This window comes from Cryobacterium sp. N19, from assembly GCF_002929595.1.
Taxonomy (GTDB): domain Bacteria; phylum Actinomycetota; class Actinomycetes; order Actinomycetales; family Microbacteriaceae; genus Cryobacterium; species Cryobacterium flavum.
Window position 1 is genome coordinate 1 of record NZ_PJJR01000040.1, and the last position, 57,324, is coordinate 57,324.

Below are 57,324 nucleotides of genomic sequence, written 5' to 3' on the forward strand. Positions count from 1 at the left end.
AAGCGAGCGCAGCGAGGGGGCGGCGGTGGGACAGGGAAAGAGACCCCTTACCTATTCGTTTACCTATTCGCTGCCGGTGAATAGGTAAACGAATACCCGCGCCGTTGCTCGTCTCTCGGCGAAGCCACAAAATTCATCTTGAGCGGCTCCGCATCGACCGCCACATCCGCAACCGTGGGGCTCACGCAGAGCACCATTGAAGCCAGTGGGAACCCCACTAACTGGGGCAGTCACCAGATCGCCAGCATGCGTCGGGTGGCCCATGCTGGATGGGTGACCGCCTCGCCAAATAACCCATCAGCGGGCTGGTATCCCGACCCAAGAGGCGACGAGGCTGAGCGTTACTGGGACGGTGCAAACTGGACCGCCTATGCGCGGCCGGCTGGAAGTTCTGCCGCGCCTGTAGGTCTGGCGCAGTCTCCTGTTCTGCCTGCGGTAACTCTGCCCAGTGTAAGGACCGGGCCCGGGTGCCTGGCGCTAACCGTTTGGATCATCGTGGGGGCAGCGGTCATTGCCATCGTTATTGCATTCGCTACCGCGCTCAGCTCTCCAGACTCGACGTCGTCCCGCTCTTCAGATACACGGGCAATTCCCGCAGAGCCCCCGGCCCCAGCGCCGGCGTTACGCGCTACCTACTTTGTGGAAGGAACAGCCTCCTCGGCGAGCATCACAGCGTCGCTAGGGACGGGGACAGAGCAACACGACGTCAAGCTGCCGATGACGAACACAGATGGCGAAATCGGCGTGAGTCACACCACTGCCCCGGGCGCTTTCCTATATATCTCGGTCCAGAATCGAGGCGACCGCGGGACTGTGACGTGCAAGATTACCGTTGATGGAGTTACCGTCTCCGAAAACACGTCGAGTGGTGCGTACGGAATAGCGAGCTGCGACTATTCGATGCCGCGTTAGCGCTAGAACCACTCACGCATCGATCTGTTAGCCCTTCTCGGGAGATCAGAGTCTCCCTGCATTTACAGCTGCGGGAACTTCTTGATGCTGTCGAACCAGCGGACGACGCTGTTGGCGTTGTGGGCTTGCATGAGGGCATCTTCGACGATGCCGGCGAATTGGGCGGCATCGCGGAGGCCGAGTTCGGCACGGGCGACTCCAGGTGCGCAGCCGGCGCCGCAACCGTCTTCACCGTTGTACTCGAGGCCGTCGATGACGGTGCTGTGCCAGTTGGCGAGCTGGTCGTAAACCTGGCCCAGCGAGCGCTGGGTCACGGTCAAGCATCCCAGCAGCAGATAGGAGTCGGAGGGCCGGTCGATCGCTCGAGTCGCGTGAGCCAGGCTGCGTGCGACGTCGGCCAGCTCGTTCGCCCAGCTGATCAGTTCGCTGTCATGGTCGTTCATGGTGGTGCTCCTTCACGAGATGTTGTGGGTGGGCCGCGCGTGCGGTCTACCCACAGACGGTTATTCGGTGTCGGGCTTGGAGTTGCGGCGCACGGTGGCGACGGCCCAGTTGAGGTCGGGTCCGACGTTGGCGGCGTCGATGACGCGTCCGTATTGGCGTGACTGGTCGTCGCCCCAGCTGTCGGTGTGTTCACGGCCAACAACGATCACGGGGTCACCTTTGTGCAGGGTTGCGGCGACGTTCTGGCCGAGCTCGAACTGGGCTTCCACGAAGTGAGTGGTTGCGGCGTCGTGGGCGAGCCATTTGCCGCCGCGGTATTCACCGGTGTTTTCGATGACGCGCAGCTTGGTGATCTGGATGCTGCCTGCTGTGACGACCTCGGGGTCCAGAGCCAGGTTGCCGATGATGGTGCGTGTGGTCATGAGTGCTTCTCCTTCGATGGGTGTGGTGCGTTGACTTGCGGTGGGATGTCGGTGGCTTTGATTCTTCGACCAACTGTTTTTTGTGCCGTCCGGCGAGAGAAATCGAGAGGGAGCGAGAGCGCCCTGAGTGCACTGAATCTCTGACGAAATAAGGGAGCCTGCGACCGTGTCTGAGAATCTGGGAACGGTGGCGCGTAGCCAGCTACAGTGATCGGCCGGACAGGTCACAAATTGTGTTTTACGCGGTGTCGCATCGAGCCATTTATGGCTGCGATCGAGGGGCAGTCGGCGGGCGTTTGAGGCAAGTTATCCACAGGCGCTTCTCGCGCGCGCGTACTGTTAATATTTTGTTTGTCCTGTTAGTACTGTTAGGGGGGCCGGTCAGCGGCCCCCTATAGGGCCAGATCTGGCCCCCTATCGGTACGCTAAACGGCCCCCTACGGGGGCCGCTCACCGGCCCCCAAACCTCCGCGCCGAAGCATCGGAATGACGTTGGTCTCGTACCGTCGGTGACCGCCCGGTTTTCTGCTGTCGACGAGCAGATTGAACTCGGCGTTGTGGCCGCGATAGCCGGAGCTGACTCGCTCGATAGCGCCGCTGGCGACGAGTTCGGCAATCGCCCGTTTGACCGAATGATGCGCAGACTCTGATCCGTTGTCGGGGGCCAGATAGCCCAAGGCGATCGCCGATGATTCGCGGGATGCGAAGTACCGGCGCGGCGGTTGATTGCCGGGGTTGTCGGTGTCGTCCCAGCTTTCCAGAGCCATGTGCAGCAGCAACCGGGTCGCCGCGTGCCCCAGACCCAAACGTGCAGCTGCAAGAACCGCGCCCTTCGCCGCATAGAGGCCCACAGTGCTCTCACCCACCAGGTCGGGTGCGAAGCGTTGCGAGATGGCAGAATTTCAGTACTCTGGTCACAGATCAGATCCTTTTCGGGTGTTCGATCCTTGCCCCGGGGTGCAACCCGGGGCTTTTTCTTTGATCTGCCGCCGGCGGTCGTTCTCGTCGCTCGCAGCAGGATTTGCGGCCTCACCGCGCCACGAGAGCGCGTTCGCCCGTCTGTGTCTGCGCGCTCGCCTCGACCCAGGCGACCACTTCGGATCGCTTGTACAAGACCTTCTTCGGCGTCGGCTTGTAGAACCGTGGTCCCCGACCCAGGTAGCGCAGGTGGGCCAGCCCGCCGACGGTCAGTCCGGTGAGTTCGGCGACGACGACGGGGAGGATGAATTCTTCAGTCATGATTACGTCCCTTCGGTGACACGAGACACTCATTGCTTCGTGTTGCGATCACAATAAAACGCTTTTCGCTGTTTGACAAGGACCAATAGCTGTACGGTGTCGGCATGACAGGTTTTGTGCGGCAGTCCNCGGCAGTCCGGAATCGGCGAGCGGATCCAAGCCATCCGCAAACGGCACGGTATTCGCTCCGCCAAGGACCTCGCCGAGCTGATGCCAGGCGGCAACGTCACCGAAGCGATCCTGCAAAACCTCGAAGCCGGCCGCAAGCAAGACCTCTCGGTCAGCCAACTCCTGAACATCTCCCACGCCCTACGAGTCCCGCCTGTCTTTCTGCTGGCACCAATTGGTCGTCCCCATGACCAACTGGACCTGGTCAACCTCAGCGACACGTTCGAGGGCATGACCGTCGCAGAGTTCGACGCCTGGATCTCCGGTGAAACCGACGGCGCCTACCGGTGGCGAGACCTGACCGAGCGCACGGAACGCTCCCAGCTCGAGGCCATGCGAGAACTCATCGCCAGCCTGCGGGAACGCAGACGCCTCACCATCAACGCGTCCATCGAGGCAGAGCTCACCCCCGCGGGCGAAGCCACCGTCGAACCCCCGATCTGGGATACCACCAAGGAACAACTTACCGAGGCAAACCGGCGAATTGAACAGCTCAGCACCTACCTTGCCGATACGGGGTGGGACCTCGAAGGCTGGGCCCAGTAACCACTGAGGCTAGGCCAAAGCATTGCCGCGTGGGAGCCGCAGAGAACTGGCCCGCGAGTTGTACTCTGTGCGCGTGACGAACTTTCTGGCGCAAGTTGGGATCGGCAACCGCCTCCAGGCGATCCGCAAACAGCATGGCATCCATTCGGCACGAGCCTTGGCCGACCTCATCCCCGGCGACAACGTCACCGAAGCTGTCGTGCAAAACATCGAGGCCGGTCGGAAGCACGACCTCCCAGTGAGTCAACTCCTCAACATCGCCAAAGCACTTCGAGTTCCGCCGATTTTCTTACTCGCGCCAATCGCCCGACCCCTGGCTGCCTTGGATGTCGCCAACCTCAGCCCTAGCTTTGATGGCATGACCGTAGTCGAGTTCGACGCTTGGATTTCGGGCGAACCCGAAGGCGCATATCGGTGGGCAACCGCCGATGAACGTCACGAACGTATAGAGCTGCAAGCGATGCGGGAGCTCCACGCGCAGCTGCGCGAACGCAGGCGATTAGCCACCAGGCGCGAAATCGAACACACGACCGATGCATCAGCTAGTGCTTCCGACGCGTCCCGAACGACTGAGGACAATATCAGCGAGGTGGAGCAGCGCATCGCTCAGTTACGTTCTTATCTCGTCTCCGCAGGCTGGGACCTCGCGGAACCAGAAACGTTCTAGCAAACAGTGAGTAATTTCAATTTCGGAATAGCACCGCGGCTCGACCAAAGCTGGTCTTCACCGTGAACACATTTTGAACACATTTGTATGAAAGTGACGTCGTTCCACGGGCGTCTGAGTCATTCAAAAAGCCCGAAATTATAGGGAATTCTACGAGTTGGGCAGCAGACTGTAGCGATCTGTTTTGACTGAAAATCGAAAGGTCACCGGATCGACGCCGGTCGGGGCCACCACCGCCACTCCCTAGGAAACTCACTTGTGAGTAACTCGGGGAGTGGCCTTTTTTTATGCTCGCCACTCTCACTCGACAACTTTGGGGGGTGTGGCGGGGTCGCAACCGCTCAAAGTTGTCCAGTGAGCGGCCAGCTAGGCTCGAATGATGACCACGCGCACCGTTCTGATCCTGCTCGACGTCGACGACGTGCTCAACCCGCGGGTCGTCAACCAGAGGCTTGTGCTCGATCCACCCCGCGCAGAACTGGTGCGGCGGCTGGCCAAACTCGGATCCATCGTGTGGGCTACCACCTGGTCGCCGACACACACGTTTCACCTGACCCGGGATCTTGGCTTATCGTCGGACACCGAGGGCATCGCTTTTCCGCGCAATCTGAACTTCGACCCGTCAGCGCCCGCACCCACCGCGAAGCTGCACTGGGTCGCCCGCTGGCTGGCCAGGCAGGATCCGCAGCCCGACGCGGTGATCTGGATCGACGATATCCTGCGCCACGATGCCGTCGGCTGGGCCGACGCGCAGGCGCGGCCCACACTCCTGGTGCAGCCCGAGATGGACATCGGGCTCACGGCCGCGCACGTCGACGATGTGCGGCACTTCATCGAGGGCCTCGCTTCGTCCTGAGTGTTCAGTGCGCGCCGTCGACGAGCTTGAGCCCGACGATGCAGCCGATCAGGCCGAGCAGCAGGGCGATCTTCAGCCAGGACACGCTCGCATCCCCCGTGACCATCGCCCAGGTGACCGTGAGTGCCGCTCCGATGCCGACCCAGACGGCATAAGCCGTGCCGATCGGAATCTCCCGCATCGCCCAGGCCAGGCCGGTCATGCTGAGCGCGAGTGCCCCGCCGAAGATGACGGTCGGCCACAACTTGGTGAACCCCTCGGATTTACCAAGCGCCGTCGCCCAGACCGCTTCCAGAACTCCGGACACAATAAGCAGAATCCACGACATGACTAATACTCCTCGGCCAGTCTTGTCTTGTGCCGGGTACTGATCCGTCGTCCGGGGCCGCGCATCGCGACCTGCTTCGACCTTAGGCACAACCACTGTGCAAACGATGTGCAGAACCGCGTCCCGCCTCGAAACGGATGCCGCGGCATCCGTTTCGCGCGCCCGTCTGCTGCGCAGGCTGTCGTTTTCTGCTCGCGCGAGTGGCCGGCCAGCAGCGCAAGCAATCAGCGACAGCTGTTGCATCATTGCACCGCGCAGCCGCGGCTACGGCGGCTAGGCCACGAACGCCCGGTAGGCCGCATCGTTTGCGCGCAGTACGCGCAGCACGTTCTCGGAGCCGAGCTTGGCGAGTTCGGCGTCGGTCCAGCCGCGCCGCTCGAGCTCGGTGAACAGGTTGGGGTAGTCCGCCACGGTGGCGAGCCCGACTGGCATGTCCGGGCAGCCGTCGAAGTCGCCACCGAGACCGATGTGATCGACTCCGGCCACGCTTCGGGCGTGCTCCACATGGTCAGCAACGTGCGCCACGGTGATCTGCGGCTTCTCCGCCACCGAACCGTTGTCTTCCCAGCGTCGATAGTCGGCCGAGATGAAGGCCGGCACGAAGGTGATCATCTGAACGCCGCCGTTGGCGGCGAGCTGACTGAGAATCGCATCGGGCACGTTGCGAGGGTGCGGGTTCAGGGCATAGCACGAAGAGTGGCTGAAGAGAACGGGGAGCGTTGAGGCATCGAGGGCGTCCTGCATGGTGGCAGCCGAAACATGGGACAGGTCGACCATCATTCCGATGCGGTTCATCTCGGCGATGACGACCCGGCCACGCTCGTTGATGCCGTCGTGGGTCACCTCGCCGGCAGCCGCGTCGGCCCACTCGGTTGACGAGTTCCAGGTGAGCGTCATATAACGCACGCCCAACCGGGCGTACTCGCGCAGTACCGCGAGAGAGTTGTTCATCTGGTTGCCGCCCTCAACCCCGAGGAGCGATGCAATTTTTCCGCCGTGCCGTGCACGCTCAACGTCGTCGGCGGTGACGGCCCGCTCGAAATCGTCGGGGTAGGCGGCAATCAGGCGGTGAATAAAGTCGATCTGCTCCAGCGTCGCCTGCACCGAATCGGTGCCCTCAAGGTCGGTGTGCACCCACACCGACCAGAACTGCCCCTGCACACCTCCGCGCCGTAATTTGGGGACATCCGTTTGCAAATGATTGCGGGCAGAATCCTGCTCGGAGTCCAGCCCGGCAACGGAATAGTCTCTATGCTCGCGGCATGCCCAGGCGAGGTCGTTATGCCCGTCAATAACGTCAAATTTCGGTTTTCTTACGGTCATGTGAACTCTTCCCGGCAATCGGTGCGAAATACCAGCCTAGGACCCTCACCATCGGGCATTTAATGCGCTCGAGCCGGTTTGCCCCCTGGCAGTGCCTGCCTGATTTCTACCCGCAATTCCGGGCCTGACAGGGACGTCGGCCGCTCTCAGGGTGAACACGCCCAAATAGGTCCCCCCATACAGGGCATTTTGACCCCCATTGAGGTTACAGCGCCGCCGACTTGAAACGGGGTAGTCTCTGCCAGTAAGTTGCTGAGAAAGAATCATCTTCATCCGCCGCGCCCCATCGAACGACAAGTGCCAGCATCGCCGCCTTGTCACTATGACCACCTGTTCCTGTAAACCCGACTGCAGGGAATGAAAACGTGACATTTATTCCACCCCGCCGAACCACCCCCAGAACCCGCGACACGCGCCCTCGCACCACAACCACGACGACACCCGGCACCACTTCCAGTTCGATCGCAGGGGGAATGACGCATGAGTGAATCAGATTCGCCCGCCTCTTTCCCGCAATCCCTGCCCCTTCGGCGTACCGCCAAACTCCGACTCGTTGACCAGACAGCGTCCGCGCCGGCCGACATCGCGGTGGACACCCCCTCGTCAGGGCTGATTTGGGCTCGGCGGTACCGCACCAAGCTGCGACTGACCGATGTCGTAGTCATTATTCTCGCGGTCGGTAGCGCACTGGTCTTTCGGTTCGGCGTGGACGGCATTCCGGCCGTTCCTGGATCGTTCAGCGCCAACTACTGGCTCGTGTCGCTGCTCATCGTGGCGACCTGGCTCACAACCCTCGAGCTCTTCCATACCAGGGACTCCCGCGTCGTGGGTGTTGGAGCGAGCGAGTACAAACAGGTCATCAACGCCAGCGCCGTGACCTTCGGCATGCTGGCCATCGTTTTTCTGATCGTTCACATCGATATCGCCCGGCTCTATTTCGTGCTGGCGCTTCCTATCGGAATTGTTGCGCTCGTTCTCGAACGGTGGCTGTGGCGCAAGTGGCTGCTGCACCAGCGCAGGTTCGGCCACTACCTCTCCCGCGTGATCGTCGTCGGCAATCGCGACGACGTGGAATACGTGGTCAGCCAGATCGACACCAAGTCCGGAGCCGCGTACTACATCGTCGGCGCAGCTCTGGAAGACGGCATTGGTGACGAGATCTCGGCCGGCGAACGCATAGTGCCGATCGTGTCCGATTTCGAGCATGTCGCCGCGGCGGCCGCTGCCATGGGCGTCGACACGGTCATCGTTGCTGGGCAGCCCAGCGGCGGCAGTTCCTACATTCGCAACCTGGGTTGGGACCTCGAGGGCACCTCCGCGGAGCTTGTTCTGTCGAGCCGGCTAACGGATGTCGCTGGTCCCCGCATCCACTTTCGTCCGGTCGACGGCCTCCCGCTGATCCATGTCGAAATCCCCCGGTTCGAGGGGGGCCGCCACGCCCTCAAGCGCACTCTGGACATCGTAACGACGGCTGCCGCGATCGTGTTCTTGCTGCCCGTGCTCGCCGTGATCGCCGTACTCATCAAACTCGACAGCCCGGGCCCGGTCCTCTTTCGGCAGGAACGGTGCGGCCGCAACGGACAGACCTTCCGCATGATCAAATTCCGCTCGATGGTGCAGACCGCTGAGGACGACCTGGCTGGCCTGCTCGACCAGAACGAGGCATCCGGGGTGCTGTTCAAGATTCGCAATGACCCTCGGATCACCAAGATCGGCCGCGTGCTGCGCAAGTACTCGCTCGATGAGCTGCCTCAGCTGTGGAATATCTTCGTTGGCGAGATGAGCTTGGTCGGGCCACGCCCGCCGCTGCCCGAAGAAGTTCAGGTCTACGAAACCCACGTGCACCGCCGCCTGTACATCAAGCCCGGCCTGACCGGCATGTGGCAGGTCAACGGGCGATCCAATCTCAGCTGGGAAGACAGCGTCCGGCTCGACCTGTACTACGTCGAGAACTGGTCCCTGACCGGCGACCTGATGATCATTTGGCGCACCTTTAAGACCGTCATTCAACCAGTAGGGGCATATTGACATGACCGCGGGCATCGAACACACTGCGCCCACCAGCCACCGGCGTCTGAGCATCGCAATGATCGGTACCCGAGGCGTTCCCGCAGCCTACGGCGGTTTTGAAACCGCCGTCGAGGAGATTGGTCGGCGACTCGTTGACCGCGGCCACGACGTGACCGTCTATTGTCGCCGCACGACCCAGCCGGTGCCGAAAGAGTACCTCGGCATGAAACTGGTCGAGCTGCCGGCGCTGCGCCACAAGATTCTCGAGACCCTGAGCCACACCGGGTTGTCGGTTCTGCACGCGACCCTGCACCGTCCGGCCGATGTCGCGTTCGTGTTCAATGCCGCCAACGCTCCGTTCGTTCCGCTGCTGCGCCTGCGCGGCATCCCGAGCGTCGTGCACGTCGACGGACTCGAATGGAAGCGCGACAAATGGGGCGGCGCCGGTCGCCGCTACTACCGCTGGGCCGAGGAAGTCTCGGTGCGCGAAGCGGATGCCCTCATCGCCGACGCGCAGGGAATCGTCGACTACTACTGGGACGAGTTTTCCATCCCGACCGAACTGATCTCCTACGGCACCCGAATTCTGCACGACACCCCGACTGATCGGCTCGCCGAACTCGGACTCCGCCCCGGCGGCTACCACCTCGTCGTCGCCCGGTTTGAACCGGAAAACCACGTCGACATCATTGTCGAGGGATATCGCGCGAGCGACGCGCGCCTCCCGCTGGTTGTCGTTGGCTCAGCGCCCTACGCGGCCGTCCACACCAACCGCATCAGTGACTTGGCCACATCCGATTCCCGCATTCGCATGCTGGGCAGTGTGTGGGACCAGAATCAGCTGGACCAGCTCTATACGCACGCCGCCACCTACGTGCACGGCCACTCGGTGGGCGGTACGAATCCGTCGCTGCTGCGGGCGATGGGTGCCGGAACCAAGGTCATCGCGTGGGACGTCGTGTTCAATCGTGAGGTCCTCGGCAGCGATGGCGCCTACTTCTCGCGGGCCGATTCTCTCAGTGGCCTGATCGAAGATTCCGAGCTGAACCCCGAGCAGGTCGCCGCGGTCGCGGCGGCGCTGCAACAGCGGGCCGAGCAGTTGTACAACTGGGACAGCGTCGCGGCCAGCTACGAAAGACTCGCTCGGCGGGTGGCCGTAGGCTACAGCACCCATCACCAGAGCAGCGGCCGGGCTGGAGTCTCAACGTGGAGCCTTCCCGACGGCATGAAACGCCAACCGTCAACCGCACCGTCCAGGGGGATCACCTCATGACCAGTACCCCGGCCCACGCCACTGCCTCGACGGAAACGTACTTTGACACCGTGCGTCGTTTGTCGTCCGCCCAGAAGACGGCGGCCCGCGGTGCCCCGCCCTACTCCGTCTATGTCAACCGCCGGGTTGGTCGCTACCTCGCGGCGGGCGCGTTTCGCTTAGGCCTGACTCCGAACAACGTCACGGCGATCAGTGCCGGCTTCACGTTCTGCGCGATCGGGCTGCTCGCGATCGGTGAGCCCAGTTGGTGGCTTGGACTCGTCGTGTGGCTGTTGCTGGCCATCGGGTACGCCTTCGACTCGGCCGACGGCCAAGTCGCGCGTCTGCGTGGTGGAGGCTCCCCCTCGGGCGAATGGCTCGACCACGTCGTTGACTCCATCAAGATCTCAACGCTGCACCTCGCGGTGCTCATCACGATGTTCACGCACTTTCCTCTGTCGAGCTCGATCTCGCTGCTCGTGCCGATCGGGTTTGCGGCCGTGGCCGCCGTGTCGTTCTTCGCCATGATCCTGAACGATCTGCTCAAAGCCAAGCACGCGCCAACGGCCGCCCTCTCCACTGCCCCCCGCACCGTGGTGCGGTCGCTTCTTGGTCTTCCCACCGACTACGGTGTGCTTTGCCTCTCCTTCGTGCTGCTGGGCGCTCCGTTGGCCTTTTTCGGCTTGTATACCCTTCTCTTTGTCGCCAACGCGCTGTATCTCGCACTGGCGCTGGGTAAATGGTTTCGCGACATGACAGCGCTGGGTCGAGTGGACGTCGCGCGACCGTAGTCAGGCATCCGCTGCCCTCAGGCGCCAGCTCTGCCGTGTGCCCCCTTCTGGGGATGCTCCCTCCCGCATTCAGAGGTGAGTTTTGGTCAGCTTGATTGTAGTGTGGGCGCAACCGGACGGAGAATGCTGTGGAACCAATCGACTATCTGAGGACCATCACGAGACGGTGGCTGCTCATTGTCATCGTGGGCATCCTCGGTGGGGCAGCCGGGTGGGGCTACGCGGCCACCCTGCCAGCCCAGTATCAGGCCACGAACAGCGTGTTCGTCACGAGCGATCGAGGTGAGACCACGAGCGAACTTCTGCAAACGTCGACGTTCACGCAGAACCTCGTGCAGTCCTACGCACAGTTGGCGACGACGCCGACAGTGCTCGACCCGGTCATCAGCCGGCTCGGGTTGAACGTCTCCAGCCAGGCCCTCGCCGCGCGCGTGAGCGCCGTCACTCCCCTGAACACGGTATTCATCAATATCACCGTCACCAGTCGGTCGGCCCAGCAGTCCGTCGACCTGGCCGACGCAGTTTCCCAGTCGCTCGCCAACACGGTCGAGAGCCTGGCCCCGAAGGGCCCCGATAACCTGCCGTCGATCACGGTCAAGACCGTCTCGCCCGCGCAGCTCCCCGGCGGTCCGTTCGCACCGAATACGCAGCTCATAGTTCTGACCGGCCTCCTGCTCGGGTTCGGCCTGGGCGTGCTGTATGCCCTGGCCCGTGAGGTGTTCGACACCCGGGTGAGTACGGAAAAGGACCTCGACCGGGTCTCCTCCGATCCGCTGCTGGGTATGGTCGGCTACAAACGCAGAAGCGACCCGGCCGGTCTGGTGATGCGGGTCATGCCGCACAGCGCACTCGCTGAGTCGTACCGCCGGGTGCGGGCCAACCTGGAATTCATCGACGTGGACCGCCCGCCGCGCAGCGCTGTCGTCACGTCGGCGGTCTCCAGGGATGGAAAATCCACCACAGCGATCAACCTGGCCCTCGCCATGGCTGAACGGTCGTCGCGCGTACTCCTGATCGATGCCGACCTTCGACGTCCGTCGATTGCCGAGCTCTGCGACCTCGAAGGCGACGTGGGCCTCACCACCATCCTGCTCGGCGATGTCGGGCCCGAGGACGCCATCGTGCGCTGGTCGGACGGCCTCGACGTGCTGCCATCCGGCGCCGTACCGCCCAACCCCGGGCAGGTACTCGGTTCGGACGCGATGAAGACCCTGATGAAGACCCTGCTGCAGGACTACGACTTCATCGTCATTGATTCCCCGCCCCTGCTTCCAGCAACGGATGCCCTCGGCCTGTCTCACCTCACCGATGGCGCCATCGTCGTTGCCCGGTACAAGTCGACCACCCGCCAGCAGCTCGCCACCACTCTCGAGTCCCTCGAAGCGGTCAATGCGCGCATTCTGGGCATCGTCCTCAACCAGGTGCGCGAGCGCCGGGCCGAGGTCTACTACGGCCCGCTCGCCGCGGTAACCGGCCCGAGCGTGCCACCATCGGTGCCAGCCAACCGGGTCACGGCCACGCGGGCACCGCGCACATCCTTCGACGAAGCTGGCCGCCGCAACTCGCGGTCGTCGGAATCGACGCGGTCGTCGTAGTGCGGGTCCTCCAGTCGTTTCCGGAGGGTCGATCCACCACCAATCCTTACCTTGTGCAACTCGACCGGGGACTGCGCGAGCACGTTCAGGTCGACGGTTTCTCCTGGTGGCGCGCCCTGACGGCACCGTACGACGTGTTCCATGTGCATTGGCCGGAGATTCTGCTGCAGGGGCGCACTCCCGCGCGTGCGCTCGCGCGGCGAGTGCTGTTTTCGCTCCTGCTGACGCGGCTGCGGTTGCGGAGCACCGCGGTGGTGCGCACCCTGCACAACCTGCGCAGTCACGAAATGCAATCCCCGCGTGACCGGCGACTGATGGAGCTCTTCGACCGCCGCACGACCGTGTGGATTCGGCTCAATTCCTTCACGCCGGTGCCGGCTGGCGCCCTCGAACGCACCATATCGCACGGCGACTATCGCGACTGGTTCGCCCAATACCCGAGCCCGCCGACCGTTCCCGGCCGCGTTTTGTATTTCGGACTGATCCGCCCCTATAAAGGAATCGACACGTTGATCAGCGCGTTCAGCACCGAAACGGATGCCGCCGCCTCAGCCGCGACCCTGCGAATCGTCGGTGCACCCCAGACCCCCCAACTTGCCCACAATCTCGAGTCTCTAGCTGCCGCCGACTCACGCATCACGTTCAGCTTCGGGTACGCGAGCGATGCGGCCCTGTCGCGCGAGATCGGAGAGGCCGAATTGGTCGTGCTCCCTTATCAAGAGATGCACAATTCGGGGGCCGCTATTCTGGCCCTGTCGCTGTGCCGCCCGGTCCTGGTGCCACAGAACAGCGTGACCGATGCCCTGGCGAGCGAAGCGGGCGGTGACTGGGTATCGACCTACCCCGGCGCGCTCTCCGCTCAGAACCTCAAAAACGCGGTCGCTGCCGCACGGCGCCGACACGACACCGAGCGTCCAGACCTCTCGGCCCGAGCCTGGCCGGCCGGTCTGGCCGCGCACCTGGAAGCCTATGAGTGCGCAGTGCGCGCCGCTCGATCGCGCTAACCGATCGCACTGACCGATCGCGCAGACCGATTCGACGGGGGCTAGCTCGCCCCGGCGAACAACCAGGCGTCGGCGGCCAGCCGCCCGTCAACGGCCGGAAGATCGGCCGCCAGGCTGGCAGCAGTTGCGCCCCCGCGCTTCTGCAGGGCGTGCACCACGGAATCCGCCAACGCAGACGAGGGAGCCCCTGGCGCGACCACGTCATGCCCGTGCTCGCTGAGCCACCCGGCCAGGCCGGTTTCCGAGGTGGTCACGATGTTGCACCCGTGCGCGAGGCCCTCCACAATGGGCAGGCCAATTTGCTCCCGCCAGGTGGCGGTCGGCTGCGAAAGAAGGGCGAGAACACTGGCGCCGCGCAGGTGCCGGTGTATCTCACTCCGCGGTGGGTCGATAACCAGCGCGATCGTGGGGTCCTGCTCCGCCGCCTGGCGCGCCCGGTCCTCGAGTGCCCCTTTCCCGATGATGGTCAGGCGGGCGGTCGGGACCCGAGCGGTGACGCTTGGCCAGGCCTCGAGCAGGTCGAGAAAACCCTTGCGGGCCACGAGTGCTCCGAGAAAGACCACGCGCGGCTCGTTTGGACCGTCACCGGCGGGGCAGGTACAGGGCGCTGGCAACGCCGGAATCACGGTGGTCGTGAGTCCCCCGGGCCGGTGGCGCATGGCGCTCCCGTAGGTGACCCTCGCTGCATCCGTTCCAAAGGCGATTCGATCGGTGTGTCGCCAGACGAACCGCGACAGACGGCTGGTGGCGAAGCGTCGCAGTTGTCCCTCTCCTCCGACCGGGCGCCGAAGCGGATTCGAATTCTCCATGGCGTAGCTGACAATTGTCGCGCCGGGGCCACCGAGCAGCGACCTCGCCCGCAACCCAATGATGGCCAGCGAGCTGCCCCACACGCTCGAGAGCATCAGCGGTTCATTGATCTCCAGCGTCGTCACCTCCGACCGGGCCAGCAGCCAGGCAGCCCGCACTGGCGCGGCTTGAATAACCGTGAGTCCATCGACGAGGGATTCCTGAAAGTCATACCTTTTGACCCGAAAGAGAATGGTGGCCTCCGGCAGCAGATGCGCGCGTTCGAGATAGGCGCTGCGCAACGTTCGATACAGCCTCGCCCGCGAGGTCACGATGTGCATCAAGTCAGTCCTCTGGTCGCCATTAGTGCGATGGTTCAGCAATCAGATCGTCGAAGGTCGCGGTCATCGGGCTCAAGGTTGCCGACGCGCTGACGTAGAAGGCGAGTCCGATTGAGCCGGCCTGCTGGAGCGCAGCGGTAGAATCCGTCGCGCTCACCTGCCACGCCTCGGGAACAGCATCCCCCAGCTTCCACACCATGGCCTTGAGGGTTGTCGGCGAAGTGCCGGTCACCTGCAGTCGGAGTTTCAGCTGGTCGCCCGCCGCATAGCTGAGCCCAGGGACCGTCAAGTACTTCAGACTCGTCGCCCCACGCATCAGCTGCACCTGCACCGCCCCCGACGCGAGCAGTTTCGCGCGGGCCCGGTAGTCATTGCCCTCCACCCGATGCCCGATGGCCGACAGGTAGGTACCACCGCCGGTCACGGCCTGTTGCGTCCCCATGCTCACGGTCAGGTCGGTATCAACGGATGTCGCACCAGGGAGGTAGGCGTTGACCGTCTGACCGGCTGCTGCCTGAAGCTTACCCACACCGTCACCGACCGAATAGTTCGCCGTTGACCCCGTCGTGGTCCACGGCCCAGCGATATCGGCCGAGCCCAGGCCCCTCGTGATCGTGCGGCCGAAGGCATCCCCGGCGAACGCCGTGATCGGCGGCGCCGGTGGGTCGGTGGCCACAATGGTCTGCGTGTCGCTGGCGGTCGCGCCGGCGGTGTCGGTGACCGTGAGCACGACCTCGTACATTCCCGCACCGGGGTAGGTGTGCGTTGCCGTTGCAGTCGCCGCCCTTTCGGTCGTTCCATCGCCCCAGGCCCAGGCATACTGTGCGTTGACCGCGCCCCCGTCTGGCTGACCGGTCCAGGTGCCGAGGGCGCCGTTGGACGTCGCGAACGAGGCCGTCATGGTGCGGGATTGACCGCTGGCGACGGTGAACGTTCCCCCCGCGTAAACCGTGTTCCCGAAGATTCCCAACGCCTTGACCTGGGCATTTACTACCGGCTTCCAGGACGAGACCAGGGCGCCCGTACCGGTGTCGAAGGCCGCCAGTCGGAAACGAGTTTCTGAACCGACCTTGGTGAAGCCTCCTCCGGCGTACACTCGAGTGCCGTCGGCGGAGGCGACCAGGGCACGAACAGCCCCGTTGACGTTGGGATTGAACGAGGTGATCAGTTTTCCGGTGGTGAGGTTGTAGGCGAGCAGGTTGTTGCGCACGACTTCATTGACGCCGCGGGCAGAACCAGCCGGCCGGGACCGGGTGAATTCCCCGCCGACGTAGACGGTGTCCCCCACAATCAGCTGCGCCCAGACCACGCCGTTGATCTGCGTGGTCGGCAGCGAATCGGCAGAAACCGTCACCGGAGTGGCGGCATCGGCCGGGGCAGAATCGGCCAGCGCAACCGAGGGGGCGCTGAGAACCGCGGCGACCACGGCCACGACCGTGGCGAGCCCGACCCAGCCCGCCCGTGCCAAACGGGCCAGGCGCGGGCTGGGATTGTCCGCAACAGAACGGCGCGGAAGAACGAACACGGGAGTAGCCACCAGGAGGCCTCACTTAGGGTTTGGACCGCAGCCTTCGAGTAGCTACCGCACTAATTCGCAGTATATTGAATCTTTGTCATTTATAACTGCCCCCCTTACGGGGCGAGCCGTCGCGCTCAGCTGCGCTTGTACTCGTGATAGACCGATCCGACCGAACCGCTCAGCATGCCGGCTCCGCGGGCGGCGGTTCGTAATCCTCTGGCGCGCTGCGGCAGCTGCCCGACGATCAAACCGGCCAGGTAGCGGGCAAGCCCGCCCAACACCCGTACCGTTCCACGAACGAGCAGGGTGAACCGAACCAGCATCCGCTCGCCATTCTCGGTGTCGTCCAGGTTGATTCGACTCCAGGTGTTGCCCATGCGGAAAGCGCGTTGCAGCACCCATTCGTGGGTGAGCCGGTCGGCCGGAACCACGTCGATGACAACGGCCTCGTCGCACCAGATCATCTGCCCTCCCCGTCGGTGCAGCTGCCGGGTGAACAGCGAATCGGAGCCGCCGGAAAGTCCGAACCGTTCGTCGAAACGCAGACCCAGACGGCGCACCTCCACGAGGTCGAGCAGCAGGTTGTTGGTGGCGGCGAGCGAAACCGAAGTGCCAGTGGCGAATCGCCGACGTTCGAAGAAGCCGCCGCCGCGAATCCACGGGTCAGGCTCGGTATCGTACCGAGAGAGCACCGGACCGACCACGGCGGCCGGGCGAAACGTCGAGTAGGTGTCGAGAAGCTGGGTGAGCCATTTCGCGGTGGGGCGCTCATCGTCGTCAATGAAGACCAGCAGTTGGGCCTTTGCCGCCTCCGTCAATGCCCGGTTGCGAGCCGACGCGATACCGGGATTTGGTTCGTGCACGTAGCGTACCGGCACCGGACTGTCCGAGGTGTTGGCCGCAGCCACCTGGTCGCGGGCTCCCCCCTGAGGATCGTTGTCGACGACCAGAATTTCGACCGGCCCAGGAACGGTACCGGCTTGTTCGAGAAGTTCAGGCAACAGCTCCTCAAGGTCTTGGGGGCGGCAGTAGGTGAGGACCGAAATCACCACCCGGATCGCGGTATTTGGATACCCGCTATTCATGACTTCCCCCAATTTCAGCACTGCGCCGATCCGAATCCTTCACGAACACCGTTCTCCATCCGTACACTTTCTTCACTCCCGCCCGTCTCGGCGACGGTCAGTTCATGCGCGTGACGACTAGATCGTCGAAGGCCGCCGTAACCGGCGTCACCGTGGCCGTCGACCCGAGGTAGAACGCCAGACCGACGGAACCCGCTGCCTGCATCGCGGCCGTGGCATCAGTGGTGCTGAGTTGCCAGGCCGCCGGTTCCGTACCGCCGGCACTCCAAACTTTGGCCCGAATCGTCGTCGGCGCGGTGCCGAAGACCTGAATTCGGAGTCGAAGTTGTGATCCTGCGGTGTAAGTCAGGCCCGAAATGTTCTGCACGGTCAAGGTTGTTGCCCCGCGCATCAGCTGCAACTGCACGACGCCGGTCGCCAAGACCTTGGCCCTGGCTCGGTAGTCATCCGTTCCGACGCGTCGGCCGATGACCGATGCGTACGCTCCCGACCCGGTGGCGTCCTGTTGCAGGGCAACCGAAACACTGACGTCAGTGTCAGCCGATGAGACACCGGACAGGTACCCATTGAGCGTGGCCCCGGCCGCGGACTTGAACCGCCCCGAACCGGAGCTGACGGAATAGTTCGCCGACGATCCGGTCGTGGTCCAGACCCCACCGCTGTCGGCGGTGCCGAGCCCGCTACTAAGAACTCGGGAAAACGCGTCAGTCGCCAGGGGAAGGTTCGGGTCGACGTTGGGAACGAGCACATCCTGCGTCGTCGACCCTGTTGCGGCAGAGCTGTCGGTCACCGTGAGGGAGACTTGATAGTTGCCCGCCACGGTGTAGCTGTGCGTGGCCGTGATCCCGGTCGAGTTCGTGCCGTCGCCCCACGACCAGGCGTAACCGGTGGTGACTCCATCAGGGTCGGTTGAAGCGGATGCATCCACCGAGATTGCCAGTGGCGCAGTCCGGTAGCTGAATGCGGCCGTCGGCGGCACGTTTGCCGGCGGATCGTTGGCGACCACCGACCGGCTCGTGCTGGCAGTGCTTCCCGCGTTGTCGGTCACCGTGAGGGTAACCGTGTACGAGCCAGCAGTATCATAGCTGTGCGCCGCAGTGATTCCGGTCGCGTTGGTTCCGTCCCCGAAATTCCAGCTATAGCCCGTGATGGTGCCGTCGGAATCCGTTGATCCGGCGCCGTCCACGGTGAGTGCCAGGTTGTTGATGGCGGCGGTGAACGCAGCCTCTGGCACCATATTTGCCGGCGGACCGGATCGCCCGATGTTGTAGTGATTCGCTACGGATGCCGCCCCGAGCGCTGCTGGATACACGGCCACTTCGTCGATGTCAGCGGCGATATAGTCACTCAGAGGTCGGCTGGTCCAGCCACTCAGATTGTCACCGCCGATGCGCCAATAGCCCTGGATCGGAGCAGCCGATGTCGTGTCGGTGCGTTGGGCGACGAGCACCCCATCGATGTACAGGGACATCCCATTGACGCCGACGCTGGCCACGATGTGGTGCCACTGCCCGTCGTTGTAGGAAGAGGTCGTATTGACTGTGCGCAGGGTGCCCGGCTTGACACCGAACCAGATGCGACCGAAGTTGTCCATGTAGACGTGACGGTCATAGGCGGTGGAATTCCCCGTCGTGCTGCTGCCAAGTCCGATGATCTTGCCGCCACGTCTGGTCGTCGTCTTGACCCAGGACTCGACGCTGAATGCGTCCCGCGGCGTTTCAAACGCACTCGATGCCGCGAACCCGGTGGTGGTGCCGCTGAACCGCGACGCGGAGCCGGAGTTACCGGCGAGGGCACCGGTGACGTCCCGAGTCACACCGGTGCCGGTCTGGGCGTTTGCGGCCGAGGCCCAGTCGAAGGCCGTCGTTCCGCTCGGTTCGCCGAGGGGCCAGTAGGACGTCGGCGAGTCGGCGCGCACTGCGGACGCATAGGCGCTGTACTCACCAGTCGCAGAGACGGTCACGGATGCCGGACCTCCGGTGCGAACGTTTCCGAAGGGGTCACTCACCCTGACTTGGTAGGAATAGGTCTGGCCGGGGGTGAGCCCGGTATCGGTCCATCCCATGCTCGGGCGGGACCAGTCCACGGACAGCCCAGAAATCGTTCCGACCGAGACTCCATCGCGCAACACCTCATAGTTGAGTCGCTCGTTGTCACGGTCGTAGGCGGACTTCCAGGCGACGCGCACGGTTCCGCTCGACAGCGACTGAACGTCGGGCACGAAGGCCGAGGCGACAAAGGCCGCATTGGCCACCCGCGGACCCTCTTTGTTCGGCGCGCTTGCAGCGGTGGCGAATCGGGCCAGGCCCTGTTGTCCCTTGTTGTTGACGTTGGTGAATTCACCCCCGTACAGCAGGTATTGACTGTTGGTGACAACGTTCCAGGGCCCCTGCCCCTGCCCGGTATAGGTGCCGGTGTTGATCTCGGGATAGTAGCTCAGCAGTCTCGGGCGCGGTTTTCCGACGAAGTTGTCATAGCTGCCCACGGCATTCGGCGTGAGCAAACCGGTCGTCGCCATGGTGAAAGCCAGGGTGCGGTGGTAGGTGCGCGGCGCGGTCTCGACCGGCCCGCCCATATTGCCGCAATAGTGGGCGTGACCGGTGGTGTATACAACGTTTTGGGTGAGTGCGGCGGAGTAGGTGTCGCCGTGGCAATCTTCCATCCAAATGATGGAACCGTTCGACCAGTCAGCCCGGAAGGTGCCTTCGAAGTTGGCGCCGGCCCCGTAGTCATAGCCCGTGCCGAACACGCCATCGGTCGAAGACGTCAGGCTCGTGAACCCCCCGTTGAGCCCGCCGTTGCGCAGCAGGGAGTTGACCGCCCAGGGCAGGGAGTCGCCCGTGACGGCGTCGAGGGCTGCCATTCCATAGCCGGGATTCACGCCACCGTTGTACGAGGTGAACGCTCCGCCAATGATTACCTTGGTGCCATCGGGCGAGACGGTGAGCGCGTTGACTGCGCCGCCGTCTGGGGTTCCAGCCCAGGCTTTCAGCGCGCCGTTGGACGCGTCGAAGGACGCGATCTGACTGCGTGCCTGCCCGCCAGCCGTCGTGAAGGTTCCGCCGGCGTAGACCGTGCTTCCAGAAATACCGAGCGCCTTGACCTGGGCGTTCAGCACCGGAGCAAACGACGGTACGAGCTCCCCGGTGCCGGCGTCAAAAGCCGCCAGTCGATACCGGGCAACACCACTCATGCTGGTGAACGAGCCACCGACAAAGATGCGGGTACCGTCAGCGGAGGCGACGAGTGCTCGCACGGCACCATTGGGGTTGGGGCTGAAGGTCGGAATCAGCACCCCCGTCGTCAAGTTGTAGGCGAGCAGGTTGGTGCGCACTACCTCGTTCACGCCAACGCCGGAACCAGCTGGGCGGGCCTTGGTGAATTCACCCCCCACGTAGACGGTGTTACCCACGATCAACTGCGTCCACACCACACCGTTGATCTGCGCGGTCGGCAGGGAATCTGCGGCCATGGTCACCGGGGTGGTCGAATCAACCGGCGCGGTGTCCGCGACCGCCTGAAGTGGCACCGTGAGGGTGGCGGCGACCACCGCGAGTGCGGTCATCATGCCGAAGACGCCAGCGCGTGCTGATCGTTCGCGAATCAAACTTGGACGTGCGCGATTCGTGCGAGACGCGAACAAAGATCCCACGGAGTTTCCTTACTCGGAGGAGGAGCGGGGCCGTCGGGTGGCCATCGCATTCAACGGAGTCTAGTGAGGTTTTCTCAGTCTGGAATACCCCCGATGGGGGGCAGTCGACCTCGAGGATCGGTTATTTCGGCGCCGGGCCCTCAAACAGCACGATCGGCACACCGGCCGAGTAGTCAACAGCAATCTGCACACGGTCACGACCATCGTCGGGGACGTTGAAAATGAACACCCCGCGCGCCGTACCTCCCGCGGAGACCGCATCGGGGAGCGGAACTCCTCCGGGGGCAGCGAGCTCAGTCGCTGGCGACTGCTCCCCCCCGTAGTAGAAGTTGACCACCGTCGACGTCAACGACACCGACACGGCAGTGTCGTTGCGAACGGTTACGGCGAATCGGAGTGAGGGCCCGGCAACTTCGCCCGGACCGCGTGCCTCGCCGGCGACGGACTCAAGTTCGCTGATGCTGAAGACGACACCGGGTACAGCTGCCGCCGGATCCGCCAGCGGAACAGGGGCCTGAACCTGGGGTGGAGCGAGTTCGGTGGACGGAACGCCGATTCCGGCCGCCGGGTCCGGAGCGCTCGGCACGGGGGGCGCCGGCGTGGGACTCTTCGTCGGTGCCGGTGTGGGAGAAGCAGTCCGCGACGGCGATGGACTCGTCGCTGACGGCATCGAGACGCCGTCGTCCGAATCGGCGCGTTGCGACGCCCAGGCATTAGCGACGAGCACTATGACCACGAGCAGGACCAGCACACCGCACCCAAAGATCCACCACAATCTGCGCCGCCGGCTCGTGCTGCCAGTGCTGTCGTCGACGGGGTGTTGCACTGCCATGTTCAAACTCCAGAGTGGGGGCCCGATCGAAAAACGAATCGGGCGTGAGACGTCGTGCAGCCATCTATACACGCTCAGGCCCCTCATTCCTAGGGGGCAGGTGAACCCCGTCTGGGGCACACGCCGCTACCTGTACAGTGTGTGAAAACTGCCCACTATTGATAAGGCCCAGACATGCGTATCGCCATTCTGCACGGGAGCAACGACACCTACGGGGCCACCCGAGTGCTCATTCAAGAAATCTCCTGCCTGGTCAATGTCGGGCACACCGTGGTCGTAGTCGTGCCGCAGACCGGACCGCTCGCCCACGAAATCAGCCAGGCCGGCCTGGAGGCGACCGTAATCGTTGACCCGGGCCTGGCCGTGCTGAGGCGTAGCAATATCTCCGACCTCCTGCACCCAATTCGGTTGCGGCCGGAAGTCGTTGACGCTGATCTCGTCGTCATCTGGACGCTCGCCCTCGCCGTCTATATCCCCCTACTTCGCGCAAAGCGGAAGAATTTCTATGTCTCGGTGCACGAGCTCTTGCTCAGTCGCGTCGGCAACCTCCTTGTGCGGGCACTTCTGGCACCCGGCCGTTTTCCGATCTGCGCCTGCAGCGAAGCGACCGCAACGTGGCTTGAGCGCAATGGGGTCGCCCGTTCGCGCCTCACCGTTACGTCGCCCGTGTTCGAACCGGTGACAACGGTCGAAGCGCAGGCACCACATGACCCGCTCACGATCGCCGTCGTTGGACGAGTCAACGGCCACAAGGGGCACCTTGAGGTGGTGCGCGCGCTGCAGTCGCTCAGCCCCGAAACACGGCCGGCTTGCCCTCCTTTCAGTGCCTCGTGGCGCCTGTTACTGTTCGGTGCACCGTTTCCTGGGCAGGAAGCGGCCCTGGACGCCGTGCTGGATCTGATTGCGGGAGACGCACGCATCGAGTATCGGGGCGAGGCAGCATCCGTCGCAGCGATCGCCGGAGAAATCGATGCTGTCGCCTGCTTTCCGTCGACTCCGGAGCCGTTTGGCCTCGTCCCCGTTGAAGCGTGGCGGGTGGGAGTGCGCGCCATCGGCTTCGCTGACGGAGGCGCCGGGGAGGTTCTGCCCATTGTCGGCGGTATCGGTGTCGCCCGCAGCGGCGCCCCGGTGTCCGACATTGTGTCGGCACTGGAGCGACTGGAGCAGTCCATCCGAGCGAGGACCACCCTCCCGACGCCGTCGACGGTCAACCCCAAGTTCTCTCTGGAACGGCGACTTATGCTTCTGACCCGGGTCGTGACCCAGGCTGGCGTTCGATCGAACCAACGAACAGCGCGCGCGAACTAGCCCTGCCTGCCTTTCGGCGCCTGCACCACCTCCAGATCGAGATCCAGGTCAGGCTCCAGCACTATCTGCTTGTCGGGAACGACCTTCGGAGCAGGCTCCGCCTCAGGAACGGGAACAGGAACAGGAACAGGAACAGGAACAGCCTTCGGATCAACCACTTCCGGTGCCGGCACTAGGTTCAGATCAGCGGCGATTTCCTTGTCGGTCACTGGGGTTGGGCTCGGTGTCTCCGTGAGTGCGACGGCGCCAGCGGCCTTCACGCTCGCGGCGGCGCCAGTGACGGTGTTGCCGAAGGGATCAGTCACCCGAATCTGGTACGAATAGGTTGTACCTCCGGTACGGCCCGTATCGGTCCACGTGATCGTCGGACGGCTCCAGTCTGAGGAGAGGCCCGTTTGCGTACGCACGACAACGCCGTTTCGCAGCACTTCGTAGCTGAGTAGCTCATTGTCGCGGTCGTAGTTGGAGGTCCAGCTGACTCTGACAGTTCCGGCGCTCGGAGAGGTGAGCGCCGGAGTGAAACTCGCGCCGGATACCCTCGGCCCTTCCTTGTCTGGTGCGATGGCCGACACCGCGAACCGCACGAGACCCTGCTGTTTCTTGTTGTTGACGAGCGTGAACTCGCCGCCGTAGAGCACGTATTGGGAGTTAGCCGTTACATTCCACGGCCCCTGGTTTTGGCCGGTGAAGGATCCGGCATTAATGTCAGGGTAGAAGGTCAGCAGCGACGGGCGGGGGCGTCCCTCGAAGTTGAAGTAGCTACCGCCGGTGCTGTTCCGGGTGATGGTGCCCGTTGCATTCGCCGTGAAGGCCAGAGTGCGGTGATACGATCGCGGACTGGTTTCTGGGAATCCCCCGATGTTTCCGCAGAAATGTGCGTGCGCGGTGGTGTACACGACGTCGCCTGCGGCAGCGGCCGAATACGTGTCACCGTGACAGTCCTCGATCCAGATGATATTGCCGCTGCTCCAACTGGCACGGAAGGTGCCTTCAAACATGGCACCGGCGCCGTAGTCGTACCCGGTGCCGTAAACCCCGCCAGAATCGGACGTGAGCGACAGAATGGAACCATTCACGCCAGCATTATTAATGAGTTTTCCGATGTTCCAGGACGTTGCGGCGCCCGTGCTCGAGATCGTGGCAGCCATTCCGTACCCCGGCGCGGTCGCGCCGTTGTACGACGTGAACGAACCGCCGATGACCACCCGGTCGCCGTTGGGTGAAATGGTCAGAGCGTTCACAGCACCATCGGGCACGGTACCCTTCCAGGCGCCGAGAGTTGCGGTGAAACCAGTGAACGATGCGATCCTCTGGCGCGACTGCCCGTTGGCCGTTGTGAAACTGCCCCCGGCGTAGATTGTGCTCCCGTTCGCGCCGAGGGCCCGGACAGTGCCGTTTGCCGTTGGCTTCCAATCATTCGCGAGAGCACCGGTGGCGGTGCTGAAGGCCGCCAACCGAGTTCGCGTCTCGGCACCGACCTTGGTGAAGGCGCCGCCGATATATACGCGGGACCCATCCGGTGCCGCGGTGATCGCTCTCACCGCGCCGTTGACGCTGGGGTTGAACGAGGTCATGACACCGGTCGACAAGTCGTACGCGAGCAGATTGTTGCGCGATACCTCACTCGTTCCCGCGGAGGCTCCGGCGGGGCGCGCACGCGTGAACTCACCGCCGACGTAGACGGTGTTTCCGACAATCAATTGCGTCCACACCACACCGTTGATCTGGGCTGTGGGCAGCGCATCGGCAGCGACGGTTCTAGGGATGGAAGCGCTCGGGGGGGCCGTGTCCGCTTGCGCGGTGCCGGTACCAAAAAAAATCGTCGCCAGCAGGGCTGCTGTAGCGATCGTTGCTATTGCCGGAGAGCGCCAGGGCCGCGCCATAAGAGAACCTCAACTTCAACTTGCACGGTGGCCGTCGAGCAGCCCCGTGGTGCAGTGATCATACTTGAGTTCCAGATTCTTGGGCTTACACCACAAGAAATCTCTGCCTTTGCGAAAATTGGACTTGCCGCCGCGCGTGTAGTCGAACGCCGCGTCGTTCCCCCTCGCCCCTAGTCAGGCAGCCGGATAAAGGTTAGGATTTCTCACTACCTCTCTTACCCGAATCGTGTTGAAGCTCACGCTGCAGCCTGAGAGAAATCTGAGCATTCAGTGACCCCTAAGCACCCAAATCACACCCCCCTGGCTCCATCGAACCCGAATATTTCACACGAGATCGTCCCCGGCCGCCCCGACGTGGGGAATCTTGCTGGCGATCAGCTCCCTGGGCGGCTCACGGCCCGACAGAACGGCCTGCGGATCGGTTACGCGGCTGGCGGGTTTGATCTCTTTCACGTCGGACATCTCAATATCCTCAAGCACGCAAGGAGCCAGTGTGACTACTTGATCGCCGGCGTGGTTTCGGATGAAATGCTTCAGCTAACCAAGGGCGTGTCTCCGGTCGTGCCGCTCGTCGAGCGCCTCGAGATCGTGGGGCACATTTCCTTCGTCGATGAGGCAGTCGCCGAGGTCGTCGAGGACAAATTGGAAACGTGGCGCGAGCTGGACTTTGATGTGTTTTTCAAGGGCGATGACTGGCGCGGCACACCGCGAGGGGTTCGCCTTGAGCACGAGTTCGCCGAGGTCGGAGTCGATGTCGTGTACTTTCCGTATACGGTCAACACGTCGAGCACGATACTGCGCCGCGCACTTGACGCGCTCACTCGCCCTGAGGCAGCCTCGCTCTGGCAGCAGCCACGGACCAGTACCTCCTAACGCAACCAGCCGAACCACAACGGGAGCGGATTCCTCGATGAGGGGCCCGCTCCTGTTGTGTGCGCTGCCCAAGGGAATCAGCCGGTCACCCCGGGTGCACCTCGACGAGCATGTCATCCGGGGCGTAGTAGTTGCGGGCCATGGAAACCTTTGTTGATGATGGCGCAATCACGGCGCAATCGTCGACTCGCGTGTTTCGGCCAAACGAGTTGTCAGAGATGACAACCCCCTTGATCGGCCCAAAGTCCTTCTCGGCCAGGTTGATGGAACACTTTCCGCCGTCTGCAATGTTGTTCGTGAAGGTCAAGTTCGAAACGTTACCGCGATCCTGGGTGACCTGCACCGTGGCATTCCACGCGCCGCTAAACCTGTTGCCGTCGATTCGTATATTTGAACCTTCCTGGATTTGAATCGAATCGTCGTGGCTCGGAGTTCCACCCTGATTGGGATCCCGCTCGAAATGAAGATTGTCGTGCAGCCACGAATCTGAGATATCGACGTTGCCTCCCGTCAAATGGATTCCGTCCACCACGCCATGAATATTCAAGCGCGTGGCCGCAAAGTTGTAACCGTAGATCCCCTGAACGTCTGGTGACGGCGAGGAGGGGAACAGCTCCGTGTCGATGATCTTCAGATTGGCGTACCCTCCCAGGTTGTCGATCAGGGCCATGGGACCGTTCAGATTGCGACCGCGCACGATGGAATCTTTGATAGTCACGTTGGGCGCTTCGATCGTGATCATGCCCCGAACGTCAAGGCCGCTGATCACCGTGCCCGGCGTCGTGATGCGCAGGTCGCCGTCGTGCACGGTGAGGTCGGGACCGGCGGGGACGCCCGTATTGGTGGGTCCCGGTGTGCCGGAGTCCGCGACGATGGGGGTCGGAATTGGGGCGGGGACCGGCACGGGCGCGAGAACAGGAACCGGGACCGGAACGACGATCGGGGCCGGAACCGGATTGGGAAGGGGAACCGGTTCAGGAGCCGGGGTCGGTACCGGCGTTGGAGCGAGTGTCGGGTCGGCGGGCGCCGGTCGGACCGGCGGGAACAGCCGCCCGATCAGACGGCGCCACTCCCCGCGGTCCAACCCGGAGGCGGAGGAGACGACGGGGACGATGGTTGTGCGCGCGTCCGAGGCGAACGGGTCGGCATCGCTTTCAGCGGCCTGTGTGGCAGCCACGGCACTGCGGCTGTTCGACGCGATGTCGTTTTCTGCGTGGGAAGACCCGGCAGGGTGCGCCTGGCCCAAACCGAGTGCAACACCGGTGAGACCGATGACGACAGCGGCCGTTAGGGAGGCTCCGGCCAGTCTGGAGGCGAAACGACGCTTCTTGCTGATCGTAGTGATAGCTTTTTCGGCGGGTAAGCCTGTGGACAATTTCGAATTGATTACCATGGGGTTGTTTTTTTCGTGTCCGGCACACGCTTCGGGGCGTGCTGTGCGGGGCCGCCGTAGGGGCAGCCGATCGGGAGCATTCCGTATCAGTCATAACGGTCAAACGGAATGGTGGATAGGCCCATATCGGGCGCAACTTCAGGGCCGTTCGCGGGTCACAATTCCCTGCTCACTATCCAGTGTGCACCGAGACAATCTTGCTGTCGGGTGTGTAGTAGTTGCGCGCCGTGGAAATTTTGGTTGTTGAGGGTGAGATGATGGCACAATTCACAACCCTGGTGTTGCGGCCGAATTTATTGTCAGTGATGACCGCGCCGTAGATCGGGCCGTAGGTTTTTTGCGCGATGTTGATCGTGCATTTTCCGCCGTCGGCGTTGTTGTTGGTGAACGTGAAATTGGAGACATCACCTCTGTCCTGGGTGATCTGGACTCCCGCGCTGTGCGCGCCGCTGATCGTGTTTCCGATCACCCGGATGTTGGAGCCTTTTTGAATCTGAATCGAGTCGTCGTGGCTGGCCGACCCACCTTGATTCGGGTCGTTCGTGTAGTGCAAATTGCTATGCAGCCACGATTGTTGGATTGTGACGTTGCTTCCGGTGATGTGTACGGCATCGATCACGCCGTGTATTTCCACTCGCGTTGCCGTGAAGTTATAGCCGTAGATGCCGTTCACGTCGGGAGAAGGGTTGGACGGGTACAACTCGGTATCGGTGATCTTCAATCCCGAGAATCCACCGAGGTTATTGATTAGGGCGCCGGGAGCATTCATCGTGCGACCTCGAACGATTGAGTTCTTGATTGTGACGTTGGCCGCTTGAATCTTGACCAGGCCGCGTATGTCGAGACCGCTCACGATAGTGCCGGCCTTGGTAATCGTCAGGTCGCCCGAATGCACCGTGAGGGTTGTGCCCGATGGGACCCCCGTTGTGGTCGCGCCCGCCGTCGCGGTGCGGAAGTGTACAGCGGTCACCGCCTGCGCTGGGCTCACGATCCCGGTCAAGGCAAAGGCGGTAGCGGCAATGGCCGAGGCGCCGACGAGAAACCTGCTGCGAACAAAAATGCGGGGGTGTCGTTGGTGCTGGTTAGGTGTTGAGTTGGTGTGGCTAGGACGATGCGAGCGCGTTGTGCGATTTGGCATTAAGTCATTTCGTGTCGTGCACGTTCGGGAATGCGCGTGAAGCAACCGTAGGGAGTCACCGATAGTTATTAGAGTGTTACCCAATAGTGATAATTCGTCAACCTTTCTCGCTGGGCCCACCGTGACGTAGATGCTTCGAGCACGAGATTTGGCTACTAAGCGGATGCTTCGGCTTGCTCAGCCCGCTGAGCCACGGCCGATGTGTCTACCCAGGAGGCAACGGGCACGGTGAAGATTCCCGGCACGGCTGCCAGCCTCCGGTACGCGGCCAACGCAAACATGATCGCAAAGCTGCACAGCAACACAGGAAGGGCCGTAGCCGCCACCGTCGGCAGGCTCACGCCGGTCGCCATCAGGACTGCCGCGAGGGCCGTCATGGGAAAAGTGTGGACCAGATATATCGGCAGAGTTTGGGTTCCGAGCACGCGGAGAAAATCGAACCCGGGCGCGCGGGCCACGACGACAGCCACGCTGACTCCGACCAGGACGGCGAGAATGCTCACGAACAGCAGCACGAACGGCACGCGCGTCAGGGACAGCTTGACCATGATGAGCACGATGCCGAGGTAGACCCCGCACACCACGGCCATGTGCCACCAGCGAATGTGCGGCACCATCCGACGCACACGGGGGCCCAGCCAGATCGCCGCCAGAAAGAAGACCAGATAGCGACCCATCTTGTCCCACGGCGTGTCCGTGTGCAGAATTTGCGAGCCGAACAACACCGCGAGGACGCCAGTGACGGCAACCGGAATGAGCGGATTCCACCGCCGGGTCAGCCACGCCACGGTCAAGAAGATGGGCAAAGCGTAGATGAACCAGAGGTTCGAACTGGGGCGAATGAACAGCGTGACCAGGTTGGTCCAGCTGGCATTGGGCCCGTCGGGGCTGATCGGCGGCAGGGCGAGCAGGAACAGGGTTTGGGCGGCCACCCAGACCGCGTAGAGATACAGCAGCAGCGACATCCGTTTTCGAAAGAGCTGCCAATAGGGCAGCCGAATGGCTGTGGCCGCGAGAATGCCGGACATGAAGAAGAACAGCGGCATGCGAAAGGTGTCGAGCAGGGGATTGAGGGGTGCCATTGCGCCGGCCAGGCCGACCCCGTCGAGGTACATGACCGCGTGGTAGAGCACGACCAGGGTGATCGCGACCCCTTTCGCCACGTCGATCCAGGCTTCACGGGGCCGGCCGGAAACGGCGACGGATGCCGAGTCAGTCACGCGGCAACGATTCCTTCGACCTGATAAACCGACGCAGCCCTGCCCACTGTCGATCGCGGAGTTTCGGCGTCAGTGAGTCCTTGGGAATCAGCACCAATGCCAGCACCAGGATGAGCAGTCGCGCGGCGGTGTACAGCGGGCCGAAGAAGAATACCCAGACGGTGTTCACCACGAGGAAAAGGAGAATTCCGCTGGCCCGGTTCACGGCCACCGCCGCTCCGACGCCCCGCAGGACCAGAAACAGGATGACACCGGCCAGTACCAGCCCGGGGATGCCGAATCGTGCCCACAGATCGCCGAGGACCGAATGAAGTTCGATATTGCCACCGAACATGTAGTTCTCAACGTAGCCGTTGTCGGGGGCGTAGTTAATAGACGCCATTCCCGTCTTGGCTGCGAGCACGTCGGTCGGGTTCAGTAGCGTACCGGCCCCGAATCCGTAGGGTTGATGCGCCATGAGGGAAGCCGTGGCGGCCAGTTCCGGTCTCCCGCCCAGGATGAGTGATCCGGCCGTGTTGAGCTGGTCGACGGTCCGAAGGCGGGTGGCTTCGCCGAACAGTCCTGCAACGATGGCCGATTGTCCCAGGTTGTACACCACGATCGCGAGCACGCCAATGGCTACCACGACCCCGGCTCCGGACCGGGATCGCAGGAAGCGACGTCGACTGGTTGGGCGCATCTGCCAGGCGACGAGTATGGCGGTCAGCAGCAGAATCGCGAATGAGGAACGAGCATCGGTGAGCATCGATAAACCGGTGAGACCGAGCACGGCCAGAAGGTCGAACCACCGGCGATTGAGAATGTGTGCGACGGCGAGGATGACCACTGTGAGGGCGAAGGAGAATCCGAAGCGCCACGGATTGTCAAAAAAGCGTTCGTTGTCGGTGGTGACTCCCGAGAGGAGACCGAGCCCAAACCACAGGGCCACCCAGGGGTCTGGCAACACGCTGCGCGCCCAGAGCAGGAAACCGAAGGAGAACAGGATGCCCACCAGGCCGATCGAATTTCCGGCCAGCTCGCCCGGTGCGATGACATGGGTCGGAGCGGCGAGTGCGGACAGCCAGATTCCAGAGCCGACCGCGACCAGGCCGACCAGCATGAGAGTCAGCGCGCCCCGATACCGACCAAGCATCGGCAGCCAGAGCGGAATGAGTGCTGCGGCAGCGAGGTAGCCCACGGTGATGCCGAGCGGTAGGTCCAAGCGCAACCCGATCAAAAACACGACGATGACGGCGAGAATCTTGCTTGAGCGTGGCACCACTGGTGCAGGCAGCTGACTGGAGCCGGGAGGAAAATCAGGAGGGAACGGCTCCCGTAGTGACTTCTTCGCTGCCAAGCGCTGTGGTGTCACCGGCTGTTTGGTCGTCTCGCACATGTAGGTCTTCGGGCCCCGCACCGGGCCGCGCCCGAAACAATTCGGGTATTGTCTCTGCCGCGCGACCGCATCGGCACAACAGTAGGTCCATGTGGGCGCGGGATCAAGGTCAGCGCCGAGCGGATTCGCCCATTTGATCCCCCCGATCGGGGGTCACCTCCCGCTGTCATGCTGCGTGTACAGTGGCGTTTCAGCTTGATCCAGCCTCTGACCCAACGGGAGCCACCGCCTTGCTCGAGGACGCCTCACCCGCAGCTCCGCCACAACGCAAGGCCGGCCTGCTCCCCAATCGGACGGGCACCGTTTCGCGCAATATGACGGTCGCGTTGCTAGGCAACGCTTTTCCACCGCTCGTCGCACTCTTCTCCGGCCCCATTCTGGCGCAGGCACTCGGAGTGGACGGCCGCGGTGCCGTGGCTGCTGCGACAGCGCCGCTGGCGCTGGTCGTCACCCTCGCCACTTTTGGAATTCCGGAAGCCGTCACCTGGGCGATCGCCCGCAAGCCGGCCTCGGCGCGAAACGCAGCAGGTCGCGGCATGCTCATTCTGCTCGTCGCCGGACTATTCGCTACCGCCGCCATTGTCTTCTCGCCGCCCCTTTTGAGCGGCGGTGACCCGGATGTCCAAAGTCTGATCGTGGTGGCCAGTTTGGCCATCGTGCCGAATCTTCTCGTGGGGATTCTGCGCGGAGTTGCTTCGGCCACAAACAGCTGGCGGCTCGTGTCCGTGGAGCGAATCCTTTCGTCGACTCTGCGCCTCGCAGTGCTCATCCCGTTCTGGCTCACGGGGACGCTCACCCCGCTCGTGGCCACCGTCACTGTTGCAGCCATGCCGGTGGTGGGCGCCTTTGTCTATATCGGGCGGATGCGCAGCCTTGACCCGAGGGCCCTCCAGGTTCCGCCCGAGGCTCGCATGCTCGGTCTCCTCAGTTACGGGAGCCGAATGTGGGTGGGTTCGCTGTCTGGCGTGCTGCTCACCCGTCTCGATCAGGTGCTCATGACGCCGCTCGCCGGTACGCACCAGCTCGGGCTCTACGTCGTGGCAGTGAGCATCAGCGAGCTGCCGCTGATCATTCACCACGCGGTACGTGACGTGTCGTTCGTCAACGAAGCAGCTGAGTCCGTCGATGACCGGCTCAGTTCGTCTGCCCGAATCTCGACGGCGCTGTCGGCGTTCGCCGCGCTCGTACTCGGAGTTTCCATGCTGTGGTGGCTGCCGTTTCTGTTCGGAGAAGGTTTTCGCGAATCGATCCCGATTGCCGCAGTGCTCCTCGTGGCGGTCGTGCTCCTCACGCCGGGCTCCATTGCCGGCGCCGGCCTCAGCGCGCGTGGTCGCCCCGGGTTGCGCAGCCTCGCACTCACCATTTCCTGCGTCATCAATGTCGCGTTGCTCATTGTTCTCGCGCCGCTGCTGGGCGCGATGGGTGCGGCGCTCACGACACTCGCCGGAAACGTCATCACGAGCAACCTGAACCTGTTGTTCCTGTCGAGGGTGTTCGGGATCGGCGTGCTGCAGTTCTATGGACTGCGCCGCTCGGACATTGCCACCATCGGTCGCTACGGCAAGCGGATGCTGCGCCGCAAGACGCGCTGACCGGCATCCGCTTGACTGCTAGTCGCGCACACGTTTGGCAGCGCGTAATTTTGTCAGTCCCTGAGCGCCAAGCAGAATCTTGCGGCCATCTCTGAGGCCGCGGGCGGCCGAGGCCAACGGCCGCAGAGAGCTCAGGAACTGACGACGCCCGCCCTGCAGCAGAATTTCCCAGGCGACCCGGGTGCTGTGACGCCGCCACCGTGCGGCATCCTCAGTCGTCAGGTTGCGTGCGGCAAACAGCATCCGATTACGCACGTTGAAATAGTAATAGGCGTTTGACTTGCCCTGCGCTGTACGCTCGATTCCGGCTCCCTGGGTACCGCCCTCCGCATGCACCGCCACCGCCTCGGCGCACACCCGCACGTCACCGCCGGCCTGCAGCACCCGCCAGGACAGGTCGACGTCCTCCCAATACAGAAAATACTCCGTGCCAAACCCGCCGACCCGACTCCAGAGCGCGGCACTGACCAGCAGGCAGGCCCCGCTCAACCACGGCGTGACCCGCGCGTCGGGGTGGCTCGCCCGGTGCCGCAGGGCGCGGATCCGGCCGTCATTGAGATCGAGGTCGCAACCGTCGAACCACACGGATCCGTCTGGCCGCAGGATTCGCGGGGCAACGAGGGTGAGCGGATGCGCCAGGGCCTCCGCCAGCAGAACCCCCACCTGGTCAGCAGCAATTTCGGCGTCGGGGTTGAGTAGCAGGAACGCGGTGCGACCGAGCTCGAGTGCCCGTTCCACGCCGCGGTTCATGCCCACGCCGAAACCGTCGTTCGCGTCGGACAGCACGACAGCCCAGCCTTCGCGCTGACCCATTTCGACCAGGCGTTCCCTCTCCCGCGGATGGGTGAAGTTGTCGACCACCACAATCTGCGCGGCGGGCACTGACCGAGCAAGGGGGACCAGATTGCTCTCCAGGAGCGCGCAGGACGCGAAGTTCACCACCACAATGGCGAGCGTGTCGAATGCCGGGACGGTCATCCGCTCAGTGTTGCAGATGCGGGAGATGCGGGCCGACTGGAATCGGGAGCTGTTTCGTCAAACTGACGAAAATTCGACTTGGAGGCCGGTGGGGCAATAGAGTGTGTCCGCGCGGCGCTGTGGGCGCCTTAGGCGCCGCCGACGAGAGGGTGGTCGTGACACGACTGACCGTGCTCCAATCATTTCCGCCCCCCCGACCGACCACCAACCCGTACTTGTCCATGCTCGGCAATGCCTTGCGAGACGCGCCGGAGGTGACGGTGTTGAACTTTCGATGGCGCACCGCGCTGGGAGCTCGGTTCGATGTCTTCCATGTGCACTGGCCGGAAATCCTGGTCACCGGCCGAACCCCGGCGCGGCAACTGGCGCGGCAAGCCCTCACCCTCGCCCTGGTCTGCCGACTACGCCTCACTCGCACGCCCATTGTGCGCACCATGCATAATCTGCATCGTCCCGTCGGGCTGTCTCGGCGCCAGGAGGTTCTGCTTACTCTTCTCGATCGACAGACGGCACTGCGGATTCGTCTCAACGAAACGACCGCCGTTGCGACTGGCCTGCGCGCCACCACGATTCGACACGGGCACTACCTGAGTTGGTACGCCAACCATCCGCGCGCACCCATGGTTGAGGGCCGGATCGGATTCGCCGGGTGGATTCGCCGCTACAAGGGGGTGGAGGACCTGGTCAAAGCTTTTCGCCAAACGGATGCGATTTCACACGGACTCACCCTGCGGATCGGCGGTCTGCCCTCGAGCGCCGAGCTCGCCCGGCAGGTGACCGCGCTCGCTGCGGGTGATCCGCGCATCACCATCGATCTCAGGTTCCTGGAAGATCGGAAGTTCGTTGATCTCGTCACGTCAGCGGAGCTGGTGGTTCTGCCGTACCGGTTCATGCATAATTCCGGCGGAGCCCTGGCCGCGCTTTCGCTCGGTCGCGCCATCCTGGTGCCCGACAATGCGACTAACCAACGTCTCGCAGCGGAGGTCGGGCCCGGCTGGGTGTATCGCTACTCCGGAGCGATCAGCGCCACGGCGATCGTGGAGACGATGGCACTGATGCACGCCAACACCGTGCGGGAGCCGCCGAATCTGAATGCCCGTGACTGGGCACGCGCGGGGATCGAGCATGTGGAGGCGTACCGCTTGGCCGTGGCGATGGCGAACCCGACATGACATTCCCCACGAATGCCGATCCGCTGCGCGCGGACCCGGCCCTGCAGGTCGTCACCCTCACCGTGGCCGTGTTGACCTATCTGCGACCGGAGGGGCTGCGTCGTGGCCTGCCGGCCATTGTCGAGCAGGTTCGTGCCATCAACGCCGATCATTCGGTGCTCGCGAACATTCTGGTCGTCGACAATGACGCCGACGGCAGCGCCGGAACGTTCGTCGCGACGCTCGATGCAGACCTCGTGCGCTACGTGATCGAGCCGGAACCCGGCATCGCCGCAGCACGCAACCGCGCGCTCGACGAGACCGGCGACTCCGACTTGCTCGTCTATATCGACGATGACGAGCGCCCGACCGCTGACTGGCTGCGTCCCCTCGTCGCCACCTGGCGTTCATCCCGGGCAGCCGCTGTGATGGGACGCATCGTTCCGGAGTTTTCGGGCGATCTCGACCCGTGGGTGGCGGCCGGCAGCTTCTTTCGACGACGGAGCATGACAACCGGCACCGAAATTGAAGTGGCCGCCACCAATAATCTGCTGCTGGACCTGCAGCAGGTGCGCGATCTCGGCTTGCGGTTCGACGTGCGTCTGGGACTGTGTGGCGGCGAGGATTCCCTGTTCAGTCATCAACTCACCCGTCGGAAGGCCCGAATCGTGTGGTGCGAAGAGTCGGCAGCGACCGACTTCGTCCCGGTCGAGCGGTCTGGCCGACGGTGGGTGCTCATGCGCACGCTGAGCCACGGCAACACCACGAGCCTCGTGGCCGTATTTCTGGCTGAAACGGGGGCGCAACGGGTGGGGGGTCGCGTGAAACACACGATAGGCGGGCTGACGCGCATCGGCGGCGGCTGCGCGCGCGGAATCTTCGGCCTGGCGACCGGGTCGCTGCGCCACGAAGCGCGCGGTCTCCGCGCGGTGTTCCGCGGAGCGGGAATGGTCGCGGGTGCCTGGGGATTCACCTATCAGGAGTATGCCAGGCCCACCTCGACGGTCCAGGACTGATCACGATGGTAAAAACGGCACCGGGCCAGCGCGGCCCCCAGCTGCGCGACCGGCGACCGGACGGCCTCGGTGCGCGAGCGATGCGTGGTGCAACCGTGGTTCTCGGGGGACAGGCCGGCAAGGCGATCATCCAGCTGGCCTCCGTCGTGGTCCTGGCGCGCTTGCTCAGCCCCAGCGATTATGGACTCATCGCCATGGTGATCACCGTCGTCGGTGTGGGCGAGCTGCTGCGTGACTTCGGCCTGTCCTCCGCCGCGATCCAGGCGCCGTCGCTGTCGCGGGAGCAGCGGGACAACCTGTGGTGGGTCAACGTGGGTCTGGGAATTGCGCTGGCCGGTCTGGTGTGCGCCGGGTCAGATGTGCTGGCCGCGGCCTACGGCCAATCGTCGATTGGCCCGATCGCGCAGGCGCTCTCGCTGACCTTTGTGATAAACGGATGCGCAACCCAGTACCGTGCAGACCTCGTTCGCCAGCTTCGGTTCGTCAGGATCTCTGCGATCGACGTGGTGGCGCCGGCGGTGGCGCTGACCCTGGCGATCGGCGCTGCGCTTCTCGGCTGGCACTACTGGGCGATCGTGGTGCAGCAGCTGGCCCAGGCCGGGGTCACGCTGATCCTGCTGGTACTCTCCGCGCGGTGGATTCCGGGCCGGCCCCGCCGGGACGCACCGATCGGTGGGTTCCTTCACTACGGCTGGAACATGGTGGCCGCCCAACTCGTGGGCTATCTGAGCAACAACGTGGACAATCTGCTGATTGGCCTCCGATTCGGACCGGTCGCGCTTGGCACCTACAGCCGGGCGTTCCAGTTGCTGATGACCGGCGTGAATCAGGTACGCCTTCCCCTGACCACGGTGGCCCTTCCAATCCTCTCGCGGCTCAGCGACGATACGGTCAGGTTCGGCGACTGGCTGTGCCGCGGCCAGCTGATGCTCGGGTACACCCTGGTGGCAGCCCTCGCGGTTGTGGCGAGCGCGGCCGAACCGATCACGGCTGTGTTTCTCGGACCGCAGTGGGCAGCGGCCGCCCCGATTCTGCGGCTGTTGGCCATCGCAGGCATCTTCCAGTCCCTCGCCTTCGTGGGGTATTGGGTGTACCTGTCGCGGGCGCTCACCGCCGACCTGTTTCGATTCTCCCTGCTGGGGGCTTTCATCAAGATCACCTGCGTGGTGGTCGGCTCCACCGGGGGCGTCGTGGGAATCGCCCTCGGCTATGCCATCGCTCCGGCGATCGAGTGGCCGATCTCGTTATGGTGGCTGTCACGCCGCACGAGTATTCCGACCCGGCAGTTATTCGGCGGGGCTTCTCGCGTACTCGCCATCGCGAGCATCGCCACGCCCATCGCCTGGTTCGTCGTCGAGTGGGGATCGAGCTGGCCCGCGGTGCCGCAGGTGCTGGCGGCGTTCATCACCGTGGTTGCCACCTACGCACTCGCCGGCCTCCTGGTGCCGCGCATCCGCCGCGACCTGGCTGGCGTGATCGACGCGATGCGCCTCGTACGGGGTCGCGGCGAATCAGCCTGACGGGTGCGCGGCAGACGCCCGGCTAACCAGCGAAGCGGTCCGTCGCCTCGATGATGGCGTCGAGAATTCCGGGCTGGTCAAACGCGTGACCGGCGTCAGGAATCAGGCGGAAGTCGGCCTCTGGCCAGTTCTTGTGCAGATCCCAAGCGGTGAAGGCGGGGGTGCACATATCGTAGCGGCCCTGCACGATGACACCGGGGATCTCGGCGAGGCGGGAGGCGTTGTCGATGAGCTGGTTGGGCGTGAACCAGCCTTTATTGGCGAAGAAGTGGTTCTCGATGCGGGCGAAGGCCACCGCGAAAGCCGGATCGGAAAAGTGCGCGATCTTGTCGGGCTCCTGCAGCAGGGTGATCGTCGAGGACTCCCAGGTGGCCCAGGCGACGCCGGCACGTTCGCGCACGAATTGGTCGGGGTCGTGCAGCATCCGACCGTAGGCCTCGATCAGGTGACCGCGTTCATTTTCGGGAACGGGTGCGAGGAATGATTCCCACAGGTCGGGGTAGATCGCGCTCGCGCCTCCCTCGTAGAACCAGTCGAGTTCAACCGGGCGCAGGGTGAAGATGCCGCGCACGACGAGTTCGGTCACTTGGTCGGGGTGCGTCTCGGCGTAGGCGAGGGCGAGGGTGCTGCCCCAAGATCCCCCGCAGACCAGCCAGCGGTCGATACCGAGGTGCTCGCGCAGTTTTTCCAGGTCGGCGACGAGGGTCCAAGTGGTGTTGACGCTGAGGTCGACATCGGGCTCGCTCGCGTGCGGCGTGCTCAGGCCGCAACCACGCTGGTCGAACAGGATGATGCGGTACTTTGCCGGGTCGAACACCCGACGCTGGTCGGGGCCGGACGCGCCGCCAGGGCCGCCGTGCAGGTAGACCGCCGGCTTGCCGTCTGGATTGCCAGAGGCTTCCCAATAGATGGTCTGATTGTCGCCGACATCGAGCAGGCCGGTTTCGTAAGGTTCAAGCTCGGGGTAAAAGGTACGCATGCGTCGAGCCTATGCCACGCGCCTGCCGGGTTCAGCGGCCGACCAGGCCCTGTTCGTAGGCCAGAATGACCGCCTGCACCCGGTCACGCAGGCCCAATTTGTGCAGAATTCTGCCGACATGCGTCTTCACTGTGGACTCGGAGAGAAAGAACCGCTCGCCCAGTTCGGGGTTGGAGAGCCCCTCGGCGATGGCGAGGAAGACCTCGGTCTCCCGCTCGGTGAGGGCCGCGAGGGCCTGGGCGGCGCATCCGTTTTCGGCGTCGACGAGTGGCAGCTGGGTGCCGAAGAGGTCAAGCAGCCTCCGCGTCACGCGTGGTGAAACGGATGCCTCCCCCGAGACGACCGTGCGGATGGCGGTGATCAGTTCCCCCGGCTCGGCGTTCTTGAGCAGGAAGCCGCTCGCGCCAGCGCGCAACCCACCAAAGGCGTACTCGTCGAGGTCGAAGGTGGTGAGGATGATGATGCGGGTCTCGGGCTGGACCGCCATGATCTGCCGGGTCGCCTCGATGCCGTCGAGCCCCGGCATGCGCACGTCCATCAAAATGACCTGCGGGCGCGCACTGGCGGCGAGCGCGACTGCCTGCGCGCCGTCGCCCGCTTCCTCGACGACGCTGAAGTCGTCTTCGGCTTCTAGCACCATCCGAAACCCCACGCGCAGGAGCGCCTGGTCGTCGACAAGCATGATGCGGATCGGTGCCGGCAGAATCGTGGCGGTCACGTGTCCTCCGCCACAAACTGGTGGACTTCTTCGTCCAGTGTCATCGTCGCGTGCACGCGCCAGCCGTCACGAACGCCAGCTCCGGCTTCGAAGGTGCCGCCGTAGATGGCGACGCGCTCCTGCATTCCGATCAATCCCCGCCCGAAGGACTGGGTGTTCGGTCGCTCGTGCTGCCGACCGTTGTCGCTGACCGTGACCTCGATGGTGTCCGGCATCGAGTCCAGCCGCACCACGACCCGAGTGGGCGTATCGGCGTAGCGCAGCACGTTGGTGAGTGATTCCTGCACCAGTCGGAAGATGGTCAGCTGCACGCTCGGGTTGGCGGGATCACGGCCGCTGCGCTCCAGCACGACCGGCAGCCCGGTGGACCGAAAAGACTCGACCAGGTCGGCGAGCTGGTCGATACCCGGCTGTGGGGCGCGCGGTGCCGGCTCGGTGCCGACATCGAGCACCCCGAGCAGCCGCCGCATCTCGGTCATGGATCGGCGACCAGTGGCGGCGACGTCGAGCATGGCCGCCCGGGATCGCTGGATATCCTTGGGCGCGATTGCGTGGGCACCGTCGGCGAGAGCGACCATGACCGACAGGCTGTGCGCGACGACGTCGTGCATCTCGCTCGCGATGCGGGCCCGCTCGGAGATGCGCGACAGCTGCGCCTGCTGGTCGCGCTCACGGGTCAACTGCGCGGCCAGGTCGAGCAACGAGACGACGTACCGTTTGCTGTTTCCCATGTTGATGCCGACCAGGGTGGCGGCGAGCATCATGATGGCCACCTGGATGGCCACCGGTATCCAGCGCACCTCGTCGGGGTTGTCGGTGAGCCACGCTGCCAGCACGGCCAGCAGCACGGATGCCCCATAACCGGCCCACGCGCTCCGCACGTCCGAGTAGACCGCGACCGCATACAGCGCGAGCAACTGTGCGATGAGGTGGACTTCGCCGTAGTCGGCGAAGGTGAGCAGGCTGAGCCAGGTCAGGGCCAACACGAGCCGCGGCATCCGTCGACGGAAGTACAGGGCAACGGCCAGAACGAGCATGATGGCGGCGTTGAGGAGCCCCTCACGGACGGGTGCAGGCTCGGCGTCGAACAGGTTGAGCACCAGAACGAGAGCCATCGGCACAGCGTAAATCGCCACGACGAGCGCGTCGGCGAGGTGGGGATGCCTGGTCCAGAACCGGCGCACCGCACCGGGAGGGGTGGGCAGGCGCACATCTCCCCCCGGCGGCGGGAATTGTCCGTTAGACGAGGTGATACAGGTCATCTAATGACTCTAGGTGCCCCAGCTCTCGGGCAGAAAAGCTGCTCCGTCGATGATTCAAGGAGCATCCCGTGGAGAGCGGGGTAAAGCTTTCCTTCATTAGGGCTGCCATTGTGCGCCATTTCGAGCGGATAACAACATGCGCACCGAGCAGATTCATTGAGTCTTGGTCGATGGGATTGGCATGTCCGGGTTGAACGGCACCGCGTGGGCGACCGCTTCAATTTCATTTCGACCGACGCACTCACTCGCCATGAAAGAACTATTATCGACGCATATTGGCAGGAAGGTCGGGCCGAGGTACTAGTCCTCGTCTTTCTGAGCTAGTACGCAGGTATGACGCGTCCGATCACGACCTCTATAAGTCTCCTCCTTGAGCCGGATTCGCCCACCGTTTAAACGGGAATAGCCTTGAGTGAATTCACAGACAAGCCCAATTAGAGGCGAGGACTTGTGAAACGACAGAATTAGGGCAGAGTAATGAAAACCAGAGTCAGAGGATCTTGGCAGATACGATTTATCGGGGTCGCAAGCGTTGTAACAGCTAGCCTGCTGACATCAAGTGTGACGTCGACCGCGGCGGCAAGCGCCTCGCCGCAAAGTGCAGGCATCCAGGCATCCAGCGCACAGCTACAGAAAACGATCGCAACGGTTGACAAGACTCTAGGAAAATCGCCAGGTCTAGTTTCGAATGACGCTGAGACGAAGGAGACACGAGTCATTGCCGGTGTAGCCCCCGGCGCCCCGCATATCGAGGCGAGTGGCGACGCCGTTTACGCGATGCTCAGAGCCCTCTCCGCGGATTCCATTGTCAAGCAGTCCGGATCTCAGCAGAGCCTGATCACGGTACTCGAGAAAGGCAACATTGCTGAATTCGAGCTGAGTTTGCCCATCGGTTTTGAACCGTCCATCCAGCCAGACGGTTCAGTTGACCTGAAATCTGAATCGGGGACCCTCACCCCCTTCATTGAGGTTCCTTGGGCCCTAGATGCGAACGGCACGCGTGTTCAAACTTCTTACACAATCGTTGGTGACATCCTCCAGCAAACCATTGCGATCGACGGTGCTGAATTCCCGATCGTTGCTGATCCGAGTATCCAGTGGATTCCCTTTCCGGTAATCGCCGCGTGGGGTTATGAATGGGAAGCGGTGGTAAAGGCCTTAGGTACGATCGCTGTAGCTTCCGCCGGCGCAGGTTGTGCCCTCACTAAAGTCCCGAGCGTGGTTCTGAAAGTCTTTAAGGCTTTGTGCGGCGTCGTTGGGGTTAACACGGCAAAAGACACACTCGCAGCACTCGGGAACTTGTGGGGTTCATCAATAAATCGGGACCAATACACATGCTGGAGCATCCCGATCGGCGGCTTCAATAGCACCACTATCAGGGAGATGCCAGCCGCCGATTGCGCCTGACTCGTCGAAAGAAATCCCGCATAGTGACAATTCAATTCGGCTCAGATTTGATCTAGACACGGTCTGAGAATTCGGCCGTACTTCGGCCCCAAGTGAAGGGGTCCGTTGCTCCCCATTTGGGCGGCAGCGGACCTTTTCCGCACTACTGACGATCCCACCGCCACTGATCCTGACGGCCAATACCGCGAGACGCCTGACGCAGGTTTGGTCCACTGGCCGAAGTAAGCAGAAACCGAGAATTTCAACGCCGCTCTTGGAAAGGTAGCCCCCAGGCACTAACAGTTCCAAGCAGTCAATGCAACGGTGTGGCCTAGCGGACTCCTCGTGAGCTTCGCCGGAAAAGTGAGAATGGGACGGAAACCAAAGCCACCGGAGCAACGGATGACATTCTTCTCGGTGCGTTCCTTTGGTACATCATTGCGAAAGCCTGCGACACTGGCCGGGATATCAAGGCCCACCGAATGTCTCTGGCTCAAGCAATCCCGCGGGGTGGGCCACGGGCGAAGGCGCCGCGGTCGGCTTTGCCGCTATCGCCCGATGAGCGTGAGAGTTTCGCGCGGACTCGCCGCGCAGCGGTTCAGGACAGCGATCGCTGTCGAGCTGAGCCGGTCGGTCTCGACCGTTTCGCGCGAGGCACTGCGTGGCGGCTTGAGCAGCTATCGGGCGGCCCCAACCAAACGTCCTCCGAACGCTCGAAGACGCCGGCCCCGACTGTGGAAACTCGCCCTTGACGATCGGCTGCGGCAGAACGTGGAATCCAAGCTGAACGCGTGCTTTTCTCCGCAACAGATCTCCAAGCAGAAACTCTCGGACTTCCCGGCTGACGAGACCAATGGCGTCTCGTAGGTGACCATCTGTACCTCCATGTACGTGGAGGCATAGCCCGGTCTCAATTCCGAATTGCCTGTGAAACTCCGCACCAAGCGGCTGCGCCGACATCCGCAACGGCGGGTCGCATAGGGCGAAATGAGGTCGCGGATACCCGGCCTCGGTCCGCAGAAGGATCGCCCGGCTGAGGCTGACGATCGACACAGGCCAGGGCATTGGGAGCGTGGCGTGATCGTGGGCTGCTACAGCGCCTCACTCATCGTGACCCTGATCGAACGGCAAAGCGTCTGCTGATCGCTATACCACTGCCACTGCCACTGGGTACCAAGAGTGAACGGGCGATCGCGGCGCTCAATGACCTATTCAACGAGTTGCCCGAGCCCCTCCAAGGTTCCGGTCTTCTTCAGGCATACTCACCGTGACAGCGCGGTACGAACGAAATCAATAACGGCCTTCTGCGTCAGGCTCTGGCGCACGTCTCCCCGGCGCACGATCGCGCACGGAGGGAGACGGTTTTGTGCTCATACTTCGATGGTAGGGGTCAGGCGTCGCGGCGCTTCAGCAGGAAAGCTGCCGTGCCGAGGCTTACGGCGACCCAGGCCATGACGACCAGTAAGGCCTGCCAGGATTCCATGGTGTTCGGGGTGATTATCTCCGTGCCCGCCGTGGTGAACAGAAACGGCATGATGTCACCAATCCACTCGACAAAACTGGAAAGTATGCCAAGTACCACCGGCAGGAGCATAGTGATTCCGAGCACGGTTGCGATGCCTCCGGCGCTGCTGCGCAGGATCGTGCCGATTCCGACAGCGAAAACCGCGATGAGGGCGAGGAACAGCACATTTCCGAGCAGCGGCAGGAACACGTCAACGTCGAACAGGTCCGCGGTGATGTCCTTGGATCCCAGAATGGGCATGGCCACGAGGAATGAGCCGACCACACTGAACAGTCCGACCAGGAAGGTGAAGGCGAAGAGCACGATGACTTTGGACCAGAGTGCGGGAAGGCGGTTCGGCACTGCGGTGAGCGTTGACTTGATCATCCCACTGGCGTACTCGCCACTGATGGACAGCACGCCAAGAACAGCGACGATCAGCTGCCCGAAACCGATGCCGGTGGTGGCGACGAGCACAAACAACTGCGCATCCCCCATAACCATGGGGGTACCGGTTGCGGCGTCGTATCCCATGGATTGTGCCGACATGGCGAACGCCATCAGAACCGCGATTCCGAGCGAAGCGACAACTACGAGGGAGAAGGACCAGTAGGTGGAGCGGAGGCTCCACAGCTTGATGGTTTCCGAACGAAGGAGGCCGGTGAAGCTGAGCCCCGATCCGGCCGGCACGAAGGATGCGCGGGTGGTGGTCGGCGCGGTCTGGGTGGTCATCGGGCTGCCTCCTCTTCGGTGTGGGTATCGCCCGTGCGGTATTCCACTTCGTTTTGGGTGAGTTTCATGTAGGCATCTTCGAGCGAGGCACTCACCGTCGCGAGTTCGTGCAGGGAGATCTGGGCGGCTGCAGCGCGGTCGCCGATCTCGTTCACAGAAAGTCCCGTGATCTCGAGCACGTCCGGCTCGACGTTGGTGATGGTCACGTTTTCCTGCGCGAGCAGGCTTGCTAGGGCCGCAGTGTGCGGGGTGCGTACGCGAACCGTATTCTGCGCTGCCGAGGCGATGATTTCAGCGACCGAGGCATCCGCTATCACCCGACCGCGACCGAGCACGATGATGTGGTCGGCGGTGAGGGCCATCTCACTCATGAGGTGCGAGGAGAGCAGCACGGTGCGGCCCTCGGCCGCGAGCTGCTTGGTGAGCTTGCGAACCCACTGCACGCCCTCCGGGTCGAGGCCGTTGACCGGCTCGTCGAGGATCAGTGTGGCCGGGTCGCCGAGCAGCGCCGCGGCGATGCCGAGCCGCTGGCCCATGCCGAGCGAGAATCCGCCGACGCGCTTGCGGGCGACGGACTCGAGACCGGTGAGGTTGATGACCTCGTGCACCCGACTGGTGGGGATGCTGTGGGTGGCGGCCATGGCGCGCAGGTGGTTGTAGGCGCTACGACCGGTGTGCACAGCTTTAGCGTCGAGCAGCACACCGACCTCACGCAGGGGCGCCTTGTGCTCGTGGTACGGCTTTCCGTTGACGATGACCGAGCCGAGGCTGGGTCGGTCAAGGCCCACGATCATGCGCATGGTGGTGGACTTGCCGGCGCCGTTCGGCCCGAGAAAACCGGTGACCTTGCCGGGCTGCACCGTGAAGTCGACCCCGTCGACCGCGGTCTTGCTTCCGTAGTGCTTGGTCAGGGACTGTGCCTGGATCACGACTGCCTCATTCCGGTAGTGGGTGAGGCCCCGTGTCGTGCTGTGAAGCCCCCAACCAAACGGTACGGTTTGTGGCGGCTGTGGCGCATCAACCGTGGGGATGGTTGTGCGCCACCGATGTCGTACCTGAGTACGACGTGTGGCGCCTTACCGCCTGACCGGTTTTTCGGGTGCAGGAGCGGTCCCGGACGCCCGCTGGTCGGCGTAGTAGTCACGCGCCTCGATCTGGCGTTCACGTTCGATACCACTCGCGATCGTGGCCCGCAGGTGGTCCTGCGAGTAGCCGAACGCGTCAACCAGATCGAGGGCGTGCGGACGGATGCGCGCAATCAGCCGGTCGATGTAGGCCGTGACCGCCTGGGCTCGCTGGGCCGAAAGCCGACCGTGGATGAGGTACCAGGCGAGGTTTTTCTCCACCAGGCCGAGTCCGAACAGGTCGCGCAGCCAGGTGAGAACCTGCTTGGTGCCGGCATCCGTCGTAGCGTCGAGCGCCCGGGTGAACGACTCCCACTGCAGCAGTTCGCCGTGGGCCCTGGCCGCCTCGATCAGCTCGTTCTGGTGCGCGTTGAACAGGTCGGCGGCCTGTTTCTTCGGCAGCTTGGTGGCGCCGCGCAGCTTGCCGGCAACCTCGCCGATCATGCTCTCGACCCGATCGGTGAGCAGCTCGCGCTGAACATCAGCCTCGCGGAGGGCACCGACCGAGCGGGCCGTGGAACCGCGGTCGGCAACGGACTGGCCCAGGGTGCGCAGGCCGGTGCCGTGGTAAGCGCGACCAGCGGCGTGCTGCACGACGTAGCGGGCGAGGGCACCGGCATCCGCTGTGGCGAATTTACGACTGTAATCGGTGAGCAGACGTTTGGCCACGAGCTGTAGCAGCACGTTGTTGTCGCCCTCGAAGGTCGCGAAGATGTCGAGGTCGGCGCGCAGCCCCACGAGGCGGTTCTCGGCCATGAAGCCGGCGCCGCCGCAGGCCTCACGCGCCTCCTGCAGGGTGTCGAGTGCGTGCCAGGTCGAGAGCGGCTTGAGCGCGGCGGCCAGGGTTTCGAGGTCTTGCCGGTCGTCGTCAGTGTCGGTTTTGCCGCTAAACACGTCGTCGAACTTCACCAGAAACTCGTCGTGCGCGAAGGTCTGCGCGTAGGTCGTGGCGAGGCGCGGAAACAGGCGGCGCTGGTGCCGCTGGTAGTCGAGGATAACCTCTTCGTCGGTGTCACTGCCGGCGGTGAACTGGCGACGCTGGCTTCCATAAGTGATTGCGATGGTCAGGGCGAGAGCGGATGCCGCGGTGGCGGCCCCGTCGAGCGATACGCGACCCTGCACCAGCGTGCCGAGCATGGTGAAGAAGCGGCGGCCGGGGCTCGAAATCGGGCTGGAGTAAGTGCCGTCTGCGGCGACGTCGCCGTAGCGGTTGAGCAGATTTTCGCGCGGGATGCGCACGTTGTCGAAGTGCAGTCGGCCGTTGTCAATGCCGTTGAGGCCACCCTTGAGGCCGTCGTCTTCGCCGCCGACGCCGGGGAGGAAGTCGCCGTCAATGCCCCGAATGGGTAGGTAGAAGGCGTGCACACCGTGATTGACGCCCTGCGTGATGAGCTGCGCGAACAACACGGCGGCGATGCCGTCTTTCGCGGCGTTGCCGAGGTAATCCTTCCAGGCGGCGCGAAACGGGGTGTTGATGACGAACTCGCCGGTCGCCGCATCGAAGGTTGCGGTGGTCGCAATGCTCGCCACGTCGGAACCGTGGCCAATCTCGGTCATGGCGAAGGCACCGGGCACGGAGAGGTCCATGATGCCGGGCAGGTATTTATCGTGGTGCGGCTTGGTGCCGAGGTGAAGTACGGCGGCACCGAACAGGCCCCATTGCACGCCGCCTTTGATTTGCAGGCTCGGGTCGGCGATGACGAGTTCTTCGAAGCCGGCGATGTTTCCGCCATGGTCGTCCTGCCCGCCGAGGTGTTTGGGGAAGGCGCGTAGCACGTGACCGTTGGCGGCGAGCACCTTGAGCTGCTCGAGCACGCGCAACCGGTGGTCAGCCATGGAGAGACCCTCGATGCGCTGCATGTCGGGCCGCGCGGTGACCTCACGGGCGGCGAGGCGCACGTCGGCCCAGGTGCCGAGCAGCTGGCGCCCGAGTTGTTCGACGTTGACCGCGGGCCCTGTTGGGTCGCCGATGGATTTGATGGGGCCGGTGTCGATGCTGACATCGCGGCTGTGGTCGATCGTCGTCGATCGGGTGCTGGAGCGCTGGGCTGTGTCAACCATGGGTGGTCCTAACTGTTCGCGCGAAGTGGTGGTCGCAACGCTAGGGCCGCGTGGGTACAGTCGCGAAATGCGCGGTACGGGGGCGACAACGATGTATGCCGCGCGCGGCATCGGTTTTGTAGGTTCACTACAACTTAGGGCCGTTTGAACCAGCGTTCCTCCACAAGACCTCGGCCCACTGACGCCCCTACACTGCTGGAGTCGCCGCCGCCCCGTGAGTATCAATGCGTTTGCCCGTCTTTTTGGGGTCGAAACTCACGGGTCGGCGAGGCGGGGATCAGGCGGAGGCGGCGACGACCTCGAGCAGGGCTTCGCCGTAGGCCTCGAGCTTCTTCGCGCCAATGCCGGTGATGCCGTCGAGCGCCGCGAGGGTCGTGGGGCTGGCCGCGGCGACGGCGATGAGGGTCGCGTCGCCGAAAACGATGTAGGCGGGAACGCCCTGCTCCTTCGACTCCGCCGAGCGCCAGGCCCGCAGAGCCTCGAACAGGCTTTCCTGCGCGGTACTGAGGTCGGCGGCCGCAACCTTTGCCGCGCTCGGCCGGCGGGCGGCACTCGAGCGCGCCGGCCGGTCTGGTTCGCGGCGCAACTGCACCGTGCGGCCTCCGCCGAGAACCTGGGCCGCGGCATCCGTCAGTATGAGGGTGCCGTATTCGCCGGACGTGGCGAGCAGGCCCTGGGCCAGCATCTGGCGCACGACGCCGCGCCAGGCCTGGTCGCTGAGGTCGGCTCCCAGTCCCCAGGTGCTCAGTTCGGTGTGCCGGTACTGGGTGGCGCGCGGTGTTTCCTTGCCGCGGAGGATGTCGATAAGGTGGCCAGCACCGAACTTCTGGTTGCGTTCGCGGTGCAGCCGCACGATGGTGGAGAGCAGCTTTTGGGCCGGGATCGTGCCGTCCCAGGCCTCGGGTGGCTCTAGGCACGTGTCACAGTTGCCGCAGGGTTCGCTGGTCTGGCCGAAATAGCGCAGCAGGTTGACCCGGCGACAGTGCACCGTCTCGCACAGGGCGAGCATGGCGTCGAGGTGGGCGGACAACTTTCGCCGATGGCCGAGGTCGCCCGGCGACTCGTCGATCATGCGGCGCTGCTGCACCACGTCTTGCAGGCCGTAGGCGAGCCAGGCGGTGGCCGGGGCACCGTCGCGGCCGGCCCGACCGGTCTCCTGATAGTAACCCTCGACCGATTTGGGCAGGTCGATATGGGCGACGAAGCGCACGTCGGGCTTGTCAATTCCCATGCCGAAGGCGATGGTCGCGACAATGACAACGCCCTCCTCGCGCAGGAACCGGGACTGGGTGCGAGCGCGAAGTCCCGCGTCGAGGCCGGCGTGGTACGGCAGAGCGTTGACCCCGTTCTGACGCAAAAACTCGGCGGTCGCATCGACGGTCTTGCGGCTGAGCGCGTAGACGATCCCGGAGTCGCCCGGGTGCTCGGTTTTCAGGAAAGAGAGCAGCTGCTTGCGCACCTCAGCTTTGCCGACGATGCGGTACTGAATATTGGGCCGGTCGAAGCTCGCCACAAAATGTTTAGCGTCGCCCATCTGCAGGCGGGTGGTGATCTCCTGGTGGGTGGCATCCGTTGCGGTGGCGGTGAGCGCGATGCGCGGCACGTCGGGCCAGCGGTCGGCCAGCTCGCCCAGGGCCAGGTAGTCCGGACGAAAGTCATGACCCCACTGCGACACACAGTGGGCTTCGTCGATGGCGAACAGGGCGATGGTTCCACGCTCGAGCAGCCGCTTGGTGCCCTCATTGGAGAGCCGCTCGGGGGCGACGTAGAGCAGATCGAGGTCGCCGTTCAGGTAGTCGCGCTCCACCTGGCCGCGGGTCTGCGAGTCCTGGCTGGAGTTGAGGAACTCAGCGCGCACGCCCACAGCGGTGAGCGCATCCACTTGGTCTTGCATGAGGGCAATCAGCGGCGACACGACGATGCCGGTGCCTGGCCGAACCAGCGCTGGAATCTGGTAGCACAGGCTCTTGCCGCCGCCGGTGGGCATGAGCACGACGGCGTCTTTGCCGTCGACGACCTGAGCAATGATCTCGGCCTGATCACCACGGAACGAGTCATAGCCGAACACGGTGTGCAGGGCCTCGGCCGCGGTGGCGAACTTGCGGGTGGCGGCGCGAATCGGTGCGGTGGCGCGAGCGGCAGTCAGCTGCTGACTGCAGGGTCTCTGCGAAGCGGATGCCGCGCCCGAGTAGGCCGGCTGCCGCTCGCCGAACTGGCGGTCAGCTTTGGGCGGCGGCGCATCGAAGTCGTCGGGGGCGTCGAAGTCACTCGGTGCGTCAAAGTCGCGAGGTGGTTCGACGTCGTCAGGGTTCCAGGGCAGCTCAGCATTCCAACTCACCTGCCCAACTTTACCCGGGCCCCCTGACACGTTCCCCCGCGCGCCTCTCCCCCTCCGAGTTGGGTGGGGGCGGTTAGGGGCGGGGCTTGCGGCGCAGGAGCAGCAGGGTCGCGGCGGCGGCCAGGAGCACAGCCGCCAGGGTTCCGCCGATCCAGACGAACGTCGAGACCGAGCTTTCGGAGCCGGAACTGGTCGCGCCGAGGTCTGCGGGCGGCGATGTGGCGGAATCCGGTGTGGCGGCATCCGCTGTCGTGCCGCAGGTTGGAGCCGTGGCGACCCCGTCGGCGAGTACCTGGTCGGCGGCGGGCTGCCAGTCGAAGGTGAACTCATCGGAGATGGGGTGGCCGTCGATGGAAACCGTCTGCCAAATCACCGTGTATTGCCCGGCAGCGCCGAGCTGCGCGGCGGTCGCGACTGTGGCGCCAGAGACTATGGCGCACCCGTCGCCATAGAAAAGCGGCGCGTCGGCCGGGCCGGTTACGACCATGGCGCTTCCCGCTCCGGTTCCGCCGAGATCCAGGAGCAGATCGCTTGTGGTGACGGAGAATTCACCGGGCTGCTCGGTCACGACCGAGCCGGCCTCGGGTGAGGAACCAATCTCGTCGTTGTGGGCCGACGCCGGGGCCGCGCCCCAGCCGAGAGCCAGAGCAATAACGGCGGCCGCGAAGAGAGTGCGAGCGGCCGCGGCGGTAGATTTGGGGGTGGTGAACGTCATGATTGTCCTTAAACGTGGGTGCCCGGCGCTACTCGAATGGTGCAGGGCGAAGCCTCTGCTACTCGTTCGGTGCGATGGGCGAACTGGTCGGGTTGCGGTTCAGGCTGCGAGCGCGCAGGCAGGCGGACCACGATGCCGCATCGCCGACAACACCAGAACCAAATCGCGCGGTGACAATACCGGCGCATCGTGACGAATGCGCTGCGGGGCCTCGACCGGCACCACCAGGTGGGCCGGAACGAACAGCGTGCGGATGCCCAGACGCACGTTCTCGACCAGGCCCCAGAACGCGCGTTCCGCGTACCGCAGGGCCAGAATCGTCACGATCGCGGCACCGAAGTGAGCGCCCCACATGGCCGTGGAATCGTGGGCCATGGGCGTGGTCGAGCCGAGAACCATCGGGTCGATCAGCTCGGGCGGCGCCGCGTGCTGGTGCGTGCCGGGTGCGGCACCGGCCCCGGCGCCGAGTGCCCCACCCGGCGCTCCGAGCGAGAATAGCCCGTGAAAGATGAATTGGCTGATCAAAACGGATGCTGCGCCTCGCCAGAAGGACAGGGTGCGGCCCGCGAGGGCGACGCAGACCATGCCGGCAAAGGCGAGCGACACGACGACGGCCAGAAGGCCGGGCGCCGCGGCGCCGCCGAGCGTGTGCGAGAGGGCAGCGACAAAGGTCGAGAACACGGCGACGATCCAGCCGCGCGCGAAGCGGGCCCAGCGTGTGTGCATTGAGGCCCCTCTCCGGTCTCCTCCAGAGTAGCCGGTCGACCTAGGTGTGTTTTATCAACTGCACGGCGATGCATTCCACAGTCCCACAGTGGTGGCTTATTCAGGAGATTCGGGTGCCAGCCCCAATTCGACCGCACTCTTTCGGGGACCGCGATCAACTCCGGGACAGGTCAGGCGCGACCGGTGAAAGCGGGCTTGCGCTTCTCCTGGAAGGCGGCGAAACCCTCGCGGTAGTCGCCGGTAGCGCACAGCGCGGCCTGGGCTGCGGTCTCGGCGCTCATGCTCTGCCACAGCCCGAGGCGTTCGTCACGCAGTGACTGCACGAGCGCTTTGCTCGCGAGAAAAGCCTGGGTGGCACCGGATGCCGCGCGTGTCGCCGCCTGCACGGTCGCCTCGGTCAGTTCCGCGGCCGCGAAAACCTGGCTGAACAGTCCGCCGGCGACGGCCTCGGCCCCGGACATGAGGCGGCCGCTGTAGATCAGGTCGAGGGTGCGGTGAGCACCGAGACGTTCCACGAACAGGGCGTGTCCGCCGGAGTCGAGCGTGGCGCCGAGGTTCGCGAACGGCGAGCCGATCTTGGCGGTGTCGGCGACGTAGACCACGTCGGTGGCGATGAGCAGGCCGAGCCCCACGCCGAGGCAGGCGCCGTGCGCCGCCGCGAAGGTGGGAGCCGGAAACCGGCTCATGCGCTGAAGCAGCGGGGTGACGAGGTCGCCGAGATACCCGAGCACGTCATCGGTGCGCGGATCGACGGCCGAAATGTCGCGGCCGGCGCAGAAGGCCCGACCCTCGCCACTCAGCACCAGCGCACGCACGCCGACTCGCTCGGCTTCCTGGTAGGCCGCGTCGAGTTCGACGATCGCGGCCTCATCGAGGGCGTTGAGTTTGTCGGGCGCGTTCAGCACCACGTGGGCGACGTTGTTGTCTATCGAGAGCTCAATCACGTACATCCGCTTTCTGAGGGGTTGAAGCTAGACGTCGTAGTCGACGACGACGGTGTCGGTGGTCGGGTGCGACTGGCAGGTGAGCACGTAACCGCGAGCGAGCTCTTCGGGCTCGAGCGCGTAGTTCTCGGTCATCGTGACATCGCCGCTGACCAGCTTGGCGCGGCAGGTTCCGCAGACGCCGCCGGCGCAAGCGAACGGAACATCGGGGCGTACCCGCAGGGCAGCGTTCAGGATGCTCTCGTTCGCGTTGATCGGAGTGGTCACCGTGTTGCTCTGGCCGTCGAGGGTGAATTCGATCTGGAAGGTCTTGTCGCCCTGGCCGATGATGACGGGCCGGCCGCGGTCGCCGCTCGCGGCCGAGGGCTCACCGGTGGTGAACAGCTCGAACCGCACGTGCGACCGCTCTACTCCGGTGCTCTCGAGGGTGTCACGGCAGAGCTGCACGAGTTCGAACGGACCGCACAGGAACCACTCATCGACCGTCGCCGGACGCAGAATGGTGTCGAGCATGCGCCGAAACTTCTCTTCGTCGATGCGGCCGGAGAGCAGCGACGACGACCGCTGCTCACGCGACAGCACGTGGTACAGCGCGAGACGGGCCGGGTAGCGGTCCTTGAGCTCGGCCAGTTCGTCGAGGAACATCACGTCGAGGGCGGTGCGGTTGGTATAGACGAGGGTGAACGTCGACGTCTCGGACGCGGCGAGCACGGTGTGCGCGAGCGCCATGAGCGGGGTGATACCCGAGCCGGCAGCTACGCCAACCACGTGCTTGTGATCAAGGTTGTGCAGGGTCGAGGTGAAGTTGCCCTGCGGGCTCATCACGTCGATCTCGTCGCCGGGGTGCAGTTCGCTGTTGGCCCAGGTGGAGAAGGCACCGCCGAGGTCGCGCTTGATGGCGACGCTGATCTGGCCCCCGTGGCTCGCCGCGGGCCGGCAGATCGAGTAGCTGCGGCGCAGTTCCTGGCCTTCGATTGTGGCGCGCAGGGCGAGGTGCTGGCCGGGCAGGTAGTCGAACGCGCCCTGCAGTTTGGGCGGAACGGTGAAGGTGACCTCGACGCTGTCGGCGGTGAGCGGGCGTACTTCGGCCACTGTCAGGGTATGGAAGCGTGCGCGGTGCTTGACCGGTGCCAGGGTCGTGGCGCCCTGGTTGGTGGATTCGAGACGTGTTGCAGCCATTAGAGCACCTTGAAGTAGTCGAACGGCTCGAGGCAGTCTCGGCATTCGTAGAGGGACTTGCAGGAGGTGGAACCGAAGTGCGCGAGCTCGCGGGTGTTGAGCGAGGAGCAGCGCGGGCATTTCACAGCCATTTTCAGACTGATCGGGCCGGCCGGCCCTGAGCCGCGCACAGTTGCATGCCCGGTGGGGGCGGCGATACCGTATTCGCGGAGTTTGGCCTTGCCGATCTCGCTCATCCAGTCGGTGGTCCACGCCGGGCTCAGCACGAGCCGCACCGACACGTTCTGGTAGCCGGCGGCGGTGAGTACCCCGAGAACGTCGTCGCGCATGGCGTCCATGGCGGGGCATCCGCTATAGGTCGGCGTCAGCGTGACGGCGACGGCATCGCTGGTCACGTTCACGGAGCGCAGCACACCGAGGTCTTCGATGGTGAGCACCGGAATCTCGGGGTCGACGACCTGGGCGGCGATCGTCCAGGCCGCGAGGGATGCCGCGTCGGCGGGGCGCGGACGGGCGACGATCTCGTGCACCTGCGTGGTCACCAGGACGCTCCGGGGTGGGCGCGGGTGAGCACCTGCATTTCGGCGAGGAGAAAGGCGAGGTGTTCGGAGTGGTTGCCCGTGCGGCCGCCGCCGGAAGCAACGAAACCGCGCGGAATTTCGAGTTCGGCCTCGGCGAGCACCGGCGCGATGGCCGCGTCGAACGCCGGACGCAGGCTCGACGGGCGCACCGCGATGCCTTCGAGGCGGTCGATGAGCGTGTCGTCGCGAAAAATCTCCTCGACGTAGGGCCACAGGTCACTTAGCGCGGTGATCATACGGCGACGCGACTCGTCGGTACCCTGCGCGAGACGCAGCACCCACTGGGTCGAGTGGTCACGGTGGTAGTCGACCTCTTTCACCGCTTTGGCGGCGATCGCGGCGAGGGTCGCATCAGCGGATGCCCGCAGCCGGCTGTACAACTCGAACAGGTAGTGGGACACGATGAACTGGCGCGCGATGGTGTGTGCGAAGTCGCCGTTGGGCTGTTCGACGATGTGCAGCGAGCGAAAATCAGGCTCGGTGCGCCAGTAGGCGAGGTCGTCTTCGCTGCGGTCCGTGGCGGTTCCGGCATAGTGCAGCAGCGACCGGGCGTGGCCGATCAGGTCGAGGGCCACGTTGCCGAGGGCGACGTCTTCTTCGAGCTCTGGGGCACGGGAGATCCAGGCGCCGAGCTGCTGGGCCAGAACGAGCGAGTCGTCCCCGAGCCAGAGCGCGTATTCGGCAATGTCGACGGTTGCCTGAGACGGACCCTCGATAAGCTCGGCGTCGAGCGTGGTGACGTCGACCGCGACGTGGCCGTGGGCATCTTCGTGGTCGTTGGCGGGGGCATCCGCTTTAATTTCGCTCACAGGTGCTTCACTCCCTCACTCTTGGAGTAGTAGCTCGCGTGGCGGTAGTTCTTGCCAGCGGGCGATTCGAAGAAGGCGCCCTTGGCGTCGGGGTCACTCGTGGTGATGGCGGCGGCGGGTACGACCCAGACCGAGACGCCCTCACTGCGGCGGGTGTACAGGTCGCGGGCGTTACGCACGGCGAGGGTCTCGTCTGGGGCGTGTAGGGACCCGACGTGAACGTGGCTCAGGCCACGGTTGGAACGCACGAAGACCTCCCAGAGGGGCCAGATTTCTGCTGCGGAATCGCCGGGAGTCGTCATTTGGCTGCCATTTCTTCGGTTCGTGCGGACTGTTTGTGGGCATAAGCGGCCGCGGCTTCGCGCACCCAGGCACCCTCGTCGTGGGCGTCACGGCGACGCTGCAAGCGCTGGGCATTGTTGGGACCGCGACCGGCGAGCACCTCGTGGAACTCGGTCCAGTCAATCTCGCCGAGGTCCCACTGCTGGGTTTCTTCGTTGAAGTGCAGGTCGGGGTCGGGCAGGGTGACGCCGAGCACCGCTGCCTGCGGAACGAGCATATTCACGAAACGCTGACGCAGCTCGTCGTTGGAGTGGCGCTTGATCTTCCAGGCCATCGACTGCGCCGAGTTGGGCGAGTCGTCGTCGGGCGGTCCGAACATCATGAGTGCGGGCCAGTACCAGCGGTTGACCGAGTCCTGCGCCATCTGGCGCTGCTCCTCGGTGCCCTGCATGAGCTCGAGCAGAATCTCGAAACCCTGGCGCTGGTGAAAGGATTCTTCCTTGCAGATACGCACCATCGCGCGGCCGTACGGGCCGTAGGAGGCGCGGCAGAGCGGCACCTGGTTGCAGATGGCTGCGCCGTCGACGAGCCAGCCGATCGAGCCCATGTCGGCCCAGCTCGGGGTCGGATAGTTGAAGATGCTCGAGTAGCGAGCCTTGCCGGCGATGAGGGCATCCGTCATGTCGTCGCGGGTAGCGCCCAGGGTTTGCGCGGCGGAATAGAGGTAGAGGCCGTGACCGGCTTCGTCCTGCACCTTGGCCATGAGGATGGCCTTGCGCTTGAGGCTTGGGGCGCGCGTGATCCAGTTCGACTCGGGCTGCATACCGATGATCTCGGAGTGCGCGTGCTGCGAGATCTGTCGTACGAGCGACTTGCGGTAGCCCTCGGGCATCCAGTCGCGCGGCTCAATGCGCGAATCGGCTTCGATCAGATCGTTGAACTGCTGTTCTTCGACGCTGATAGCGACGGGTGCGCTCGTATCGGGCGTGATGGTGCTTGTCATCATCGGCTCCTGGTCTGCGTTGACTGCGGTGGTCGTGGTCGGATCGTAATCGTGCACAAGCTGGCGACGCTAAGGTGATGCACGTCGGGAATTTTGCGCACGGATCGGCAATCTATTACCAACCGATCGTTTAGTTAGTATATAGTCACATTATCGGTCGGGCAACCCCCGACCTGCACGGCAACTCAACGAGGAGAACCGAATGACGGAAGCACTGCCCGTAGGTAGTGAGGCCATGATGCAGCGCGACCGGGCATCCGCTTCTCTCGGCATGATCGTGCACCGCAATGAGCCGGGTCATTCCGTCGTCTCGATGGTCGTACGCGACGACATGCTCAACGGTTTCGATGTGACCCACGGCGGTTTCGTGTTCGCCCTCGCCGACACGGCCTTCGCCATCGCCTGCAACGATTCGCACCACGTCACCCTTGCCGCCGGCGCCGACATCACGTTTCTGAAGCCCACCACGAGCGGCCAGAATCTCACCGCGACCGCGCTGCTGCGCGTGAAGAGCGGTCGGAGCGGCATCTACGACGTGCGCGTGGCTGTCAACGGAGACGCGATCGGCGACGACGTCACCGTGGCCGAATTTCGCGGCCGCAGCCGCACCACCAACCTGCCCGTCCCTGCCCGCAACCACCTCTAACCCTTCCGGAAGGCATCATGTCAACGCTGACCAAGACCCGTCTGCACGCACCGGCTCTCGTAGAACTCGACGCGGCCGAGCGCCTGGACCGCGACGAGATTCGCGCGCTGCAGCTCACCCGCCTGCAGCGCACCGTGCGGCACGCCTACGCGAACGTACCTCTGTATACGCGCAAATTTGATGCTGCCGGCGTGCACCCCGATGACGTTCGTACCCTCGAAGACGTGGCGTTGCTGCCGTTCACGACCAAGGAAGACCTGCGCGTCTCGTATCCGTTCGGCATGTTCGCGGTGCCGATGGACCAGGTTGCGCGCATTCACACGTCGTCGGGTACCACCGGGTTGCCCACGGTGGTCGGCTACACCAAGAACGACCTCGCCATGTGGTCTGGTCTGGTGGCCCGCAGCCTGCGCGCATCCGGAGTGCGGCCCGGCATGAAGGTACACAACGCCTATGGCTACGGGCTGTTCACCGGCGGACTCGGCGCCCACGCCGGCATTGAAGCACTCGGTGCCTGTGCCATCCCCATGTCGGGTGGCCAGACCAACAAGCAGGTGCAGATGATCACCGACTTCGAGCCCGACGTGATTTTGTCAACGCCGAGTTACCTGCTGACCATCACCGATGCCATGGTCGCAGCCGGCCTCGACCCCCGACGCTCAAGCCTCAAGGCCGGGGTGCTCGGTGCGGAGCCGTGGACCAACCAGATGCGTCTCGAGCTCGAGGACCGTCTCGATTTTGACGCACTCGACATCTATGGCCTCAGCGAGGTCATGGGGCCGGGCGTCGGCAACGAATGCATCGAGTCGAAGGATGGCCCGCACCTCTGGGAAGACCACTTTCTGCCGGAGATCATCAACGGCGACACCGGCGTTGCGCTCCCGGACGGCGAAACCGGTGAGCTCGTCTTCACGTCGCTCACCAAGGAGGCCTTTCCGGTCATCCGCTACCGCACCCGCGACCTGACCCGCCTGCTTCCCGGCACCGCCCGGCCCGGCATGCGCCGCATGGAGAAAATCACCGGCCGCAACGACGACATGATCATTCTGCGTGGGGTCAACCTGTTCCCGACCCAGATCGAAGAGATCGTGCTCGGCATCGAGCACCTCTCCC

At 64.0% G+C, this 57,324-nt stretch carries 51 protein-coding genes and 1 riboswitch (1 of these 52 only partly in view); of the genes, 18 read left to right on the forward strand and 33 right to left on the reverse strand.

Annotation, left to right across the window (positions count from 1 at the left end; genetic code table 11):
* Window positions 1-246 precede the first annotated feature (246 nt).
* Entirely contained in the window at window positions 247-912 is a 666-nt protein-coding gene (locus CXY78_RS22020; RefSeq protein WP_369827223.1) for a DUF2510 domain-containing protein, read from the forward strand.
* A gap of 62 nt (window positions 913-974) precedes the next feature.
* On the opposite strand, the gene CXY78_RS01785 is transcribed toward CXY78_RS22020, so the two are convergent.
* From CXY78_RS01785 to CXY78_RS01800, 4 genes are all read right to left on the reverse strand, one after another.
* Window positions 975-1,355: a hypothetical protein gene (locus tag CXY78_RS01785; RefSeq protein WP_104087767.1), complete on the reverse strand. Its 381-nt coding sequence runs from the start codon at window positions 1,353-1,355 to the stop codon at window positions 975-977.
* A gap of 60 nt (window positions 1,356-1,415) precedes the next feature.
* On the reverse strand, window positions 1,416-1,778 hold the full coding sequence (locus CXY78_RS01790; protein ID WP_104087769.1) for a single-stranded DNA-binding protein: 363 nt from the start codon (window positions 1,776-1,778) through the stop codon (window positions 1,416-1,418).
* 437 nt (window positions 1,779-2,215) lie between these two features.
* Complete coding sequence (locus tag CXY78_RS01795; protein ID WP_104087770.1) at window positions 2,216-2,644, reverse strand: hypothetical protein; 429 nt, start codon at window positions 2,642-2,644, stop codon at window positions 2,216-2,218.
* A gap of 163 nt (window positions 2,645-2,807) precedes the next feature.
* Complete coding sequence (locus CXY78_RS01800) at window positions 2,808-3,017, reverse strand: AlpA family transcriptional regulator (RefSeq protein WP_104087772.1); 210 nt, start codon at window positions 3,015-3,017, stop codon at window positions 2,808-2,810.
* 787 nt (window positions 3,018-3,804) lie between these two features.
* Here CXY78_RS01800 and CXY78_RS01810 point away from each other — a divergent pair.
* Window positions 3,805-4,398 (forward strand): helix-turn-helix domain-containing protein, encoded by a 594-nt coding sequence (locus CXY78_RS01810; protein ID WP_104087775.1) that lies wholly within the window; start codon window positions 3,805-3,807, stop codon window positions 4,396-4,398.
* Window positions 4,399-4,777: 379 nt separating this feature from the next.
* Complete coding sequence (locus CXY78_RS01815; RefSeq protein WP_104087776.1) at window positions 4,778-5,254, forward strand: HAD domain-containing protein; 477 nt, start codon at window positions 4,778-4,780, stop codon at window positions 5,252-5,254.
* 4 nt (window positions 5,255-5,258) lie between these two features.
* Here the strand turns inward: CXY78_RS01815 and CXY78_RS01820 are convergent, their stop codons facing one another.
* The gene (locus CXY78_RS01820; RefSeq protein ID WP_092341947.1) at window positions 5,259-5,582 is read right to left on the reverse strand and encodes a multidrug efflux SMR transporter; all 324 of its coding nucleotides are present in this window, start codon (window positions 5,580-5,582) and stop codon (window positions 5,259-5,261) included.
* 11 nt (window positions 5,583-5,593) lie between these two features.
* Window positions 5,594-5,657, reverse strand: a riboswitch (guanidine-III (ykkC-III) riboswitch).
* Window positions 5,658-5,688: 31 nt separating this feature from the next.
* Here CXY78_RS01820 and CXY78_RS20920 point away from each other — a divergent pair.
* Entirely contained in the window at window positions 5,689-5,859 is a 171-nt protein-coding gene (locus CXY78_RS20920; RefSeq protein WP_158252760.1) for a hypothetical protein, read from the forward strand.
* On the opposite strand, the gene CXY78_RS01825 is transcribed toward CXY78_RS20920, so the two are convergent.
* On the reverse strand, window positions 5,856-6,905 hold the full coding sequence (locus tag CXY78_RS01825; RefSeq protein ID WP_092341948.1) for a dipeptidase: 1,050 nt from the start codon (window positions 6,903-6,905) through the stop codon (window positions 5,856-5,858). The genes CXY78_RS20920 and CXY78_RS01825 overlap by 4 nt on opposite strands.
* A 480-nt stretch (window positions 6,906-7,385) precedes the next feature.
* On the opposite strand from CXY78_RS01825, the gene CXY78_RS01830 reads away from it, so the two are divergent.
* From CXY78_RS01830 to CXY78_RS01850, 5 genes are all read left to right on the forward strand, one after another.
* Entirely contained in the window at window positions 7,386-8,933 is a 1,548-nt protein-coding gene (locus CXY78_RS01830; RefSeq protein ID WP_104087778.1) for a sugar transferase, read from the forward strand.
* 1 nt (window position 8,934) lies between these two features.
* Window positions 8,935-10,188: a DUF1972 domain-containing protein gene (locus CXY78_RS01835; protein ID WP_199181862.1), complete on the forward strand. Its 1,254-nt coding sequence runs from the start codon at window positions 8,935-8,937 to the stop codon at window positions 10,186-10,188.
* Window positions 10,185-10,958 (forward strand): CDP-alcohol phosphatidyltransferase family protein, encoded by a 774-nt coding sequence (locus CXY78_RS01840; protein WP_104087779.1) that lies wholly within the window; start codon window positions 10,185-10,187, stop codon window positions 10,956-10,958. Before CXY78_RS01835 ends, CXY78_RS01840 begins: the two co-directional genes overlap by 4 nt.
* Before the next feature lie 128 nt (window positions 10,959-11,086).
* Window positions 11,087-12,553, forward strand: a complete 1,467-nt coding sequence (locus CXY78_RS01845; RefSeq protein WP_092341951.1) for a polysaccharide biosynthesis tyrosine autokinase — start codon at window positions 11,087-11,089, stop codon at window positions 12,551-12,553.
* A gap of 53 nt (window positions 12,554-12,606) precedes the next feature.
* Window positions 12,607-13,557 carry a hypothetical protein gene (locus CXY78_RS01850; protein WP_140425627.1) on the forward strand — a complete coding sequence of 317 codons (951 nt, stop codon included), beginning with the start codon at window positions 12,607-12,609 and terminating at the stop codon, window positions 13,555-13,557.
* 41 nt (window positions 13,558-13,598) lie between these two features.
* Here CXY78_RS01850 and CXY78_RS01855 read toward each other — a convergent pair whose 3' ends face one another.
* The 5 genes from CXY78_RS01855 to CXY78_RS01875 all read right to left on the reverse strand — a co-directional run bounded on the left by CXY78_RS01855 (window position 13,599) and on the right by CXY78_RS01875 (window position 21,775).
* Window positions 13,599-14,687, reverse strand: coding sequence for a glycosyltransferase (locus CXY78_RS01855; RefSeq protein WP_104087782.1), 1,089 nt, complete (start codon window positions 14,685-14,687; stop codon window positions 13,599-13,601).
* A 22-nt stretch (window positions 14,688-14,709) separates the two neighbouring features.
* Complete coding sequence (locus tag CXY78_RS01860; RefSeq protein WP_233206052.1) at window positions 14,710-16,224, reverse strand: PKD domain-containing protein; 1,515 nt, start codon at window positions 16,222-16,224, stop codon at window positions 14,710-14,712.
* A 116-nt stretch (window positions 16,225-16,340) separates the two neighbouring features.
* Window positions 16,341-17,291, reverse strand: a complete 951-nt coding sequence (locus CXY78_RS01865) for a glycosyltransferase family 2 protein (RefSeq protein WP_092341954.1) — start codon at window positions 17,289-17,291, stop codon at window positions 16,341-16,343.
* A gap of 97 nt (window positions 17,292-17,388) precedes the next feature.
* Window positions 17,389-20,859, reverse strand: a complete 3,471-nt coding sequence (locus CXY78_RS01870; RefSeq protein ID WP_104087814.1) for a PKD domain-containing protein — start codon at window positions 20,857-20,859, stop codon at window positions 17,389-17,391.
* A 205-nt stretch (window positions 20,860-21,064) separates the two neighbouring features.
* Complete coding sequence (locus CXY78_RS01875; protein ID WP_140425462.1) at window positions 21,065-21,775, reverse strand: hypothetical protein; 711 nt, start codon at window positions 21,773-21,775, stop codon at window positions 21,065-21,067.
* A 174-nt stretch (window positions 21,776-21,949) separates the two neighbouring features.
* Between CXY78_RS01875 and CXY78_RS01885 the strand changes: the two genes are divergently transcribed.
* Window positions 21,950-23,083 (forward strand): glycosyltransferase family 4 protein, encoded by a 1,134-nt coding sequence (locus tag CXY78_RS01885; RefSeq protein WP_092341958.1) that lies wholly within the window; start codon window positions 21,950-21,952, stop codon window positions 23,081-23,083.
* Here the strand turns inward: CXY78_RS01885 and CXY78_RS20925 are convergent.
* Window positions 23,080-24,966: a hypothetical protein gene (locus tag CXY78_RS20925; protein ID WP_158253245.1), complete on the reverse strand. Its 1,887-nt coding sequence runs from the start codon at window positions 24,964-24,966 to the stop codon at window positions 23,080-23,082. The two genes, CXY78_RS01885 and CXY78_RS20925, sit on opposite strands and share 4 nt — an antisense overlap.
* 324 nt (window positions 24,967-25,290) lie before the next feature.
* Window positions 25,291-25,428, reverse strand: coding sequence for a hypothetical protein (locus CXY78_RS21170; protein ID WP_199181869.1), 138 nt, complete (start codon window positions 25,426-25,428; stop codon window positions 25,291-25,293).
* Here CXY78_RS21170 and CXY78_RS01905 point away from each other — a divergent pair.
* Window positions 25,378-25,839, forward strand: a complete 462-nt coding sequence (locus tag CXY78_RS01905) for an adenylyltransferase/cytidyltransferase family protein (protein WP_092341985.1) — start codon at window positions 25,378-25,380, stop codon at window positions 25,837-25,839. The two genes, CXY78_RS21170 and CXY78_RS01905, sit on opposite strands and share 51 nt — an antisense overlap.
* Window positions 25,840-25,924: 85 nt before the next feature.
* On the opposite strand, the gene CXY78_RS01910 is transcribed toward CXY78_RS01905, so the two are convergent.
* The 4 genes from CXY78_RS01910 to CXY78_RS01925 form a co-directional block, all read right to left on the reverse strand.
* Window positions 25,925-27,214, reverse strand: a complete 1,290-nt coding sequence (locus tag CXY78_RS01910) for a right-handed parallel beta-helix repeat-containing protein (RefSeq protein ID WP_140425461.1) — start codon at window positions 27,212-27,214, stop codon at window positions 25,925-25,927.
* 190 nt (window positions 27,215-27,404) lie between these two features.
* A complete protein-coding gene (locus tag CXY78_RS01915; RefSeq protein WP_140425460.1) occupies window positions 27,405-28,415 on the reverse strand; it encodes a hypothetical protein in 1,011 nt (336 codons plus the stop codon).
* 110 nt (window positions 28,416-28,525) lie between these two features.
* The gene (locus CXY78_RS01920) at window positions 28,526-29,590 is read right to left on the reverse strand and encodes an acyltransferase family protein (RefSeq protein WP_158252759.1); all 1,065 of its coding nucleotides are present in this window, start codon (window positions 29,588-29,590) and stop codon (window positions 28,526-28,528) included.
* Window positions 29,583-30,851 carry a hypothetical protein gene (locus CXY78_RS01925; RefSeq protein WP_092341963.1) on the reverse strand — a complete coding sequence of 423 codons (1,269 nt, stop codon included), beginning with the start codon at window positions 30,849-30,851 and terminating at the stop codon, window positions 29,583-29,585. Before CXY78_RS01925 ends, CXY78_RS01920 begins: the two co-directional genes overlap by 8 nt.
* A gap of 296 nt (window positions 30,852-31,147) precedes the next feature.
* Between CXY78_RS01925 and CXY78_RS01930 the strand changes: the two genes are divergently transcribed.
* Window positions 31,148-32,557, forward strand: coding sequence for an oligosaccharide flippase family protein (locus tag CXY78_RS01930; RefSeq protein WP_140425459.1), 1,410 nt, complete (start codon window positions 31,148-31,150; stop codon window positions 32,555-32,557).
* 18 nt (window positions 32,558-32,575) lie between these two features.
* Here the strand turns inward: CXY78_RS01930 and CXY78_RS01935 are convergent, their stop codons facing one another.
* The gene (locus CXY78_RS01935; RefSeq protein ID WP_104087796.1) at window positions 32,576-33,535 is read right to left on the reverse strand and encodes a glycosyltransferase family 2 protein; all 960 of its coding nucleotides are present in this window, start codon (window positions 33,533-33,535) and stop codon (window positions 32,576-32,578) included.
* Between the two features lie 155 nt (window positions 33,536-33,690).
* Here CXY78_RS01935 and CXY78_RS01940 point away from each other — a divergent pair, with 155 nt between their 5' ends.
* The 3 genes from CXY78_RS01940 to CXY78_RS01950 are packed head-to-tail and all read left to right on the forward strand — an operon-like array spanning window position 33,691 to window position 37,222.
* Window positions 33,691-34,707, forward strand: coding sequence for a glycosyl transferase (locus CXY78_RS01940; protein ID WP_233197185.1), 1,017 nt, complete (start codon window positions 33,691-33,693; stop codon window positions 34,705-34,707).
* The gene (locus tag CXY78_RS01945) at window positions 34,704-35,702 is read left to right on the forward strand and encodes a glycosyltransferase family 2 protein (protein ID WP_104087797.1); all 999 of its coding nucleotides are present in this window, start codon (window positions 34,704-34,706) and stop codon (window positions 35,700-35,702) included. The genes CXY78_RS01940 and CXY78_RS01945 overlap by 4 nt, the downstream gene beginning before the upstream one ends.
* Before the next feature lie 5 nt (window positions 35,703-35,707).
* On the forward strand, window positions 35,708-37,222 hold the full coding sequence (locus CXY78_RS01950) for a lipopolysaccharide biosynthesis protein (RefSeq protein WP_104087799.1): 1,515 nt from the start codon (window positions 35,708-35,710) through the stop codon (window positions 37,220-37,222).
* Window positions 37,223-37,244: 22 nt separating this feature from the next.
* On the opposite strand, the gene pip is transcribed toward CXY78_RS01950, so the two are convergent.
* From pip to CXY78_RS01965, 3 genes are read right to left on the reverse strand one after another with little or no spacing between them, the layout of a single operon-like run.
* Window positions 37,245-38,201 (reverse strand): prolyl aminopeptidase, encoded by a 957-nt coding sequence (pip, locus tag CXY78_RS01955; protein ID WP_104087800.1) that lies wholly within the window; start codon window positions 38,199-38,201, stop codon window positions 37,245-37,247.
* A gap of 31 nt (window positions 38,202-38,232) precedes the next feature.
* Window positions 38,233-38,883, reverse strand: coding sequence for a response regulator transcription factor (locus CXY78_RS01960; protein ID WP_092341986.1), 651 nt, complete (start codon window positions 38,881-38,883; stop codon window positions 38,233-38,235).
* Between the two features lie 32 nt (window positions 38,884-38,915).
* The gene (locus CXY78_RS01965; RefSeq protein ID WP_104087802.1) at window positions 38,916-40,181 is read right to left on the reverse strand and encodes a sensor histidine kinase; all 1,266 of its coding nucleotides are present in this window, start codon (window positions 40,179-40,181) and stop codon (window positions 38,916-38,918) included.
* Window positions 40,182-40,658: 477 nt separating this feature from the next.
* Here CXY78_RS01965 and CXY78_RS01970 point away from each other — a divergent pair, with 477 nt between their 5' ends.
* Window positions 40,659-41,588, forward strand: a complete 930-nt coding sequence (locus CXY78_RS01970) for a hypothetical protein (protein ID WP_140425630.1) — start codon at window positions 40,659-40,661, stop codon at window positions 41,586-41,588.
* Window positions 41,589-42,957: 1,369 nt separating this feature from the next.
* Here CXY78_RS01970 and CXY78_RS01980 read toward each other — a convergent pair.
* The 12 genes from CXY78_RS01980 to paaA all read right to left on the reverse strand — a co-directional run bounded on the left by CXY78_RS01980 (window position 42,958) and on the right by paaA (window position 55,568).
* Window positions 42,958-43,803 carry an ABC transporter permease subunit gene (locus CXY78_RS01980; RefSeq protein WP_104087805.1) on the reverse strand — a complete coding sequence of 282 codons (846 nt, stop codon included), beginning with the start codon at window positions 43,801-43,803 and terminating at the stop codon, window positions 42,958-42,960.
* Window positions 43,800-44,732, reverse strand: a complete 933-nt coding sequence (locus CXY78_RS01985; RefSeq protein WP_092341974.1) for an ABC transporter ATP-binding protein — start codon at window positions 44,730-44,732, stop codon at window positions 43,800-43,802. The genes CXY78_RS01980 and CXY78_RS01985 overlap by 4 nt, the downstream gene beginning before the upstream one ends.
* A 147-nt stretch (window positions 44,733-44,879) precedes the next feature.
* Window positions 44,880-46,988 (reverse strand): acyl-CoA dehydrogenase, encoded by a 2,109-nt coding sequence (locus tag CXY78_RS01990; RefSeq protein ID WP_092341975.1) that lies wholly within the window; start codon window positions 46,986-46,988, stop codon window positions 44,880-44,882.
* Between the two features lie 277 nt (window positions 46,989-47,265).
* Complete coding sequence (gene recQ / locus CXY78_RS01995) at window positions 47,266-49,326, reverse strand: DNA helicase RecQ (protein ID WP_369827222.1); 2,061 nt, start codon at window positions 49,324-49,326, stop codon at window positions 47,266-47,268.
* A gap of 73 nt (window positions 49,327-49,399) precedes the next feature.
* Window positions 49,400-50,041, reverse strand: a complete 642-nt coding sequence (locus CXY78_RS02000; protein ID WP_104087806.1) for a copper resistance CopC family protein — start codon at window positions 50,039-50,041, stop codon at window positions 49,400-49,402.
* Between the two features lie 99 nt (window positions 50,042-50,140).
* Entirely contained in the window at window positions 50,141-50,767 is a 627-nt protein-coding gene (locus tag CXY78_RS02005; protein ID WP_092341977.1) for a hypothetical protein, read from the reverse strand.
* A 170-nt stretch (window positions 50,768-50,937) separates the two neighbouring features.
* Window positions 50,938-51,711, reverse strand: a complete 774-nt coding sequence (locus CXY78_RS02010; RefSeq protein WP_104087819.1) for an enoyl-CoA hydratase/isomerase family protein — start codon at window positions 51,709-51,711, stop codon at window positions 50,938-50,940.
* 27 nt (window positions 51,712-51,738) lie between these two features.
* Complete coding sequence (paaE, locus tag CXY78_RS02015) at window positions 51,739-52,890, reverse strand: 1,2-phenylacetyl-CoA epoxidase subunit PaaE (RefSeq protein ID WP_092341978.1); 1,152 nt, start codon at window positions 52,888-52,890, stop codon at window positions 51,739-51,741.
* Window positions 52,890-53,411: a 1,2-phenylacetyl-CoA epoxidase subunit PaaD gene (gene paaD, locus CXY78_RS02020; protein ID WP_233197191.1), complete on the reverse strand. Its 522-nt coding sequence runs from the start codon at window positions 53,409-53,411 to the stop codon at window positions 52,890-52,892. The genes paaE and paaD overlap by 1 nt, the downstream gene beginning before the upstream one ends.
* 17 nt (window positions 53,412-53,428) lie before the next feature.
* Window positions 53,429-54,271, reverse strand: a complete 843-nt coding sequence (gene paaC, locus CXY78_RS02025; RefSeq protein WP_104087821.1) for a 1,2-phenylacetyl-CoA epoxidase subunit PaaC — start codon at window positions 54,269-54,271, stop codon at window positions 53,429-53,431.
* A gap of 5 nt (window positions 54,272-54,276) precedes the next feature.
* Window positions 54,277-54,582, reverse strand: coding sequence for a 1,2-phenylacetyl-CoA epoxidase subunit PaaB (paaB, locus tag CXY78_RS02030; protein ID WP_092106867.1), 306 nt, complete (start codon window positions 54,580-54,582; stop codon window positions 54,277-54,279).
* A complete protein-coding gene (gene paaA / locus CXY78_RS02035; protein ID WP_174774960.1) occupies window positions 54,579-55,568 on the reverse strand; it encodes a 1,2-phenylacetyl-CoA epoxidase subunit PaaA in 990 nt (329 codons plus the stop codon). The genes paaB and paaA overlap by 4 nt, the downstream gene beginning before the upstream one ends.
* A 199-nt stretch (window positions 55,569-55,767) precedes the next feature.
* On the opposite strand from paaA, the gene CXY78_RS02040 reads away from it, so the two are divergent.
* Together CXY78_RS02040 and paaK are read left to right on the forward strand one after the other, a co-directional pair.
* Complete coding sequence (locus CXY78_RS02040; protein ID WP_092341980.1) at window positions 55,768-56,211, forward strand: hotdog fold thioesterase; 444 nt, start codon at window positions 55,768-55,770, stop codon at window positions 56,209-56,211.
* Window positions 56,212-56,228: 17 nt separating this feature from the next.
* Window positions 56,229-57,324, forward strand: the 5' portion of a protein-coding gene (paaK, locus tag CXY78_RS02045; RefSeq protein WP_104087809.1) for a phenylacetate--CoA ligase PaaK. Its footprint extends 224 nt past the window's final position; the window shows 1,096 of its 1,320 coding nt (coding positions 1-1,096); its start codon is at window positions 56,229-56,231; its stop codon lies off the right edge, out of view.

What these genes read in the sequence shown, in the direction of transcription:
- CXY78_RS22020 (WP_369827223.1), top strand. Translation starts at nt 247, where the DNA reads ATGCGTCGGGTGGCCCATGCTGGATGGGTGACCGCCTCGCCAAATAAC.
- CXY78_RS01785 (WP_104087767.1), bottom strand. Translation starts at nt 1,355, where the DNA reads ATGAACGACCATGACAGCGAACTGATCAGCTGGGCGAACGAGCTGGCC.
- CXY78_RS01790 (WP_104087769.1), bottom strand. Translation starts at nt 1,778, where the DNA reads ATGACCACACGCACCATCATCGGCAACCTGGCTCTGGACCCCGAGGTC.
- CXY78_RS01800 (WP_104087772.1), bottom strand. Translation starts at nt 3,017, where the DNA reads ATGACTGAAGAATTCATCCTCCCCGTCGTCGTCGCCGAACTCACCGGA.
- CXY78_RS01815 (WP_104087776.1), top strand. Translation starts at nt 4,778, where the DNA reads ATGACCACGCGCACCGTTCTGATCCTGCTCGACGTCGACGACGTGCTC.
- CXY78_RS01820 (WP_092341947.1), bottom strand. Translation starts at nt 5,582, where the DNA reads ATGTCGTGGATTCTGCTTATTGTGTCCGGAGTTCTGGAAGCGGTCTGG.
- CXY78_RS20920 (WP_158252760.1), top strand. Translation starts at nt 5,689, where the DNA reads ATGTGCAGAACCGCGTCCCGCCTCGAAACGGATGCCGCGGCATCCGTT.
- CXY78_RS01825 (WP_092341948.1), bottom strand. Translation starts at nt 6,905, where the DNA reads ATGACCGTAAGAAAACCGAAATTTGACGTTATTGACGGGCATAACGAC.
- CXY78_RS01830 (WP_104087778.1), top strand. Translation starts at nt 7,386, where the DNA reads ATGAGTGAATCAGATTCGCCCGCCTCTTTCCCGCAATCCCTGCCCCTT.
- CXY78_RS01835 (WP_199181862.1), top strand. Translation starts at nt 8,935, where the DNA reads ATGACCGCGGGCATCGAACACACTGCGCCCACCAGCCACCGGCGTCTG.
- CXY78_RS01840 (WP_104087779.1), top strand. Translation starts at nt 10,185, where the DNA reads ATGACCAGTACCCCGGCCCACGCCACTGCCTCGACGGAAACGTACTTT.
- CXY78_RS01855 (WP_104087782.1), bottom strand. Translation starts at nt 14,687, where the DNA reads ATGCACATCGTGACCTCGCGGGCGAGGCTGTATCGAACGTTGCGCAGC.
- CXY78_RS01865 (WP_092341954.1), bottom strand. Translation starts at nt 17,291, where the DNA reads ATGAATAGCGGGTATCCAAATACCGCGATCCGGGTGGTGATTTCGGTC.
- CXY78_RS01870 (WP_104087814.1), bottom strand. Translation starts at nt 20,859, where the DNA reads ATGATGACCGCACTCGCGGTGGTCGCCGCCACCCTCACGGTGCCACTT.
- CXY78_RS01875 (WP_140425462.1), bottom strand. Translation starts at nt 21,775, where the DNA reads ATGGCAGTGCAACACCCCGTCGACGACAGCACTGGCAGCACGAGCCGG.
- CXY78_RS01885 (WP_092341958.1), top strand. Translation starts at nt 21,950, where the DNA reads ATGCGTATCGCCATTCTGCACGGGAGCAACGACACCTACGGGGCCACC.
- CXY78_RS20925 (WP_158253245.1), bottom strand. Translation starts at nt 24,966, where the DNA reads ATGGCGCGGCCCTGGCGCTCTCCGGCAATAGCAACGATCGCTACAGCA.
- CXY78_RS21170 (WP_199181869.1), bottom strand. Translation starts at nt 25,428, where the DNA reads ATGTCCGACGTGAAAGAGATCAAACCCGCCAGCCGCGTAACCGATCCG.
- CXY78_RS01935 (WP_104087796.1), bottom strand. Translation starts at nt 33,535, where the DNA reads ATGACCGTCCCGGCATTCGACACGCTCGCCATTGTGGTGGTGAACTTC.
- CXY78_RS01945 (WP_104087797.1), top strand. Translation starts at nt 34,704, where the DNA reads ATGACATTCCCCACGAATGCCGATCCGCTGCGCGCGGACCCGGCCCTG.
- CXY78_RS01950 (WP_104087799.1), top strand. Translation starts at nt 35,708, where the DNA reads ATGGTAAAAACGGCACCGGGCCAGCGCGGCCCCCAGCTGCGCGACCGG.
- pip (WP_104087800.1), bottom strand. Translation starts at nt 38,201, where the DNA reads ATGCGTACCTTTTACCCCGAGCTTGAACCTTACGAAACCGGCCTGCTC.
- CXY78_RS01960 (WP_092341986.1), bottom strand. Translation starts at nt 38,883, where the DNA reads ATGCTTGTCGACGACCAGGCGCTCCTGCGCGTGGGGTTTCGGATGGTG.
- CXY78_RS01965 (WP_104087802.1), bottom strand. Translation starts at nt 40,181, where the DNA reads ATGACCTGTATCACCTCGTCTAACGGACAATTCCCGCCGCCGGGGGGA.
- CXY78_RS01970 (WP_140425630.1), top strand. Translation starts at nt 40,659, where the DNA reads ATGAAAACCAGAGTCAGAGGATCTTGGCAGATACGATTTATCGGGGTC.
- CXY78_RS01980 (WP_104087805.1), bottom strand. Translation starts at nt 43,803, where the DNA reads ATGACCACCCAGACCGCGCCGACCACCACCCGCGCATCCTTCGTGCCG.
- CXY78_RS01990 (WP_092341975.1), bottom strand. Translation starts at nt 46,988, where the DNA reads ATGGTTGACACAGCCCAGCGCTCCAGCACCCGATCGACGACGATCGAC.
- CXY78_RS02000 (WP_104087806.1), bottom strand. Translation starts at nt 50,041, where the DNA reads ATGACGTTCACCACCCCCAAATCTACCGCCGCGGCCGCTCGCACTCTC.
- CXY78_RS02005 (WP_092341977.1), bottom strand. Translation starts at nt 50,767, where the DNA reads ATGCACACACGCTGGGCCCGCTTCGCGCGCGGCTGGATCGTCGCCGTG.
- paaE (WP_092341978.1), bottom strand. Translation starts at nt 52,890, where the DNA reads ATGGCTGCAACACGTCTCGAATCCACCAACCAGGGCGCCACGACCCTG.
- paaB (WP_092106867.1), bottom strand. Translation starts at nt 54,582, where the DNA reads ATGACGACTCCCGGCGATTCCGCAGCAGAAATCTGGCCCCTCTGGGAG.
- paaA (WP_174774960.1), bottom strand. Translation starts at nt 55,568, where the DNA reads ATGATGACAAGCACCATCACGCCCGATACGAGCGCACCCGTCGCTATC.
- CXY78_RS02040 (WP_092341980.1), top strand. Translation starts at nt 55,768, where the DNA reads ATGACGGAAGCACTGCCCGTAGGTAGTGAGGCCATGATGCAGCGCGAC.